Here is a 45,617-nt window from a genome sequence, read left to right as displayed (position 1 = left end):
TTGTTGCACCACCAAATTTTCTTGTTTTGTGGGGTATTACAGCAGTTTTCATGTATTTGAAGCACATATGTCGTAAGGGCACAGCATTGCTCATAGGTGTCAACTTCAGCCGAAAACTATATCAGACAGGCGTTTTGTAAATCCCTCATGCCCTCATCCCCTAACCCCTTCTCCCAAGGGAGAAGGGGAATTGAATGTCTAGCTCCCCTCTCTCTTGGGAGAGGGGCTGGGGGTGAGGGCAAAATGTTTTCACCAAGCGGGTTTAGCGTTAAGTTGACACCAATGAGCATTGCTGTGCCCCTACCGCGTGGTCTATTTACCTGAAAATAGCTGTAACACCCGGTTATTCAAACGCTCGCAGGCCGCTAACGCTACGCTATCCGCCAGTCGTATACAATTCATTCTGAATTCTGACTCCTGACTCCTGAATTCTGTTTCGATAAAAGTTTTAAGGGAGACCGTTCCCGTGAACCCAAAGACCGTTCCCGTGAACCCAAAGACCGTTTCTGTAAATCCGAAGACTGCTCCCGTGAACCCGAAGACGGCTCCCGTGAACCCGAAGACGGTTCCCGTGAACCCGAAGACCGCTCCCGTGAACCCGAAGACTGCTCCCGTGAACCCGAAGACTGCTCCCGTGAACCCGAAGACCGTTCCCGTGAACCCGAAGACCGTTCCCGTGAACCCAAAGACTGTTCCCGTTAACCCGAAGACCGCTTCAGTTTGTTGGGGAGTGCGTAGACGCAAAGCGGCATATTGATGGATATCGTTGCGTAGGCAAAGCTTTTGTAGGCGATCGCACTATTGGTACTTGTTACTACTTATTTCCACCATCGCACCACATCCTGAATAGCACGGGCAATTTCTGCATTTCCAAGTTACGCCATGATTCGGCATTATACGTACCTTATCAAAATCCTGACTTCAATAAACGCTCTCGCCGTAAATACGCTGACAAGCTAGATTATAGTAATATACTGGACAAATTATTTATCTAGCTTACCTCTCTAGACCGTATTCATCCCGTTTCTTGTGGCGTTGAACCCTCGTAAATTAGCAAAGGTGCTGTGAGTAATGCTGACACAAAATCAAACAGTTGCCAAACTTTGATCTGATATTTGTGTAGCCTCTCCTTATCTAGGAAACTAATCAAATGTTTTATCTTCATCAGCCTCTAGTTAGATAAAAAAAATACTTTTAAATAAGTATTTCGACTGGGTTTTATGATTTATAGTTCTGTCTAAGAATGGATTTCAGAAAGCTCCACTTTGTTTGGAGAAAGAATTCAAAAAAATTCAAAATCAAATCACCCGAACCTGATTGCAACTACTCCTAACGTTCGATTCCCTTAAACCGTTCTTGCGCCGCTTTAAATGCTTCTTGCATCACCAACTGAATTTTCTCTCGATCTGGTTTCTTACCTCCCATTAAATCACCAAAGTAAACACAGGCTGCTTCCCCTAGCGCCCAGGTATAGGCAGCTGCCCAAGAGGCTGCGATCGCACTCCCAATACCTGGTATAAATTTAATTAACTCCCGCGCAATTGCCTGTGCTAAAAAACCACCTGCGATCGCACTGACAACTCCTCCCGCCTGAGATGGCGTAACTGTTTGCCCATATAATTTACCCAACAGACCCACCATTGATACTTGCAAGGCAGTGAGTACGGGCATTGTGGTAAATGGCAGAGGTACAGCGGCGAGGGTGGCAGACATAATCGCAAATGGCAAAATGTAACGGCGGGCAGCATCTCGGTAAAGGTTGCCAAGTTGCTTCCCAGATTCTTCTCGATCTAATAGCTGATAAATCGCCTGGGCTTCTGCTTGTGGGAGTAGTTCTGCCAAGGAATCTCGCAGTGCTTCTAAGCCGTAAAATACCGGAGTGTAGCCATCTTCTTCTAAGGTAAAGTCAATTAGTACAGAGCGGTCAGTTATTTTTGCGAAAGCTTGTTGCATGGCGGCAAATGCACGATTGACTTCCTGATAATCTGGCGGATAAATGGGATGATCGACGGTATCGTTAGGATAAACCTCATGCAAGCAGGTAACTACCAGCAGACAGGGAATGTCTGGATACTTCTGGCGCAGCTGTTGAGCAATTTGTCGTAGCGTCTCAGTTGCAAAATCATTGATTTTGACAGTCAAAAGCAGGATTCTGGCGGAACGAGTTTCCTGTTGTAAATCGCCAACTAACTCCTGAATAATTGTTTGAGTATCTTGTTTGACATCACCCAGCCCCACTGTATCAGTAAAAATCAGTAACGGTAGGTCATTGGAAGGATAGGCATAGCGCTGGGTGTGTTGCGTGTGTGGGCGAAATCCTTGACCGACAATTTCCGCAGAAACTCCCGTCAATCCTCGGACAATTGAACTTTTTCCGGCTTGGGGTTTACCAATCACCAGGGCTTCTGTAGTTGGCAGTTCGGCTCGAATTTTGTCTAAAATCTCTGCAACTTGAGTTTCGCTCACACTAAACCATTCAACAACTGTCTGTGCCACTTGTTCTACGGGTAAGAGTTGCGTTAAGCGTGTTGTTGCGTTGTTCCAGACACCAGCAATCCGATTTGTCCAGGAATTATCGACCGACTTGGTAATCGTTTTGTCGGTCGGTTTGCTCAATTGCTGAGAATCAGTTGATGGTAAGTCAGCATCACGTTGCTCAGTCATTTTCATCCAAACATAGAAGACCCTTTTTGTGATCTTATAGCGATTCTCAAAGGGATAACTAGTACCTTTAGTAGTGTTCCTGAGCATGAGCGATCGCGTTTTTTGATTAACTTTAGCGTCTTGCTTGTCTAAAAGGTTGTTTGAAAAGTGTTTCGCTGTGACTATAGGCACTTTTAGATCCCCCCTAACCCCCCTTAAAAAGGGGGAAACACGAATCAAAGTCTCCCTTTTTAAGGGAGATTTAGAGGGATCTAAAACTTTTGATACCGACAAGAAGACTTTTCAAACATCCTCTAAGGAGACGCTGACTCCGAAGTATCTGTTATCACAGATCATCAACTATGAGTGAGATGTTATCCTAATGTTCGGCTTGCTTTTTCTAATTAACATAGCGAGAGAATTGCAGAGAATGTGACGATGTTGTTAGAACAAAGTTAATGCATCCATTTTTTAGTTGAGGTACAAGTTATGAAGATCACACTCAAGTCAGAAATAGAGCAATTTATTCAAGTGCAAATTGCAAGTGGTAAATTTGCTAGTGCAGAGGATGTGATAAATGAAGCTTTTAATTTGCTTCAAGAAAGAGAACGGCGAATTGAAGAATTACGTCAAAAAATTGCTGTGGGAACTGAACAAATTGCTAAAGGGCAAGTAACTGATGGTGAAGTTGTTTTCGCTAGATTTCAAGAAAAAATTCGGAAAATTGCTGAGGAGTCTGAAGAATGAGTAGTTATTCATTTTCAGATGAAGCAATTCAAGATTTAGATGAAATTTGTGAATATATTGCTCGCAGTAATCCAAAAGCAGCCAGTAAGCTTTTTGATGAGATTCGTAATAAACATTTTAAATCTTGCTGCTGATTTATTTTTAGAAATTTATTTATTTCAAGTTTATTTTATCCATCTGATGGTTTCTCTTTAACGCGCTCTTTCCAATATCCCGGTTCGCGGCTACAGTGCATCAGAGCCAAAATCAAAACGTAATCTTCCTCAATGGTGTATAAAATTCCATAGGGAAATTTGCGCGTTAGACATCGACGAATGTCTTCGTCAACAACAGCCCAGCGAGTTGGGGACTGAATGATTCGGAAAATAGCATCCATCCTCAACCGCATTAATAAATGCCTGCGCTAATTCAACCCGACGCTCTGCATAAAACTTGACCGCTTCGCCATATTCAGTTAATGCTGTTGGGTGAAAAACGTATTTCATTACTCCAAAAGTTGTCTCACCCTAGCTAACGCTTCCTCTCCAGTAATGGGTTGAACTGCGCCGCAGCGAACTTCATCTCTACGCTTTTTGGCTTCCTCTGTCCACAGAATTTGAAGTGTTTCGTCTACATCAAACTCAAGACTTTCAACCAGCTTTTCTGCCAACAATGCTCTCGCTGCACTGGGCAAAGCTAAGGCTTCTTTCATGATCTGCTCAACAGATGCCATAATTCCTGAAAGCATAGGACTATCCAGAGTCTAGCAGGAAAACAGTAGATGTGGCACAACACTAAAGTTATGGAAAACCTCTCAGACGCTTACCTATATCAGCTTGGCTCAATCAAATCAGCAATCGCTTGCACCAATGCATCTGGATCTACTGGTTTGGAGATATGCATTTGAAATCCTGCTGCTAGTGCTTGCTGTTGATTCATTTCCCCTGCATAGGCTGTCAGAGCGATCGCTGGTACGTTTCCTCCTTGTTGGGGCGATCGCGATCGCACTTCACGCATCAGCATATAACCGTCTGTTTTTGGCATTCCAATATCGCTAATTAAAACATTTGGTATCGACTCAGACAGTGCTTGTAGTGCTTCCTGTGCTGATGATACGGCGGTTACTTGCACGCCGTAGTCTTGCAAAATAAAGGTAATTAAGTCGCGGATATCTGGTTCATCATCCACTACCAAAACTTGAGTGTCCGCAAGCAGCGAGGATTCTGGCTGCGAATATGAAGACTGATTCTCTTCGCCCCGAACCTGTTCGCTTCTAACCAAAAGCGGTAACTCGACAGTGAAGCTTGCACCCAATCCTTCTCCAAGACTTTCGGCTTGAACATTTCCCCCATGCATTTCTACAACCCTACGCACGATCGCTAGTCCTAAACCTAGTCCACCAAATGTCCGGGTAGTTGTGCTATCAGCTTGGCGAAAGTAATCGAACACATAAGGCAAAAAGTCTAGGCTAATTCCCTTTCCTGTATCGCTGACCTGAATTTGAGCCTGATTACCAGCATCTATGAGTCGAATTTCTACTCGTCCTCCTGTTGGAGTAAATTTTACCGCATTTGAAAGCAAGTTCCACACAACTTGTTGCAGCCGATTTGGGTCGCCCATCACTTGTCCCAAATTGGCATCAAATACGGTTTGAATTTGAATTGACTTGGCTTGGGCTGCTAGTTTTACTGTTTCTAGTGCTGCTTCAACTACCATTACCAAGCTGACTGGACAGATATTCAAGTTTAATTTTCCTTGAAGGATGCGCGACACATCCAACAAATCTTCAATTAGTTGGGTTTGTAACTTAGCGTTGCGTTCAATGGTTTCTAAGGCGTGGTGAGTAGTTTTTTCATCAAACTTGCGAGTCCGCAACATTTTTGACCATCCGAGAATGGAGTTGAGTGGGGTTCGCAGTTCATGGGAGAGAACCGCCAGAAATTCATCTTTAATTTTGTTGGCGATTTCTGCTTGTTGGCGTGCTGTCTTTTCGCAGTCGAGTAGGCGATCGCATTCTTTCTCAGCCAATTTGCGATCGGTTATGTCCAGTACAAAAGCAACACCGTTGTCTTGGGAGTCATTTAGCAAAGCCATTCCCAAAACAATTGGTACTCGCTTACTGTTGCGGTGGATGTACTCTTTCTCGAAAATTCTGGAAACTCCAGTGGTTTGCACCTCCAAAAGGGCGCGATCGTCTAAATCTTTATACTCAACAGGAGTAAGTTCTCTCCAATTAATTCTACCTAAAGTAGCAAACTCTTCACGAGTGTAGCCAGCTAGTTGAAGAAAGGCATCATTGGCATCAATAATGAAACCATCCACAGTCCAAAAAGCGACCCCAATCAGGTTAGATTCAAACAAACGCCGAAATCGTGCTTCACTTTCACGTAATGATTTTTCTGCTCGTTTGTGTTCGGTAATATCGCGAGCAACAGTGATTACGCCTTCAATAGTTTGCTTAGAGTTTCGTAATGGTGTGAGGATGTATTCATAATAATGCAACCCATCAGCAGTAAAATATTTACACTCATCCTTAATCGGCTGCCCAGTTTTCATGACAGCTTCTCGTTGATTATCTACCTGCGTTATTAGGTCTGCGGGTAAATCCATTTCTGGCAAACTTTTACCGATAATATCTTCGGGATTTAAACCTAGTATAGTTGCTCCATCATGGCTGACATACTGATAACAACCTTGGCGATTAAAAATGTAAATATGATCGACTGAGGCGGTAAGGATGGCATTTAAAATATTTGCCTGTTCTTGGACTTGTGTTGTAAGTTCGCGAGTACTTTCTTTTGCCTGCTGACACACAGTAGTTTCCATACAAACGCCGATCATTCGCACAGCTTGCCCTTGAGCGTTATAGATAAATTTTCCCTTGGCAGAAATCCAATGCGTGCTTTGGTCTGAGCGAACTATGCGAAATTCATCATTGTAGTCAGTCTTTTGTGCCAAAGCGTGGGCGATCGCTTGCATTACCGATTGGCTATCTTCAGGATGAACGCACTTTTTAAACGTCTCATAAGGGCTGTCAAAACTACTTGGAAGTAGACCAAAAAGCAGTTCATAATTTTCTGACCAGATGACTTGATTGGTAACAATATTCCAATCCCACAAGCCCATTTGAGATACATCTAGAGCTAGTCTCAGCCGTTCTTCATTCTCTCTGAGAACTACTTCTATCTGCTGTCGCGCTGCGATTTCTTGTTGGAATTGCTGTAAAATTACTGTCATATCTGTTGGCAAATTGAGATTTACAGAAGTTTCCTTCTCAATCTGCCAATCAACAACTTGAAGATGAGGATTTTCTACTTCTACCGGCAGTTTTATTTTTAGTTCTGTTAATTGTTTCTCAAGCGCTGTTTGCTTTTGTTGATAAAATTTCTCTGATTGCTCTAACTCAGCTACACGCTTCCGCAAAACTGCTAATTCATCAGTGAGTTTAAAGTTAATTTTATCCACGTTTTGCATCTTCTGCACCAGTTATTTTTAACAATATCGACTTGAAGAGTAGGTATCCCTAGTTCGATCTATGATTTTTTCAGCTATCAAATGTAATCTATCAAAAGGTACATAAAATATTAAAAAGATATTACAGTAATCATTTTGCTTATTTTTTATAAACTTTGATTAAATCGAAACAGGTTATGAATTTCAGCCAAAAGGTATATATGAGTTTCAATGACTGTAGGGTAAAGACTGCTAAAAATATCCAAATCAAAATTTAGCTTTTTGACATTGGTTTCCACAATAGCTCAATAGCTAAATAAAATTTATCTCTTAAATCGGATGAAAGCTGCACCAATTAATAATCCCACAACCTGCCCTAAGAAGACAACACCCGATTGATTTACGCCGACAGGAGGAATATTTAAACTACCAATACCATAAAATAATTGTTGTACAAACCACCAAAATATATAGAAAAACGCTGGTAGTTGAATGGGAATATACAAGATTATTAGCGGCAAAACAGTGTCAATTTTAGCTTTAGGAAACTTCATAATGTATGCGCCTAAAATAGCTGCGATCGCACCATTTGCGCCAATCAATGGAACTGTCAAACTCGGTTCAGCCAGAATTTGTACTACCCCTGTCATCACGCCAGCAGCCAGATAAAATTCTAGATAGCGTCTGTGTCCCAGAAGATTTTCTACAGTTTTTCCAAAAACCCACAAAAATAGTAGATTTCCTAATATTTGACTAAAACTGCCGTGCAGAAATATTCCAAAAAATAGTGTAAATACCCGCCAAATGACAACTATCCAAGCAGCAGAGTTGAAAAACAGAGCATTGGTAACTGCTCCACTAATCTGCGCTGGAATCACACCCCAACTATTGACAAAATAGCCTAATTGACCGCTAAACTCTAGTTTAAGTTCCCATAAAAATACAGCCAGGTTAATGCCAATCAACCAGTAATTAATAATTGGCTTACTTCGATAACGAATATTATCACTAATAGGAATCATATATATTTGTCATTTGTCATTTGTCATTGGTCATTGGTCGTTAATTATTAGTTTTCTCCCCCTGCTTCATCTGCCTCCTCTGGTTCCTCTACTTTCTCACTTATCCTTAACTTGTGGCAGAATCGGAATCAGATTGCATTGCACTTACACTAGGCAAACTAGATGCTGGGAAACACACTTGTAGGAAGATACCAAATTATTAGTAACTTGGGAGGTGGGGGTTTTGGTGAAACTTTTGTGGCTTGTGATACCCAATTACCCGGTTCACCTCTATGTGTCGTTAAGAAACTCAAACCCCAGGCAAGCGATCCAGTAACTTTGGAAACAGCTAGGCGTTTATTTGATACAGAAGCGCAAGTTCTGTATAAATTAGGAACTCACGATCGCATTCCTCAACTTTTAGCTTACTTTGAGGAAAATGCCGAATTCTATCTTGTACAAGAATTGATCGAAGGTCACGATCTGAGTCAAGAATTAACATCAGGTAAAATCCTCAGTCAAGAAGAAGTTATTTCACTTTTACAAGAACTTTTGACAATCTTAGAATTCGTCCATCAACAGAATGTAATTCATCGTGATGTCAATCCCCACAATATCCTCAGACGCCAACCAGATGGCAAATTAATTTTAATTGATTTTGGTGCAGTGAAACAAATTGCCACTCAAGTTATTACTCCCCAAGGTCAAACTTTAGCAACAGTAGCTATTGGTACGCCTGGATATATTCCTGGCGAACAAGCTCATGGTACGCCAAAATTAAGCAGTGATATCTATGCTGCGGGAATAATTGCTATTCAAGCTTTGACTGGATTATCACCAGAGGAAATAGTAAAAGATGCTGATACTAATGAAATTATCTGGCATGATAAAGCTACCGTAACACCAGAATTTGCTCAATTCTTAGATAAAATGGTGTGCTACGACTTTCGGCAACGCTATGCTTCGGCAACTGTGGCATTACAAGCGCTGAAAGAGTTAAGACAACCACCTGTTCAGACAATAGCGTTAACTCCTCCTTCTCCACCAAAAAATATCAGCAAACCTCAACCAAAAAAAGGTATATTAGGTAAAATTTTACTAACAATATTTTTCTTGACTGTTGGCGGAGTAGCATCAATATTTATTTGGAGTTACATTAATTCAAATAATGCCATAGCATTATCTAAAGATGGAAATACGTTTTTTGATTTGCAACGTTATCAAGACGCGCTAGAAGTATATGAAAAAGCCGTTAATCTTAGACCCGATTATGCTCAAGCTTGGAATGGTCAAGGCAAAACGTTAAATAAATTAAGAAAATACAAAGAAGCATTAGTGGCGTATGACAAAGCAATTCAAATTCAGCCAGATTATTTAGATGCTTGGATTGGACGTGGTACTGTATTGGGAAATTTACAGCGATATCAAGAAGCGATCGCCTCTTTTGATAAAGCCTTAGAATTAAATAATGACAATTCAGAAGTCTGGAATGCTAAAGGTGAGGCTTTCAGTAATTTAAACCAATATGACCAAGCAATTAAGTCTTATGAAAAGGCAATTGAACTCAAACCAGATAATTATGAAGCTTGGTATAAAAAAGGATTAGCTTTGCAGAATTCTAAACGATACGAAGAAGCGATCGCAGCTTATCAAAAAGTCGTTGATTTAAAACCAGACTACGAGCAAGCCTGGTATAATATCGGGAATGCACTAGTTAATTTAAAACGCTATCAAGATGCATTTACAGCTTATGATAAATCGGTGCAATATCAGCCAGATTATTACCAAGCTTGGTTATCTAGAGGTAATATACTGCTGAATTTACAGCGTTATCCAGAAGCGATTGAATCTTTTAATCAAGTAATTAAATACAGTCCCAGAAACTATCAAGCCTGGTATAATTTGGGCTGGTCGCTGCATCAAAACCAACGCTATGAAGAAGCAATAAAAGCTTATAATAAAGCGGCAACGATTAAGCAAAATGATTATCAACTCTGGTATAATTTAGGGAATTCACAATACATATTGCAGAAATACGAAGATGCGATCGCCTCTTATAATAAAGCAGTTCGTTATAAACCAGACCATTCCGAAAGCTGGTTTAGCAGAGGAAATGCTCTATTAAATTTAAAACGATATCAGGATGCGATCGCTTCTTACGATCGAGCAATAAAATACAAGCCTAATTACCAACAAGCAATAGATGGTCGCAATCAAGCCCAAATTCAACTGCAAGGCGAAAAACCAAAGCCTGTAATTGTACCAACTCTTCCATTTCCTAATTCCACCAATCCACCGCAGACGACACCCTAAGCAACCTATCAAATTGACGGTTTAGGATTGATAAGCTGTTACGCATTTAAGTTGTATATTTACTCGTCAGCGTTGTCATTAGTCATTAGTCATTTGTCATTTGTCATTAGTTATTTGTATTTCAAAGGACAAATGACCAATGACAAAGGACAGTCTTAAAGGCTTAGGGAATGAAACAGCCCTGCCCCTCATTTAATAGGGATTTGAATCAATCCGTCCCCTTTTGACACTCCTGAGATAGTACCCAGAAGTTGGTCTGTTTCTCAAGTTGAAGGTGTCGCCACTGCGAACTTTCCAAATTTTGTAATTGGAAAAGGTCAAAGGCGTTCGGGGTTCGCATACTTCCGGTAGATGATTGCCAAGTACAAAGTATGCTGCACCCCTACCCATAACTTTCACCAAACCGTTTTTATCCACAAGAACCGATGTACTTTCACTAACCGCTATACCTAAAACACTGCTAGATACACCGTCCTTAATTTGACGGGCAATGAAAGTCATAATTCGACCCATTCTTTCTCGTCTATCGAAGTGCGTATCTACGATAGTTCCCTTCAAATTACTCCAATTGAAAAAGTTGTAAGTAAAAGTAATGTCTCGGTAGGGATCTTCGAGTGCGTCTCTAGTTTCAATGCCTTTTTCGGAAGAAGCGCAAGCATCATAGACACAATCACTTTGGATCATTGCACCCGCACTAGTGCCACCAACACCACCTCCCTTCAGGTAAACTGACTTAACAGCAGCCTCAAGCTTGGTATCTTTCCAGTTACGGATATATTGACATTGATCCCCGCCAGCAAAGAAAACTACATCAGCATTTCGGATTTTTTCATAAATCTCAGCTTTGTTTGCTTCTTGTCTATTCCTAACCAGAAGAGTTTCCACAAAATTTACGCCCTTCATAGCATAAATTAGCCGATTGTAATCGTGATTACCATTAGTGCGGAGAACTACAACATTAACTTTAGTGCTGGAGTTACTACCTCCCCTAACTTGGTTAATCATCCACTGGATAGCATCATCGACATCGGGGCCTCCCCCACCCAAACTCAGGACTGGGCCCGCTAAGGAGGGACGGACATCAAAGGAGCCAGAGGTGGAGGGGCGAACATCAACAGTGTCACCCAGGAAGAAGCGTTTCCAGCTTTCAATAAAACGGGTTATTAGGAAGGTTCCCATCTTCAACAACTTGATTCCTGTACTTTTCAAGCGCCTTGCTTTGCTTGGGAATGCCTTTGTCATACTAAACTTCTGGAGCAAACTGCAATTATTGCTAGGCTGTTACGCATTTTAATTGCTTATTTATTCGTGAAGTTTGTCCTTTGTCATTAGTCATTTATCAGTTGTTGTGAATAATCAATTGACTTAGGACAGTCTTGACGAAAAATGTGCAATTTAGACGCGCACTAGCTTAACTGTGGCACTAGATAGGGTAGAATTTCCAGCGTACAGGGCTTGTACTGTTTGTTAACGCAAAATAACGCAGAGTGATTATTAATTCTCTGCGCTACTGTACAAAAATCTCTACATTGCTTATAGCGTTTAATTCTGGCCAGATGAAATTTAAAATAGATTAGGTATTGGTTGTCACTGTCCAGATGCTTCCGTAGTTGCTGTGAATAGTTACCCAATATTCTGAATAACTGGGAACGCCGATTAAATTATTTTCACCATTGAGTTATTCTTGATAATTGCCTTGTTTCAATCCCCTAGTTTAAACTATGGAGTTATACTCAGCACTCAGCACTCAGTACTCATCGCCTTCAATAATAATTTAGGCTGGACTCATCCCTCTTCTAAGAAAGAAGGCAGGAGGCAGAAGGCAGAAGGGAAGAGGATTTGACTTGTTTTTTCCATCCATAACGGAAGCGAGCGCGTCCGTAAACAGCTTCTAAGAAACCTGATTATTTAGGCTTAAACTCTGTATACTTGCCTCCTAAGCCTTCCACGATCGTGCGTGTATTGGCAATCAACATTCCTTGGTAAGTCTCACCCTCTGTCCCCTTTTCTCCCAAACCATCAGCAAACAATTCCCGGTCTGAAACCTTAACTTTTGCTTCTTTTGCTACAGCCTGAATTAGTTTAGGGTTAATTGTTGTCTCTGCAAAAATTGTCGGTACACCCTCCTTTTTAATATCCTTTGATAATTCACCTACCCGCGCAGCTGTGGGCGCTTCTTCTGTGCTAATACCCCCTAGCGCCCCTTCAATGGGAATTCCATAAGCTTTGGAATAGTAACCGAAAGCATCATGGGTGGTAACTAATTTGCGTTGCTTGGGTGGAATTGTGGCTACTTCTGATTTAATCCAGATATCTATCTGACTGATTTCACTAGTTAGTTTTTGCGTGTTGCTAGTATAAGTTGCAGCATTATTCGGAGCTATTTTACCTAACTCTTGAGAAATCGTCTGTGCGATCGCTATGCCATTCTGAGCATTGTGCCATACATGGGGGTCGGTAACAGTTTTACCATCATCCTCAAACTGCTGAGGTTTGGGGACTGCAACTTCATCTACAGCCACCTTGGGAGCAGGATTTGAAGTAGCTTTAATTAATTTGATTAACCCTGGTTCAAAATTGTAGCCACCGTAAAGAATTAATTTAGCCTGCTCAATTGCTTTGCTATCCTCTGGTTTTGGTTGATATACATGGGGATCTGAGCCTGGATCAATTAAGCACTTGAGGTCAATGGTATCACCTGCAATTTCTTTAGTTAAGCCACAAGCAACGGTATTGGTGGCGACTACTAACGGGCCTTTCCCACTGGCTTCTGGCGCTGGTGAAGTCCCAGTTTGAAGAGCAGACGCATTATCAGGAGGCGTGGGAGTCGATTGACTGGTTTGGGATGTTGGACTACATCCAAATACCCCGCACGTTAAGGCAATAGCCGCTAGGGATTTCAATCGCAGTTTGTAAGATATCATAAATCTGATGACTTAAATTATATTGATTATCATTATCATACAAATGGTAGATTTATGTTAGAAGTTAAAAATTTAGCTGTAAATTATCGGGGAGTCACGGCGGTTGAGGATGTGAGTTTCCGTTCTTTACCAGGACAAATTGTGGGTGTGATTGGCCCCAATGGTGCTGGTAAAAGCACGATGGTGAAGGCGATTTTGGGCTTAGTACCAACCACGAGTGGAGTTGTCAAGTTTCGATCTCGCGCTTTGAAACAACAATTAAATTCTGTTGCCTACGTACCACAGCGATCGCAGATTGACTGGGATTATCCGATAACAGTCCAGAATGTAGTGATGATGGCGCGGACTGTGCATACAGGCTGGTTTCGCTCACCTTCACGCTCATCTCAAGAAATAGTTAAAGATGCTCTGGTGAGAGTGGGGATGCTAGAGTTGCGATCGCGTCAAATTGGAGAGTTATCAGGTGGACAACAGCAACGAGTATTTTTAGCAAGAGCTTTAGCACAACAAGCCGAATTATTATTCTTTGATGAACCCTTTGTTGGAGTTGATAAAAAAACAGAAGCCATCATGTTTGAGGTGTTTGAAGAACTAAAATCTCAAGGCAAAATTTTGCTGGTAGTCACTCATGATTTGGGAACAGCTTTGACAAAATGTGACCAGCTACTATTGTTGAATAAACAAATGATTGCTAATGGTTCTATGAAAGAAGTAATGACAGCAGATAATATTCAACGTGCTTATGGAGATAGTATATTTATATTTAATCGGGAAGTAGTTTAATGTTGAATTGGCTAATGGAACCCTTAAGTTTTGAGTTCATGCGGGGAGCTATTACCACAGCAATTCTGTTGGGTATTCTTTGCGCTGTTGTCGGTACTTATCTCATCGTTCAACGCATGGGATTACTAGGAGATGTGATTGCTCATGCAGTTTTACCAGGACTAGCGATCGCCTTTTTCTTAGGTATTGATATTTTCTTAGGTGCATTTATATCTGGAACTCTCAGCACTTTTGTCATTACTTGGATTCAATCTCAATCTCGCATCAAAGTTGATGCAGCAATGGCGTTAGTTTTTTCGGGATTTTTAGCATTGGGTATCATGTTGATTACCCTATTAAAAAGTAAATTAGACCTGCATCAGTTTTTATTTGGTGACATCTTAGGTGTAACTACAGATGATGTGAAGCGGACTGTAACGATCGCAGTTATTGTCTTGATTTTAGTTAAACTATTTTACAAAGAATTGCTATTTTATACTTTTGACCCACTCGGCGCTCAAGCCAGTGGTTTACCAATTAATTTAATTCACTTTGGTTTAACTGGTGCTATTACGCTAACGATTATTGCCAGTATGCAAACTGTGGGTGTAGTCTTAGTTGTTTCTCTGCTGATTGGTCCGGGAATTACAGCTTATTTATTAGTGAAAGAGTTACACCAAATGATGCAATTAGGTGCAGTTATTGGTGTGTTTAGCAGTGTAACTGGAATGTATATTAGCTACTATTTGAATGTGCCATCAGGTGCAGCTATAGTTTTAGTTGTTTCCGTACTATTTTTATTAGCGTTATTTTTTAGTCCTAGTCAGGGAATTTTGACCAGACCAGAAATAGCTCATCAAAGAGCTAGGCTTTTTAGCCAGTTCAAATCTCAAAATCCGAAATGATTTCAACTGGCTTATCCAATCTCAATTACTGTGGTGTAGGCAGTTGACCTTGTAGTAGCATCTGACTAGCAAGAGCTTGACAGCTAGGGCAATCGCAGCCAAACTTTTGGATGGCAAGCTGTTTTATTCTCTCTGTTTCTAGAGAGCGCATTGATGGAGATTGCGGATATTCTTGCGAAACGGGTACATTAACTGTCTGAGTATCAGCTGTTCTCAAAGTAGGATTGGCTAAATCTTGGGGAGAAAGCTTCTTTGCAAAAGCTGGGTTGACATTTAATACTGTCAAGGCGAAAAAGCTAGAGCAGCAAAGTAAAGTCAGTGCAATTTTATTCATAATTTACCTCATAATAGGCATTGGCACTATCTGAGTCTAAGCGAAAAGACTAAAAATTACCATTATAATATTTAACTTGCCAGCAGAAATGCGATCGCTATGCGGGTGCTGTTGCCCAACCATCTTAAAATTATTGATAATGATTTTTTTGGGACAATGCGGTAAAGCTGTACCGTCAGGTTTATTAGCTATACTTGTAACTCAAATCCAGGTAATATATCTTCTCCAGAAATAATCGCTGGCATTTGAATAACTTCTACAGCTTTCAAAAGTCGGTAAATTTCCACTTGCCGATCTTGAGGATTAATTAGCCAACCCAAACGCAAACCATTTTCTATATATTCCTTCATTTTCGCTTGGATAGGTGCAAGCCGGTCTGTCTCGGAACGCAGTTCAATTGCAAAATCGGGTACAAGTGGCGGAAATTTTTTTCGCTGTTCTAGTGTTAAAGCTTCCCACCGTTCCAACTTTACCCAAGCCGCATCAGGGGAACGTTTTGCACCATTTGGAAGTATAAAGATAGTTGAAGAACTAAAAACTTTCCCTAACTTAGCTTGACGATTCCAATTATTCAAATCTGTAATTAAATCTGCTTCTTGATTTCCGCTTTCTCCTCCTACTGGTGGCATAATAATTAATTCTCCGGCTGCATTCATTTCCAGGCTTAAATCGCTATTGGCAATACACAATTGATAAAATTGCTCATCGGTCAAATGAGCAATCGGTTCTAGATTAAGCACAACAGTATTCATTGAATCTTTCCTCATGCCTTTGTTGCTAAGATTCCGTTATACCAATTCTGTATGAAGATGCATATAACAAGACCCCTCTGTAGTTCCCCCGAAGTTCCCCCGGTGCCTTGATAAATGTAGTCGGGGGGGGTAAATATATACAGCTTCACAAAGAAATAGTATTACCTTTATTTAAAAGTTTAGCAGGAGTAAATTAACGTGAGTTCTCATTGCCAACATCAAAGTTATTTTCCTCTGATTTTTGCTGATAATACTGCGGCAGATAAGGATTTATGATGAACTACCGAACTCATATCTGGCATTTCCTGCCGACAATCGACACAAAATCAGTAAATTTTACCACGACGCGGTGCAACGGTAAAAGTTTGAGGAGATACTTGCTTATCAAGAGTGGTAAGTCCAGTAGTAATAGAACCAGTTTGTAGTTGATACTGAAAAGTTAAATCAGAACGACCGCAGAATAAGTTATTCGCTTGCATCCGCGACAGTCTATCAAGTATTTGGATTGGGGTAGTTTCTGGAGTCAGTTCGTCATCCACACTTACCGTTGAGCCGTGGATTAACAAACAATCTAATTCAAAAAAACCAAAGTCAAGGTTTCTCAACCATTGTACCGTCTGACGGGAAACACACTCCCATAACAACTTTACTGTCTCTCCTCCATATTTTGCAATCAATTCAGGAGCATCCCCAGTCGGCCCCAGACCATGCAGAATAAAACACTGTTCTTCCCACCATCCCTTACAAATCAGGGGTTCTAATTCTCCATGACGTGGGTTAAGCACTCGTTCTACCAACTTTTCTGCTTCTGGTTTCGGCCCTACCAAATCACCCAAAATATACAAAGCTTCTACCCTGTCACCTTGACACTTAACATCAGCCATTACAGCTTCATAAGCCGATACTATTTACTTGTATTAGCTATTTTGTCTTTCCAATCCCAGTTATTTGAAAAATTAACTCTGCCGTTTTACTCATTAGCAAAGTGTTAATCTCAAGTTGATAATTCTCCTGTTTTAAAACCTCCATCACAACTTTACTGAAATCTGCGTTACCTTTCCTCGCACCCAAACCATTAATTGCACATTCAATTTGCCTCACGCCACAACTTAAAGCAATGAGTGAATTATCTACCGCCATACCCAAATCATCATGACAGTGTACTGAAACGACAACTCGATCGATATTTGCTACTCGATTAAAAATCATTTGCAGAAGTCGCGAAAACTCTTCTGGCGATGCCAAGCCTAAGCTATCAGGAACACTAACAGTAGTAGCACCACTCTTGATTGCAGTTTCAATAGATTTACACAAAAAATCTGGCTCACTTCTGGGAGCATCAAAAGCGCTCCATTCTACATCATCACAGTAATTGCGTGCGAGAGAAACACTCTCTTTGATTGTTGCTAATACTTCTTCTTTGCTTAATTTAGACTTATTTTTCAGATTTACCGGAGTATAAGTGTGAATTCTACCTCTCATCGCTGGTTTAATTGCTTCAGCAAGAGTGATTATTTCATTTGAATTGGAACTAGCTAGCCCACAAACAATAGAATTTTTAATTATTTTAGAAATATTAAAGACTTCATCAAAATCTTTTTGAGAACTTCCTGGATAACCAACTTCAATAATATCTACTCCCATTTCTTCAAGCAATTGGGAGATAATGATTTTTTGTTGTAAATTTATCTTTACACCAGGCGTCAATTCTCCATCACGCATGGTGGTATCAAAAATAATTATTTTGTGATTATTTCCTAACATACTGGCTAGAGATAGCGATCGCTTACATCAAATACAATCTTAAAGAATATCTTTACTTAAAAAAACTGCCTCTAAATCTCGATAATGACTGACAATATGTACAACTTACTCTATATCCTAAGCAAAAGAGGCTGCTGATTTTTAACGTTATCTGCAAAAGCCCATAAAAAACCTAACCCCCTTGCCGACAAGGGAAGGGGGAAAATTCAAAGTCTCTCTCCTTTTAGGAGAGATTTGAGGTTTTCCAGATACTGTGAAAATTCAGAAAGTATCGTAATTGATATTACAAATTACGAATTAGTTAATTCGCCGCTGTTTGGGCTTCTTGATAAATTATTTCTTGAAACTGGATCGTATCTTTTTGCGGATCGGCGTGGCTAACTTTCACCACTATCTGTTCGCCCAAGTTCACAGAACGTTTGAAAGCCATTGGCAACTGCAAGCCCAAATCTTCTAACAAAATTAGGGCTAAATTACTGTCTTCTCGCAGCCACATCAACACTGTCACATCCCAAATTTCCTCTGGATGACGGCGTAAATACTCTAGTGCATAATATCTATTAGTTTGTCGTTCCACCATCGTCACCTCATGCGTGATGCTGCTGACAGTCATCATCACTTCTTTAAGTTGATCTGCGGAAAATGGCAGAACTTCACCCCGCAAATGGGCTTTAATTTGAAAGTGGGTAAGTAAGTCACTGTAGCGGCGGATGGGAGAGGTTGCTTGGGTGTAGGTATCTAAACCCAAACCAGCATGACGCAAAGGCGTAATGCTCATTTCACTCTTGGGCATACAGCGACGCATGGCGCAAGCGCGAACGAATCCGGCTGGAAGTAGAAGCAATTCCTCATCTGGAGGTAATTCTGGTTGCGGTTGACCGCGAAAGGGCAAAGGTATGTTATGAGTTTTACCATAACGAGCCGCAACTTCACCGGCAACAATCATCATTTCTGCTACCAGTTGCCGCGATGGGGAATCGTCCAAAATATCAATGTGGATCTCCTCACCTTTAACTTTGATCGTCGCTTCAGGCATGGTGATGCTAATTGCCCCTTGGGCGTAACGCCAAGCTTTGCGCCGCTGTGCCCAGGTTGCGATCGCAGCAATTTCCGGTTCTGCTTGTACCCGTAATTGCAGCATTTCATCTACATCTTCGTAGGTGAGGCGATAAGTCGGCTTAATGAAGCTGGTATGAATGCTGTAATCTTCTACTACCCCGGTTGTACCTAAAATAATCCCGAAACTGAGGGCGCAACAAACCTTTCCCTGGATCAGACTCATTGGCCCAGTTGCCAACACTTCTGGAAACATGGGAATCATTCCCGTCGGTAAATAGACTGTACTACCGCGCTTTCTGGCTTCCAAATCTAATTCATCTTCCGGTACTAACCATCTAGTGGGATCGGCGATATGCACCCACAAGCGTTCCCGTCCATCGGGCAGTACTTCCCAACTTAGACCATCGTCGATCTCTGTCGTAGTTTCATCATCAATGGTGTAAACCTTCAGGTGAGTCAGATCAAGGCGGTTTGTATCTGAGTCAATCGGCGGGAAATCCAAACGCTGTTGCGCCACTTCTAATACCTTATGAGGAAATTGAATTGGAATTGAAGAACGACGCAGGAACAAGTTTTCATAAGGACTCCAGCAACCCAAATCCACCAATAGTTGAAAGGCTCCTTGGGGTGTTGTGGGTCGTCCCAGCATGGTCATAGTTTCTAATACTGAAGCGCTGGGCGGATAAGCACGAGCCAAGGAGTCATAATTAACCCCCGTCCGCACGGTGTCAGCTATTAGCGCTGCATATTTTTCTAGTCCTTCTAAGCGCTGGCGATCGTGGCGCCCCCACTCTACTGCTTCACCTTTGAGTGCTTGCTCTATACGAGTTAAAAATTCCTGCTGTCCTTTAGCTTTTAGTGCCTCTACTTCCAGTTGGTGCTTGCGTTCTGCCACTTGAGCAGCAGTTCTCGGCTCGTAAGCGTCTCCTTTCTGCTTGAAATAAAGTTTGTCGTCTGATAATAAGCAATAGGCGGCGTAACAAGGAGGTGCGGCTGATTCTGAAAATAGCAGATTCGCCATTTGGTCTGGGGTAACTGTTTCCCCATCTTCAACCAGTAATTCCCAAGCCACTTCTAAACTAGATGGGTCTAAATAAGGCTCGATCTGCTCCAAAAAGCTGGCAATCTCAGAAGGCTTGTAAGTTTGTCCGGTAACTGTATAGGTTATTTGTCTAGGCGCGAGGCTGTGGGATTGACCACGTTCGTCTACCACAAACCAGCGGGTTTTACCGTCTGGACGTTCTACGATGCCCAGACGGCGATCGCCTTGAACCCTAAATTCAACTAGCGTCCCCTTCTCCACAACTCTCGCACTCTAATTTGGTAAACAGTTTAAATAGTTTTAAGTTAAAAGTCAGGAGTTAGGAGTTTTGATTCTTAACTCCTGTACAGACGCGATTAATCGCGTCTCTCCTCTTTTTAGCCTTCGGCATTGATAAATGGCAACAAAGCCACAATCCGCGAACGTTTAATTGCTAATGTCAACTCTCGCTGTTGCTGAGATGTCAGCCCAGTAATCCGACGTGGCAGTATCTTTCCCCGCTCGGTAACAAACTTACGCAATAAATCAACATCTTTATAATCGATTGGTTCTCCTGGCTTGATCGGAGAAAGGCGACGACGGAAATAACTCATCTTTTTTACTTAATTTCCTTGTGAACGGTATGTTTATTGCAGTGGGTGCAGAACTTTTTCAGTTCTAGCCTGTTAGTGGTGTTGCGGCGATTCTTGGTACTGGTATAACGTGAAACACCAGCAGAACGCTTATCTGAATTTGTCCGGCACTCAGTACACTCTAGTGTGATAATAATGCGGGCACCTTTACTCTTAGCCATAATCTTACAAACAGTGAAGCCTGAAGAGAATTAACACAAATGACTATCTTCTCACATTCCGCCGCATATTTTCAACTAATCTTTTAATTTTTATATCGAGCGAGTAGCCACGACGCGACGAAACGATGAAAGTTCCACAATAGCGATCGTGTAAAGCCTGCTGCATCTGGGTATCAGAGAAGGCAGTCCCGCAATCAATTGCTAGGGGAATTACTAGCAGTATAGCAGTGGGATTGGCTCTAATATTGCTCAGGGCAATTGACACTAATAAAGCACCCAAGCCGATAATCGCCTCTCGCTTCACTAGTGAGGGCAAATCGGGAATTCTGCCCACTACTTCTCCATCTTCAACTGACAACACTTTTAAATCGAATGCCCAACGCCCTAAACTTTGCCCTTGGTTGTTGTATACCACCAGCACCCGCAAAACCAGCCAAAGTATTACAAAAACTAAGATTTCAACAAATTGAATCCCGATATTGCTGCCTCCTAGTAAGGAACTGACTAACCAGACACCAAGGAAATCAAGTCCCAATGCCATACCTCGTCGCCCAATCTCAGCCTTGGGATAGTGTTTTTGGGGAACTCGTTCGATAGTCATACAAAATAGGTATTTTTATTTAGGGGTTGGGAAATAGCGATCGCTCCTGTTTTTAATATTAAGATGATGACTCGGCTAGTTGCTGCGCTATAAAGGAACAAAAACCAGTCAACAAAAATTTGTGCAACTAATAACTGCACAACTCAAAAATAGGATTAAGCTCCTATGGCAATTTTGATACTTTACTGATACTTAGTAAGCATCTCATAGAGTAACCGTTACACGTCATGGATGCAACACACAGTAGGGTTGTACATCTGTATTATATTGTTGTAGAAACTTAATTTTAATTAATTTCGGGGTTGCATTGATGACACATCTATTTACTAGAACAGCTATTAGTATGGTGACGACTACTGCTTTAGCGTTAGCGATCGCCATAACCACTAACAACCTAGCTCATGCTGCTGAGTTTAAATTTAACTGGAAAGGAGACACAGGTTATTCAGCTAAAGGTTCATTTAACTACGATACAACAACTGCGCCCAGCGTCATTTCTGAAGCAGATTCGGGAGCTACGAAAAACTTGCAGTCTCTCTCAATTTCCTTCTTTGATCCCTTGAGTAATCTTATAAATAGTTTCACTCCAGTGCTTAATAGTGTATCTAACTATAGGTATTTGAGATTCAACTTTGATAGCACTAAAGAGCAAATTTTTGGCCCCTTTGATGTTGGCAAGGATGATAAGCTTCCTGGTGACAAATGGCTTAATAATAATCTCGCACTTATAGATGAAGGTTTTAGCAATCAGGTTTTAGCTAAAGAATTTCATTTGAACAATAGATATGCAGCAGACACAGAGCAAATACTAGATTTAAGCAACAATTCGGTTCAGGTATCCAAAGTCCCCGAAGGAAGCATAATTATCGGTTTACTAGCAGTGTGTAGCTTGGGATTTACCGCTTATAGAAATCTAGACAAAGCTACTCAAGAATAAAAGGAAAGTTGGAGGCGATCGCTATGTTATCAGTCAGCGATGCAGAAGCAATTATTTTAAATTTGGTGCAGCCGTTGGATCGTCAACGGAATACAGAAGTTGTAGATTTATTCACAGCAGATAGTCGCATTTTGGCAGTGCCTGTCACCAGTCCGCTAGATTTTCCCCATTGGGATAATTCGGCAATGGATGGCTACGCAGTTCGCTACGAAGATGTACAGCACTCTAGCGCCGAACAACCAGCTATTTTAGAAATTGTTGAAGAGATTCCGGCTGGGTATCAGCCCAAGTCTACGATTCAACCAGGGCAAGCCGCACGAATTTTTACGGGTGCGGTAATTCCAGGCGGTGCGGATACTGTAGTTATGCAAGAGAAGACACGCCGCGAGGAAAACCGCGTATTTATCCTGGATGCGCCAAAACCGCAAGGATTTGTCAGACACAAAGCATCTTTTTATCAAGCTGGAACACAACTACTACCAGCAGGAATTAAGTTAAATGCCTCAGAAATTGGCGTATTGGCAGCAGCACAGTGTCCGCAATTAAATGTTTACCGCCGCCCACGTGTGGCAATTTTTTCCACTGGTGATGAGTTGGTGACAGTCGATCGACCGTTGCAACCAGGGCAAATTGTGGATTCTAATCAGTATGCGCTGGCAGCTTTGGTAAAGGAAAGTGGCGCAGAACCGTTAATTTTAGGAATTGTTAAGGACGATCCAGTTGCTCTGGAGAAAGTTATTGCCCATGCTGTTGCGATCGCTGATCTAGTTCTCTCTTCTGGTGGTGTCTCAGTGGGAGATTATGACTATATTGACAAAATTCTAGAGTCAATAAAAGCAAAAATCCACATTCGGGCTGTACAGATGAGTCCAGGAAAACCCCTCACCGTCGCCACTTTCCCTAGTACAGATGCGATTAATCGCGTCTCTCCACTCTATTTTGGTTTACCAGGAAACCCTGCTGCTGTGTTGGTGACATTTTGGCGGTTTGTGCTACCAGCAATTAAGAAACTTTCGGGAATTACTGAAGGTTGGGAACCAGTGTTTTTGAAAGTGCGATCGCATGATGAATTGCGATCGGACGGCAAGCGCGAAACTTACCTTTGGGGTAAATTGCAGTTAATTGATGGAGTTTATGAATTTCACAAAGCTGGAGGTAGTCACAGTTCTGGGAATTTAGTTAATTTAGCTCAAACCAATGCCTTAGCTGTTCTACCTGTGGGTAAAACATTAATTTCTCCACAAGAAGAGGTGCAAGTTTTGCAGCTTAGTAATAGATAATGGGGACAAGGGACAAGGAGAGCAGGGGAGAAGTTGCAGTAAGTTTTTCCCCTGCGCCCTTTTGCACCTCTGCCTCTTGTGCCCAATGCCCAATGCCCAGGGATTTCCAAGAAATAAATTATCCAAATAAACGAACCACAGAGTCGCAGAGAACACAGAGAGAAGAAATAGAGAGAATTTTTGTGTCAGTTTTGGGATATTTTTTTATTTGGAAGTCCCCCAATGCCCAGTCTTAAAATATCTGCTCAAAAGCCTCAATCAAGTTGTTAACTTCCTCAAGGGTGTTGTAATGCACCATACTCACCCGGACTATTCCACCTTGGGACGCTAACCCCAGATATTCAATGAGCCGTTTAGCATAAAAGTCCCCATAGCGAATCCCAATATGATGTTGGTCAATTTTTACCGGAATGGTTGAGCTATTTATTCCATCGACGATAAAAGATATAGTTGGTACACGGGTTTGGCGGTCAGCCTTTGATTGACCAATAACTCGCACATTAGGCTTACTGTTGAGGTAATTTAGCAGGCGATCGCTAATCTTTTCTTCATGTATGCTAATTAAATCAAATGCTTGTACCATTTGATTTCTCAAATCAGGTGCAGTTTCATCCCCGTAGTGCAATTGTGCTAATTCACTTAAATAATCACATAAACCTAACATTCCATAACTTAATTCAAAATTCACATTCCCTAACTGAAATTTATAAGGTATGTCTGTCTGGTCAATAAAATAATGGTTAAGACTAGGCAATCTTAATAAATGTTCTTTTTTACCATAAAGTAAGGCATGATGCGGCCCATAGACTTTATAAAAACTCAAAGTATAGAAATCAACATTTAAATCTTGGACATCAACTAATCTGTGAGGTGCATAAGCTACACCATCTACACAAATCATGGCGTTGCGATCGTGTACAAATGCAGCAATTTCTTTGATTGGGTTGATGGTTCCCAGAACATTAGAAGCATGAGTCAAGGCTACCAGTTTTGTGCGCTGACTCATCAATGGTTCTAAATCTGCTAAATGAAGTTCCAAAGTATCTGGGCGAACTTTCCATACTTTAACCTTCATTCCTTGTTTTTCAAGAGCTAACCAAGCACCAATATTAGCTTCATGGTCACAATTAGTAACAATAACCTCATCACCAGGTGTAAAGGTTTGACCCAGACACATTGAGAGAACTTTCAACATCATTGTAGTAGATGGGCCCATAACCACTTCTTTATCAGAATTGGCATTAATGAAAGTAGCCATTCCCCTAGTTGCTAGAGCCAATCGTTCTCCAGCAAGTTGAGAAATCGCATAAGAGGCTCCTAACTGGACATCAGAACTTAAAAGAAATTCGCTAATTCTATCTACTACTTTTTTCAAGGTTTGTGACCCACCAGCATTATCAAAAAAAGTCCATTCACCAGCTAGAGCAGGAAAATATTGACGAACTTTATCAAGATTCAAGATCATAGTATAAGTAAGTTTTCTAGAGAATGTTCTTTACCCTAGCCTACCTTCTGACAAGTCGCCCAGAGAACATCTACATTCTCTTTTGATGTTTGTAGCTTGTTGTGCCAGCCTTCTTGCTCTAGACATCTAGTGAAAAAGAATGTAGAAAGATGTAGTAGTGCTATGTCTCTACAAGGGTTTTAGATAATGCATATTATTTAATTTTTGGAGATGTCTTCTACAAGAACCTATCTAAAGAGGGTATACTTAAACCCATAAAGCATATTTTACTATTTTAGGACTTACGCACAGGTCACGGAAAACGAACCACAGAGGCCGCAGAGTTCACGGAGAAAGGAGAGTTTGAGAGGGTTTTTGCGTAAGTCCTATATTTGTAACTATACAAGTTACACCCCTTCCCAAACCTCACTCCACTTGCTTTCATAGCAAGAAGGCTAAGAGCGAACAAGTCAGTCGGGCTGACCAACGTAGTGACAACCCTTATAAAGGGGAAAGTGGTTGGGTATTTCTGTATCTCATGTTGGCGTAGCCTCTGTCTCCGACACGCTGTTCGCTTTAGTAGAGAAGTTGAAATCTCCTGTATTTAACTTCTAGCAACTATTAATGTCTTGATTCTTCACAATTCTCGCCAATTTTCTTTGATAAGTTTAAGGGAGAGTCAAAGCAACTACTGTTTTGAGTCTTAATTCCTTAATTGAAAATAAAGGAACGACTTATGAACACTACGGTTAAATATGACATCAACGTTATCAAGCAAGAAGCACTTCAACTTGTTAAAAAGAGACTTGTTAACCGCCAGCAGCCAATTTATACCCTCTGTAAATATATTCCTCATCGTGACTGGATTAATTTTGAACTTGAGTTAGAAAAAAATGAATTTCTATTCAGAGATAGAATTATCGATTTACTGAATCACGAATCTTGGGAAGATGATTGACGCTGCATAAAGCTAAACCACTATTAGCTTCATCCCAATAAAATCAAAATTACAAATTCATTTTTCAACCTTAAAAACTCTCGAATTAATCAGGGGCTATAAGCAAGAGATTATTAAAGTAAGCATTAAAAATTCAAAATTCAAAATTCAAAATTAAAGACAATTTCAGACGGGGATTTAAACCCCGACTGAAACTAGGGCTACCTGTAGAGGTAGGGGTCTTAAACCCTTTTATTTATGATAAATCTTGATGGATGGCTGGTGTTTGAAAAGATAAGAGAACCATCGCTAGCCTAACAAGAATTCTCTGTTAAGCAAGTTGGCACAATAAAAACAAGCTGTGTGAAGAAAAATAGGAATAGTATTTGATTTTTGAAAAAATCTAAGTATGTGTAGGGGAGCCAGCCGCGTGGGCGGGTTTCCCGACTTGAGCGGACTGGCGTTGTGTTATCGCGTAGCGTAACGCACCTAAAATTCGGAGTGGTGCGTTAGCCTTTGGCATAACGCACCCTACGTATATTTCAAAAATCAAATATGAGTCCTATATCAGATCATCACTGAACTACCCAAACCGACTTTGATACATTGCGATAATTCAATTCGTTCAGTTGCAATAGTATTTTTGTATATCGCTTTCAAACAGGGTGTAGGCTTTGAAAAAGCACTGCAAAAAGTTGTTAGTTTCGGCTTGATATCAGACTAGTATTTGAGTTTTGCAATTACTCGTAGAGATAGAGAATAGGGACTCTATGGATTTTTTCAGAAATCAAATGGTATTTTTATATAGTTATCAACTCATAATTTTAGATGATGATGATAAGGTAGTAAACAGCTTTTAATCTGCTTACATTTGATTAAATTTTGCTAAAAATTGCTGGAATTAATTTATTGTAAATTAATTTTGAATTTTGAATTTTTAATTGTTAATTCTGGTGTGATGTTCTACTAGCGATCGCTCCAATTTTGCTTTAGTACTTAATCTGGAATAGTGTTTTATACCTGATTGAGAAAGAAACTTGTTCAATAATTTTCCCTTGTTTGCTTTCCTCTACTTCTCATCCCATAGATTTGAAGTTCTCACAGTCTTTCATCCCAGAGCTAGACGCGAATATTTTTATAGTAATTTATCATTATTTGGGGAATATACCTCATCAAACCGAAAACTGGAAAGAAAAATGAGGTTATTACCTAGCTAAATTTCTGGAATTCGTCATCATGTATGAACTAATTCAAGCTCTCTCCAACGGTGATGAAAAAACTGCTCTACATCAGTTGATTTATGCGTTGAGTACTTCAGGTAAGCATTACTTCCTAAGAAATGAGATTTTGCTTTTCTTTGCCGACTACTGTCATCAATCCCAAAAGCCAGCCTATTTTTATCACTCTTCTTCTGTTGGCAAACTAATACAATACACCCACGAAATAATTCTCGAAGAGGAAAGTACGTGGTTTGTAATTCGACCGAGGATTGCGAATCAAGAAGTTTGGCAACTGACAGCCGATTTTGGCAGGTTCGAGCAGATGACGCCTCAAGCGTTGTTAGATGTAAGAGATCGTCTAGTCAATCGCTACCAACCCCATATCCTCGAAATCGACCTCCACCCCTTCTATGAGAGTTCTCCAAGAATTGACGACGCTAGAAATATTGGTCAAGGTTTAGCCTTTCTCAACCGTTACCTATGCAATCAATTATTGACTGACCCTCAATATTGGGTAGAAATGTTATTTCAAGCATTACATGGGCTGCAATACAATGGTATTCGCCTATTGTTAAGCGATCGCATTCCTTCCGGTATTCAGTTAGCCAAACAAATTAAACAAGCGCTGAAATTCCTGAATGAGCGATCGCCTGATGAACCTTATGAAAAATTTAGCTTTGACCTCCAAGAACTCGGCTTTGAGCCAGGTTGGGGTAACACTGCGGCGCGAGTCTCTGAAACTTTAGAACTTCTCGATCGACTTATTTACTCCCCAGAACCTGGCATCTTAGAAACATTTGTAGCCCGCGTCCCCGCCGTCTTTCGCGTCGTCCTGATCTCCATCCACGGCTGGGTTGGACAGGAGGATGTTTTGGGAAGAGATGAAACACTCGGTCAAGTTATCTACGTCCTCGAACAAGCTCGCAGCTTAGAAAACGAACTGCGCGAACAAATCAAACTCGCTGGACTCGACCAGCTAGGTATTAAACCCCATGTGATTATTCTGACTCGATTAATTCCTAACTGTGAAGGCACATTTTGTAACCTGCCCTTAGAAAAAGTCCAAGATACTGAAAATGCTTGGATATTGCGCGTTCCTTTTGGTGAATTCAATCCAGAAATTACGAATAATTGGATTTCTAAATTTGATATCTGGCCTTATTTAGAACAATTTGCGATCGATGCAGAAAGAGAATTACTAGCTCAATTCCAAGGCAAACCTAGTCTGATCGTTGGCAATTACAGCGATGGTAACTTAGTGGCCTTTCTGCTATCTCGCCGAATGAAAGTCACCCAATGTAACATTGCCCATTCTTTGGAAAAACCTAAATATCTATTTAGCAATTTATATTGGCAAGATTTAGAAGATAAATATCATTTCTCTGCACAATTCACCGCTGATTTGATTAGCATGAATGCAGCCGACTTTATCATCACATCGTCCTATCAAGAAATAGTCGGCACGCCTGATACCATAGGTCAATACGAGTCGTACAAGTGGTTTACGATGCCACATTTGTATCATGTAGTTGATGGAATTGATTTGTTTAGTCCTAAATTTAACTTAGTGCCACCGGGAGTCAATGAAAATATCTTCTTTCCCTACAGCCAACAAGAAAACCGAGATTCTCACCTTTGCACACAAGTCCACGACTTACTGTTTACCCGCGAAGATCCACAAATTCTTGGTCATTTAGAACGCCCCAATAAGCGACCAATATTTGCCCTTGATACCATCAATTCAATCAAAAATTTCACTGGGTTAGCTGAATGTTTTGGTAAAAGTCAAGCGTTGCAAGAGCGTTGTAACCTAATTCTCTTAACTACTAAACTGCATATACATGAAGCTACAAACCCAGAAGAAGCAGAAGAAATTCAAAAACTCTACGACATTATCGAGCAATATCATCTCGATGGTAAGATTCGCTGGGTGGGAATGCGTATCCCTAGCAGCGACATCGGCGAAGCCTACCGAGTAGTTGCCGATTATCAAGGAATTTATGTCCATTTTGCCCGTTTTGAATCCTTCGGTCGGAGTATTTTGGAAGCGATGATTTCTGGCTTGCCAACTTTTGCTACTCAATTTGGCGGTTCTTTAGAAATTATCGAGAACAAAGAAAACCAATTTAACGTTAATCCTACAGACTTAGAAGGAACAGCAACGAAAATTTTAGACTTCCTTGAACAATGCGATACTCATACGGAATACTGGCAAGAAGTTTCAGAATGGATGAGTCAGCGAATTCATCACAAATATAATTGGCATTTACATAGCAATCAATTACTACTGCTTGCTAAAATGTTTAGTTTTTGGAACTTTGTTGCTCCTGAAAATAACGAAGCTAGAGATCGCTACATGGAAACCTTATTTCATCTCATTTATAAACCCAGATCCGAAAAGATTTTGGAAAAGTATAAGGGAGGGTAAGGGATGAGGATATCTGACTTTTCCCGGTATCTGGAAAACCTCTCTCTAAATCTCTCTCCTAAAAGGAGAGAGACTTTGAATTTTCTCCCTTCCCGCGTCGGGAAGGGGGTTAGGGGGTTAGGTTTTTCGTGGATTCCAGATAATCTGAATTGTCAAGAGGGGACAAGGAGAATTAGAGACTCGTTCATCCACCTCGGAACTCCGTTCATCCACCTCGGAACTAGATTCATCTAGCTCAAAAACTCAAAATCACCAGTCCCCAATTTATGCAAACAAAAGGTCGTTCTCGCCATTTTATCTACACAGACTGGATATTAATCGAAACCCAGTTTGACCCTGAGCAATTGCACTCCAAAGAAACCGTTTTTACAATCGGCAATGGATACTTGGGAACAAGAGGCAGTTTTGAGGAAGGTTATCCTCATGCATTGCCAGCTACTTTTATCCACGGTGTCTACGATGATGTGCCTGTGGTGTACACTGAACTGGTAAATTGCCCTGACTGGCTACCCTTGATAGTGATTGTGAATGGCGATCGCTTCCGTCTCGATCAAGGTGAGATATTGAGCTACGATCGCCAGCTTGATTTACGCCAAGGACTACTGATTCGAGCCTTGCGTTGGCGCTCTCCCAGTGGGAATACCATAGACATCAGCTTTGAACGCTTTGCTAGTCTTGCAGATCCCCACGTGTTGGCGTTACGCTGCCATGTAACGCCAGTAGATTTTGAGGGGTTAATCGAAATTCAAGCTAGTATCAACGGCTATCCCGAAAATCAGGGTTTTAATCACTGGGAAGAATTAGACCAAGGCAAGATTAACCAAGGAATCTGGTTGCAACGCCGCACTCGCGCTTCCCGAATTGAACTCGGTATGGCAGCTAAAATGACAATATTAGGCACTGAAGCACCTTTACAAGTCAATACCGCACCTGGTTATCCTAGCTTGAGTACGACCTTTTTGGCTAAAACGCAGCAGACCGTTACGGTAGAAAAACTCGTGACAGTTTTTACTTCGCGGGACATTGAAACACCAGTTTCAGCAGCTCAAGAAAAACTCACACACTTGTCAGACTACGCAACATTACTAAAAGCTCAGAGACAGGCATGGGATGAGGTTTGGCAGCAAAGTGACATCCTGATTGAGGGGGATAGCACAGCTACTTTTGCTGTTCGCTACAATCTGTTTCAGCTGCTGATTGCTGCCCCACGCCATGATGATAAGGTGAGTATTCCTGCTAAAACCCTTTCGGGGTTTGGCTATCGCGGTCATATCTTTTGGGATACGGAAATTTTTATACAGCCCCTATTTCTGTTTACTCAACCAGCGATCGCCCGCAATTTACTCAGTTACCGTTGGCACACCTTACCAGGAGCTAGACGCAAGGCAGCCCATTACGGTTATAAAGGGGCAATGTTTGCTTGGGAAAGTGCTGATTCTGGAGATGAAGTGACACCACGTTGGGCTATCGGCAGTGATTTTTATGGTGAAGACGTGCGGATTTGGTGTCGCGATCGCGAAATTCATATCAATGCAGATATCCCCTACGCAATTTGGAACTACTGGCAAGCAACTGGTGATGATGAGTGGATGCAAAGCTACGGCGCAGAGGCGATCTTGGATGCCGCGATTTTTTGGGGTAGCCGGGTGGAATTCAATTCTGAGCAGGATCGGTATGAAATTCGGGGAGTAATCGGAGCCGATGAATACCATGAATTCGTCCACAACAACGCCTTTACAAACCGGATGGCGCAATGGCATTTAGAGAAAGCGATCGCAGTTTATGATTGGTTGGCTCACAAATTCCCCGAACGAGCCACCGAACTAGAACAGAAGCTAAAGCTGACCCCAGAGGAGCGATCGCACTGGCAAGATATCATCGCCAAAATATTGTTTTTCTACGATCCATTAACAGAACTAATCGAGCAGTGCGAGGGATTTTTCCAATTGGAAGATATCAACTTAGCAGATTATGAACCACGCGATCGCTCCATGCAACCGATCTTGGGTATTGAGAAAACCAACAAATGTCAAGTACTCAAGCAACCAGACGTATTAATGCTCTTATATTTAATGAGGGAATCAGCAGATTTTCCCTACAACGAAAAAGCATTGCAGACAAACTGGGACTACTACGCACCCCGCACTGATATTACTTATGGTTCGTCTCTTGGCCCAGCAGTTCAAGCGATTTTAGCTTCCGATTTGGGTAAATCAACCGCAGCTTACGAACAGTTTATGCAGGCGTTAATGGTGGATCTTGAAGATAACCGAGGTAACACCAACGATGGAATTCACGGCGCTAGTGCTGGTGGCATTTGGCAAGCTGTAATTTTTGGATTCGGCGGCATCCAATTAACTAAAAATGGCCCTGTAGCCAACCCCCACCTCCCCCCTGGCTGGACGCGCTTAAAGTTTAAACTGCACTGGCGCGGGAAATGGCACGACTTCGATCTACATCAGGGACAAGTCGCCCAAGACATAACTCGTCAACTAGAATTTCTCCAACTTTCCCTCTCCCCCGATCCCCCAAATTCCCACTCACAAGTTTCTGAACACCAGACTTCTCCCCCTGCTTCCCCTGCCTCCCCTGCCTCCCCTGCTCCCTCATCGTCCTCACTCCCTGCAACTCACAACCCCAACATCCAAGGATTCATCTTCGATTTAGATGGTGTGTTAACAGATACAGCAGAACTTCACTATCTAGCTTGGCAAAAGCTAGCAGATGAAGAGGGTATACCGTTTAATCGGGAAGCTAACGAAGCCTTGCGGGGTGTATCTCGTCGTGCTTCTCTGATGCTGATTCTGAGAGATAGACCGTATTCGGAAGCACAAATCGAGGAGATGATGGAGCGCAAGAATCGCTATTATGTCGAATTGCTCCAAAAGATGACACCAGAGGATTTGTTGCCAGGTGCGATCGCCCTTTTGGATGAACTGCGGCAAGCTGGTATTAAGATCGGTATTGGTTCAGGGAGTAAAAATGCCCGCCCAGTGCTAGAGCAATTGGGTATTATGGATAAAGTAGATGCGATCGCAGATGGTTACAGCGTACAAGAACCCAAGCCAGCACCCGACCTATTTCTGTACGCAGCCAAGCAGCTAGGAATCAAACCAGAGCAATCTGTGGTTGTAGAAGATGCCGCAGCAGGTGTTGAAGCCGCTTTAGCCGCTGGTATGTGGGCAGTAGGACTCGGCCCTGTTGAACGAGTTGGAGCCGCTCATATTGTTTTACCCAGCCTAGCAGGTATAAAATGGGCAGACCTACGAGAGCAATTGAGTAACATTTCCAGACAAAAACAGTGAACAAAATCACCCCAAAGAACTAAAATTACCTAAAACTACACTGAAATTACTGATAACTGCTAAACTCCAAAAGCTAAGATCGTCCAAGTAGGGAATCTAAAATAAAACCCAACTTCAAAATTTAGGAGCAAGAGCGTGAATTTGGACGATTTAGCTTTGCAGATAGAGAATATGCGTAAGCGCGTCGCCCTCTTGCAACGCCAGAGTGAACAGCAAAAAGCACAAGCAGATATTGAACTCGTCAACGCAGTATTCAAAGAAGTTTACCTAGCTTTGGAAGAACTCCAACTAGTAAATGAAGATTTAAAGCAGCAGAATGAAGAATTATCCAATACTCAACAGGACTTGGTAGCACAAGGTCAGCGCTACCAAGAACTATTTGAGGAAGTACCAGACGCTTATTTTGTGACTGATACAAAAGGGATAATTCAGGAAGCTAACTTAGCCGCCACCACTCTACTCAACATTTCTAAAAGTTTGTTGTTGGGCAAATCCATAGGGATTTTTGTACTTGAAAAAGAAATAATTGCTTTTCATTTAAAACTAAATCATCTGCGCGATCGCGCCCAATGCCCAGACTGGAAAATGCAAGAGTGGGAAGTAAACCTGCGACCGCATGACAAAACACCTATTATGGCTGCGGTTAAGGTGGTTGCTATCCGTAATCAATATAGTGAGTTAGTTGATCTGCGCTGGCTATTACGGGATATTAGCGAAAGTAAGCGAACCCAAGCCAAGCTGCAATGGGCAGAAGAGGCGATGCGACAAGCGCTTGCCAAAGAAAGGCAATTTAGCGAACTTAAATCCCGCTTGCTTACCATCACCTCCCATGAGTTTCGCACCCCTTTGGCTACCATCCACTCTTCTGCGGAACTACTAGAACATTATCGCCACCTCTGGAGCGAACAGCGACAACATACCCACCTGCGCCGCATTCAAAAATCAGTGATGCATATAACCCAGTTATTGAATGATGTATTGGTGGTGAGTCAGGATGAAACAGGCAAGTTAGAGTTTAATCCAACACCCATAAATTTAGTGGAATTTTGCCGCGATTTATTAGAAGAATTACAACAGAGCGATCGCTCACAACATGCGATCGCTTTTAGCAGTGAATGCCAATGTACAAAAGCTAACTTAGACGCGAAACTACTGCGCCAAATCTTGAGTAATTTATTGTCGAATTGTCTAAAATACTCTCCCATTGGTAGTACGGTTAAGTTTTCTGTCATCACTACCAACGAGCAAGCTATATTCCAGACTCAAGACTCTGGTATTGGCATTCCTGCTTCTGACATTGAACACATCTTTGAACCCTTCCATCGCGCTACTAATACAGTCAATATCCCAGGAATGGGATTGGGGATGTCCATCGTCAAGCAAGCTGTAGATTTACACGGCGGCGAGATTACTGTCGAAAGTGCGATCGGTGCGGGAACTACCTTTACAGTCATTCTGCCATTTTCAAGAAATTTGCATACATAGCGCCTAAATATACTAATCAATCATTTTTATTTATTGAATTTAAAAAAAAAAGTAATTGCTTTTATGCTAGAAGGTCTTTAAAGTAGAGTTAGCCGGTCAACAATAGGTTGATTGTAAAGTTTTTCTTCGCAGTAGCTTAGGGAAACGAACTCAAAAACTTTGTATCTTTAAATATGAGCTTAAAATATTGCGCCTGTGGTAATCTCTAACAAATCAGAATATGCACTTCTAGCCCTGTTAGAGTTGGCAACCTGCTACCCTAACGGTGAAGCCCTACAAATTCGAGAGATAGCGGCATTGCAAGACATCCCAAACCGCTATTTAGAACAACTCTTGGCAACATTAAGACGTGGAGGTTTAATTAAGAGTATACGCGGAGCCAAAGGTGGCTATGTTCTAGCACGAGAACCCGGAAAGATTACAGTGTTGGATGCTTTTAGCTGCATGGAAGGGACAGATATTGTTGTCTCTCCTTGTGAGCCGACTCCCAACACGGTAGAAGGTGAGCTAATTCAGGAAGTTTGGCAGGAAGCACGTCAGGCTGCTAACTCCGTTTTGGAAAAATATACACTCCAAGACCTTTGTGAACGAAGATCAATCCGAAAGCAGAAGGAGCTCATGTATTACATTTAGGTAAGGATGAAGTCAGAGAATTTTTATCCTCAGTATGAAAGTAATAACAAGATCGCCTGTGAGGCTGTTATATGCCTGAAGTCAATTCTCAGCAGTCCATAAATAATATCGCTACTCTTGTGGAGAGTTATACAGCAGGAAAACGGGACTTTAGTAAAGCAGAACTGAGTAATGCTGATTTGCAAGGCATTAACTTAAAAGGATCTGACCTCAGCTATGCTGACTTAAGTGAAGCTAACTTGAGTAGCGCTAATTTGAAGGGAACTGATCTGAGCTTTGCCGATCTCAGTCAAGCTAATCTCAAGGATGCCGATCTTAGGGGAGCATTATTGATCTCAGCAAATCTTTGCCAAGCTGACCTTAAAGGAGCGAACCTGAAAAAAGCAGACTACGATCGCACCACCCATTTTCCCCAAGATTTCGACCCAGTGAAAGCAGGTATGCAGATTAAATTTGTAAATTATTAATTTAAGTTGAACGATCGTACTTGCCTCAAGATAGAAGATTTTTTTCCCAAAAGATGTTGTATTTTGGTAAGAAAGCCTATCTATGAGGTTGACAATGGAGGCAAAAAGTGAAACCCCCAACCAACGCGCACCACTAATTACTGCTGGAATTTGTCTTGGTGTGGGTCTTGGAGGATTTCTTGATGGAATTTTACTGCATCAGCTCCTCCAGTGGCATCATATGCTCAGTAGCATTCGACCTCTGACAAACATGGCGAATATAGATTTGAACATGGTATGGGATGGGTTATTTCATGCCTTGGATTGGGTATTCACCGTGGTAGGACTTGTGTTGCTATGGCGTGCCGGAGGACGTGATGAAGTTCCTTGGTCATCACAGACCTTTATTGGGTCACTAATGATTGGGACTGGGTTGTTTGACTTCGTTGAAGGTTTAATTGACCACCAAATTCTCGGTATCCATCATGTGAAACCAGGCCCAAATCAGTTAGTTTGGGATTTAGGATTTCTTGCATTCGGTGCGCTACTTATTGTTATCGGTTCGATAGTGATAAAAAAAGAGTCAGTAGTTAATAGTTAATAACTATGGGGCATTGGGCATTGGGCACAAGAGACAGAGGAGCAAAGGGCACAGAGGCAGAGGGGAAAAACTTACTGCAACTTTTCCTCGTTCACTGAATGTAGCCGAAGTGCTGCTCCCCTTGCTCCCTGCTCCCTGCCCCCTGCCCCCTGCCCCCTGCCCCCTGCCCCCTGCCCCCTGCCCCCTGCCCCCTGCCCCCTGCCCCCTGCCCCCTGCCCCCTGCCCCCTGCTCCCTGCCCCCTGCCCCCTGCCCCCTGCCCCCTGCCCCCTGCCCCCTCCTATGACAGATACTTTTGAAAAAACTAGCTGGAGTTGGCAGCTTTCTCAATTCCAACAACAAGCAGGTGAATGGTGGGAATACCAGTTTTACCGCTTTGAACACGCAATGCCCGAATTGCCTACTGGATGGTCAATTAGCCCCTGGCTAGGTGAATTGTTGAAATTTCTGTTTTGGCTGGTACTGGGATTATTTATAGCGTGGGTGGGTTGGCGATTATGGCGAGAATTCAGCCCTTATGTTTATTCTTGGCTAAATAGAAGTGGCAATATCACTGATTTTCGCGTAAAAACTCGCTCCAATGATTCATCTATTGCTCTTTTGTTGGAGCGATCGCAAGAATTTTATCGTCAAGGTAATTACCGTGAGGCTTGCCGTTGTGTTTATTTAGCAATGTTGCAGCAGTTGGATAAAAATGCGCTCGCACCCCACAAACTCAGCCGTACTGATGGAGAATATCTGCAATTGCTGCGATCGTCTGTGACTCCCATACAGCCTTATGAAACTTTAATTACCACTCACGAGCAATTATGTTTTGGTAATGCCGAGATTTTGCCAGACAATTATGAGCAGTGTCGGCAAGCTTATCGAGAAATTTCCCCAGAATGAAAAAGAGACGTTGCAATGCAACGTCTCTACACAAAACAAACAATATTCTATTTGGTAATAATAGCGATCGCTCGATCCACAGCTTCCAAAGCAGTATTGACTTCCGCCTCTGTGACAATAAGTGGTGGCACAAATCGGACTACTTTTGGCCCGGCTGGTACTAGCAATACGCCCTCTTTGATGGCAGCATTGACGATATCTGCTGCGGTTATTTGAATATCGGCTCGCAATTCCAAACCGTTGATTAAACCCCAACCCCGAACTTCGCTAATGTGCTGAGGATATTTTGCTGCGATCGCTCTCAATCCAGATCGCAACTGTTCACCCCTGTCTTGCACATTCTGCAAAATATTTTCCTGTTCCAATGTCTGGCAAACACTGAGTGCTACACCACACACGAAAGCATTACCGCCAAAGGTACTGGCGTGTTCTCCTGGTTGAAAAACGTCGCAGAATTTCTTGCTGATCATTGCGCCGATGGGGATACCGCCACCTAAGCCTTTAGCACTGGTGAAAATATCTGGTTCAACGCCAAGATGTTCGTAAGCCCATAATTTGCCACTGCGCCCCATACCAACTTGCACTTCATCAAAAATCAACAAAATGCCAGTTTCATCGCAAATCTCCCGGAGCTTTTTGAAATAGGCAACATCTCCCGGACGTACACCACCTTCTCCCTGCAATGGCTCGATCAGAATCGCCGCTACCCGATAATCGCCTTCATCCAACTCGCTAATCGCCACTTCCACAGCGTTAATATCGTTGTAATTTACGTAGTGGAACCCAGGAACCAAAGGATCGAAGTACTTTTGATACTTCGGTTGTGCTGTAGCGGTAATCGTTGCCAAAGTCCTTCCGTGGAAACTGGCATTGGCAGTTAGAATAATCGGTTTTTCAATGTCTAATACTGTGTGGGCGTATTTCCGCGCCAGTTTAATTGCGGCTTCGTTAGCTTCAGCTCCAGAGTTGCAGAAAAATACGCGATCGGCACAGGAATGATCGACAAGCCATTTTGCCAATTCACCTTGCTCAGGAATGTAATACAAATTAGAGACGTGGTGCAGCTTTTGGATTTGGCGTGTTACCGCTTCTACCATCGCTGGGTGGGCATGTCCTAAAGTACAAGTAGCAATTCCCGCTACAAAGTCCAGATATTCCCGTCCCTGCGTATCCCAAACCCGGCATCCAGCACCCCGTTCTAGGGCTAAGGGAAACCGAGCGTAGGTAGACATGACAGCTTCATTAAAGCTATCTGTATCAAAGGGACTAGATGCTACAGACCCTGAATCTGGGGGGATGGTGGCTTGGTCAACGAGAGTTTGTAGGCTCACTACCGCTCCTCCTGAAAGTTTTTCATTATATAGTTATTTACTAGTTTCCTAGAAATCCCTAAAAAATACTTTTTATTTAGCACAACTCGTACTTCTTCTTAAACTAACGCTTATATGACCTCAAAGGCCTGGCGGTGGTGAAAAAAATTTGTACTCAACATTTGAGCAACAGGCAATTTCCATAGGCGCAGCCTGTCCAAGTCTTGGGTAGAGTCCAGGGGTTTTTTCACTGATGTCCAAGCCTGACTCGTCAAATACTAGCCTACGCTTTTGACGCTGCTAGGACATATAGCAAAGTGCTGTTAGCGTCAGCGGGGCGTTTAGCCCGTGCTGAGTAAAAACCCAGTTGCTTTTAAGCTTTGAGCAATCAACACTGTCCTAACCTATGTGGCTACGGCTATATAACGAAATTGCCTTGCTATGTCAGGAAAAATTACAAGAAAGCTAAGAGAGTTGGAAGTTATCAAGGGTAATATATACGAATTATGAATTAGTTATGATGTCTTAAATCTTTGGTTGGAATTATTTTTCTGTGATTTTCAGTTCATCAATATTCCAAAAAGTTGATCCCAAGGCAGAAAACTTGATGGGATTGACACGTTCACGTACCGCCTGAAACGAGATTGGATTCACAAGACAGAATATCGGCAACTGTTCAGCAACAATTTGCTGAAATCTGTCATAAATCGCCTTACGCTTGCTCTGGTCTAGTTCTTTGAATCCAGCGCGGAAAAGACTGTCAATTTCTCTCTCCCATTCAGAAACTACCCATCCTTGCAATGGGGGTTTTCCTGGTAGAGCACCTTGGTTAAACTGATGAAATGAGCCTTGACTAGTCCAAAACAAAGATAGAAGATTAGGTTCAACATCTGCACCGGGAACACCAAACGCACCGACATAACAATCCCAATCTCGACGAGAGAGTAGCTTTTGCAATACTATATTAAAACTGACTACCTGCATATTCGCTTTGATACCAATTTGATTGAGGTCTTGTTGGATTCGAACTGCGGCATCGATTCTTGATTGATCTTCTGCTTTGACTAAGAGATTGAATTGCACCCGATTTTCATCTTGGTCTAACAGTTCTTTTTGGGAGTTGTATTTAAAACCCGCCTCTAGCAACATCTTCCTAGCTGTCTGGGGATTATAATCATAAACTTTTAACCCCGCGGCTGGGGACAAGTAATAGGGACTTTGAACAGCAATTGGCGAATGTTGTATTTCAGCTAAACCGCGATAGATATTAGTTTTAATTCGGTTGCGGTCAATGGCATAAGCGACTGCTTGTCTAAAAGCTAAGTTATTAAACCACCGAGATTTGAGCGGATCTATAAAAGGCTTATCTTTAGAATTACGGCCTTGGTTGAGATTGAAACCCATAAAGCTAAAACCTGCAGTCGGGCCACCATTGTAAATAATGTATTTTCCTCGCTTTTCATTTTTCTTGAGTAACCCAAATACTGCTGGTGTTACATTCAAAGTATCCAGTTCACCTGAGCGAAATCTGAGTAACTGATTTTCTGTAGAAGCAATAATTTGCCAGACAATACGTTGAATATAAGGCTGAGGATTTTGTTGAGCATCTTTGCGCCAGTAATAGGGGTTGCGTCGTAAAATTACCCGTTCAGCAGGAGTATAGCTTTCTATTTCGTAAGGACCATTGCAGATAATTGTTTGTGGATCGGTATTGGTTCCCCACATTGAGAGAAACTTAGGATTACCATTGGCATCATTGGATAGTACAGAAGAACGCAAAGCATGATCTGGCAAAATCGCTAGCTTTTCGGCGTATCTCAAAAAAGGGGCGAAAGGTTCTGCAAAAGTAAATTCAACTCGCAGATCATCTAGTTTCTGCACTGACGGGAAAGTTTCTGTGTTGCCAATACGTAAAAAATCTCGATATAAAGTGGGAATTCTTTGGTTAAGATAAATGTCTCGATAGGTAAAGACTACATCATCTGCCGTGAGAGGTTCACCATCTGACCATTTCAAACCTGTTTTTAAGGTAAAAATAATTCGCTTTTGATCGGTAGATATTGACCAAGATTCTGCCAGTCCTGGCTCCAACTTGGTAGTTATAACATTCTCATCGATCAATCCCTTGTAAATTAAAGAAAAAACACTGTATGGAGAGTCATTAATGGCATAGTTAAAAGTGGTTGGGTCACTTAGTGAAACTAGAACTAATTGAGCTACCTGAGATGCTTTGCTTTTCATCTGTGTTGGGTGACAGCTTGTGAGCAAGAAACAACAAGATAGCAGCAAACCAACTACCAAATTTAGAGGTCGAACAACAGCAGGAATCATCTCTAGTTATTTACTTTGCAGCTACTATCTACACAGTACAGTATGGTGATTTATTAGTATTAGGACAATGACAGTAGATCGAAAAGTTTTGCGCTAGCGTACCCCTCCGGGGAAGCAAGCTACGCGAAGCGTCTCGTAGAGAAGCTCACCGTTGGCAGAGCCTCTCGTAGAGAAGGTATCGCCTACGGTGGCCGCTTCGGAGTAGTGATCTGTCATAACTACATAACTTGTAGTTTAAATGTACTAAAAAGCCCGAATGCGATAAAGTTAGTAGAAAACTAGAAAAAGTAGGCTAAAAGTACTATTGTTACTTCATTTTCAACACTTGAGCAAAAATATCAACGTATCCAAAAGGAGTTAATGGCTGGAGCGATCGCTCTTGGCGGTGTTTTCTTCATTGGCACTTTATGGTTTTGGTTAGTGGAGGGCTGGTCATGGGAAGATGCAGCTTACATGACAGTGATTACTTTAGCGACTGTGGGATATGGAGAGATCCACCCACTGGGTAGCCGAGGACGATTATTTACAATTGCCCTGATTTTGTTGGGTGTAGTCAATATCGGTTACATTGTCAACAGATTTACAGAAGCGATCATTCAAGGCTACTTTCAAGAAGGAATTCGGCTACAGCAACAGAGGCGGTTAATGGAATCTCTATCAGAACATTACATCATCTGCGGATTTAGTCGGACTGGTCGTCAAATTGCCAAGGAATTTCGGGCAGAAGGTGTACTTTTTGTGGTGATTGATTCGGAGATGGAATCTATACAAAGGGCTCAGATGGAAGGTTACACGGCATACCAAGGTGACGCTACCCTAGATGACACACTCCTGAAAGTTGGCGTTGAAAGGGCGACTTGTATTGTTGCAGCACTTCCTTCAGATGCAGAAAATTTATATATCGTCTTATCGGCAAAAACACTGAATACAGGAATTCGAGCGATCGCACGGGCAAGTACAGAAGAAGCTTTGCAGAAGTTACGACGTGGTGGTGCAGATGAAGTCATATCCCCCTATATTACTGGTGGTAAGCGAATGGCTGCAGCAGCTCTCAGACCCCAAGTATTGGATTTTGTAGACGGGATTTTGACAGGTGCAGACCGCCAGTTGTATATGGAAGAATTTTTACTCGAACCGTCTTTGTGTCCTTTTGTCGGTCAAACTTTACAAAAAGCGAGATTGCGATCGCAATCTGGGGCATTAGTTCTGGCTATTCGCCGCGTTGATGGGACTTTAATCGGTGGCCCCACTGGCGATACTGTGTTAATGCCGGGAGATCGGCTAATTGGTATGGGTACAGCAGAACAGTTGCGTAGCCTTAACCAAATTCTTGGCCCGATTGGTTCCAAGCAACTGCGGCGACCAAAAAATAACTGATTTTATTTTTTCTCATTACTTTTTTATACCAAATTTTTGTAGTGTAATTGCACAAATAGATAGTATAATATCATGCAATGAAACTTCCTTTAGCGATCGCCTCTGACAAAAGCCCCCACCAAAAGCTTAGACGTGCAGCGGCTTGTCGATAGACATCGCTAACAATTAGAGTTACTCCTACTCGCCCAAAAATCTATGCAAATCTTTCTTTCTGCCACCTGAAGTAGAAGCCCTAGTTCAACGTCAACTGACTAGCGGTAAGTATCAGAACGCGATCAAAGTTATTCTTACGGGTATAAAACTCCTAGAACAACAAGAAGACATTTATCAAGGACGACTGCAAGACCTTCAACAAGAAGCATGTGTTGGGTGGGAAGCCTCCGAGCGGGGCAAAGTCGTTGATGGCTCGACTGCAATGGCTCAAATTCGCGCCAATGTGCGATCGCGGTGTTATCCCTCTTCTGTCACTCTCCGGGAGAACGATCGCTATAAGCCTTATGAGGCAATCAATACAAGCTATACTATTAGAAAAAAATGGGTCTTGTATTTGTTATTAGAAAAGAATCGCGCGATGCCTGCGGCGGGCTACGCCTACGCCTGCTATACAAAAGCTCTAGAATGCAGAAATGGTGAATGTTTTCGGAAAGTGACAGAAGAGGGTTATAGCGGTCGCCAGGTAGGTTAGGACATAAACTGAACATAGAACCTAGACACCAAGAGAGTTTCAACCCTGTCCCTTGTCACCTATTCCCTGTCCCCTGCTATAAAACTAATTCTCCCCCTTAGTTAACAAGTCTTGTGGTAATGCCCAGATAACTCACTAAAGCAGAAATTGGTGGCTGGGTTTGATTGTAAATTTAGACGAAAGTCGATAGCGATCGCCTTTTCAAAAATTGTAAAATTTGCTAATGAAAAATGCCTGGAAGTAGAAATCAGGGCTTTACCCATCAATGAAGGAAGGGTGAGATGAGCGATCGCATTTTTGGGCGCAAGAAAGCAGGTACATCAACTTTTTCAAATCTGTCCCTTGTCTCACCAACAACTTCGACGCTGGCAAATCCAGTCCGAGGCTTTGGTTTACTAACAAATAATGCTTCTATCCAAAGATTAACTGAAGAATCAACCAACCAGCAAGAAGCGCAGTCTGCTGACAAGCAATCTTTGTTATCACAAGCCATTCAACAAAGGTCTTTTGGTCACGACATTAGCCGCATATCCTTGCGTTGTCCCCAGGCAAAACTAACGGTGGGAGAACCAGGGGACAAGTATGAGCAGGAAGCGGATCGGGTGGCAAATCAGGTAATGCGGATGGTTGTACCAGACAAACTTAACCCTCCTACCGTAGAGCCTTTACAAGACTCCTTACAGCGCAAATGTGCAACTTGTGAACAGGAAGAAGACAAAGTACAAGCCAAGCCATCCATACAAGCTGCTACTGATGGTGTTTTACAGGCTGGGGATAATATTGAGAGTCAGATCAATAGTAGTAAAGGTGGGGGAAGTCTGTTATCAGATGAAGTCCGAGACTTCATGCAACCCCGATTTAGTGCCGATTTTAGCTCCGTTCGGGTGCATACTGGCAGCGACGCTGTGCAGATGAATCGGGAGTTGGGTGCACAGGCATTTACTCATGGTAGCGATATTTACTTTGGATCGGGGAAGTTGCCAGGGAATCATGAGTTGATGGCGCATGAGTTAACCCATGTCGTGCAGCAAACAGGCAAAAGGGAACTTCAACGTCAAGAAAATAATGAAGGCACTATTCAAAAATTACCTTCCTGGGAAAAGCTTGTATCTGAAACTGCTTGTGCCCTGATGAGCGATGAAGAGATTTATAAATTGTTTAGCAATTTCTATTTTGCAAATCAACCGAACGCACGTCAGCACCTAATTCATTATGTCACGGGTGCTGGTAAGGACTACCCAGAAAATGTACAGGGTTTGTTTGGGGCTAACCCACGGATTAGATCGCACATTGCCCAACTCATTAACGCTCAGATTGCTAGTGGTAGCACTACCGAAGGCTCAATAATTGGCAAGGGTGCAGATGACGGTCAAGACGCACCTATTGCACAAGGTCACTATGACTCGGAAGATTGGCGTAACGCTAATGGCAACATAGATCAAGTTGACTGGCGGTTGATAGGGAAATATAACCCGGCTCGCTATAACAAGTTTCAAATTACGATTACAGATCCTTATACTTGGCATCCACTGGAAGCGCGTCCTACACAATGTTTGCATGAGGCTTTTGAACGGCTCAAAAATAAAAGTGCGGCTGACTACATAACTAAAGGCACGGCAGAAATCATGTTGCCTCCCGTCAGTCAATCACCTGATTTACCGCTAGAATCAGATTATTAGGTATAAAGTTTTGATTTTTTGACTCCTGACCGATCAATCCCTTGCCAAAGAAAGTATAGATAGTTAATTATGGCTGATTTTATGAACACGATCGCGAAAAAGCATCATAATTCGGATTCTGCATTCAAAGTGAGTCCCTTCCAGTGCGATCGCAATCTTTCGTAAATTGGGTAGAATCCAGGTGAAGCCTTCCTGCAGGGTAGTGCAATCCAACGTTTACAATTCGTTCAGATTTGTACTTTTTGAGTTTTGGGAGTGCGCTCGCGTTTTGGAGTTTATGAGTAGTGCGATCGTATGCTGCTGATTACAGCGATATTGTCTCCAGGTTACAGGAGAGCCGGGTGTTTAGGATCTGCGGATTGGGCAAATCCAGGACTGGCTATGGTACACAAGGTCAGAGCGCAAAAGGTGCCAACCATATAACGAGCATTTTTATAGCAGCTTGCTTTGGGAAAATAAAACATGAAGTTTTTCTTTTTGATGTATAGTTCACATAATTTATCGTCAGATGCTACCATAATTTAGCGATATTTAATTTTTATCACTACAAAATAAAACAATAATCCTTGCTAAACAAGACTTTCAGCCCAAAAAGATGATTTTAGCGATAATGTTAAAAAATAAAGCTCCAAACCCAGTTTATGTCACTTGTTTAGAAGTTGACTGAAATTTTTCTTTGACCAGAGTGATGAAAGAGCGTTAGATATCACATTGCACACTTCATTTTGTAGTATATAAAGTAATAATATGAAATCTGGGTAGATATCATTCATGACAGGTTAAAACAATATTAATTTTGTCAATTCGTAATTGTCCTTAATTATTAACTAATAATAATGTACTAAATTAACGGCAGTAGTGTCTTTTCCTGCCAAAAATGAATGATGCGTTTAAATATTATGCGTAGGCAAGCATTTACCGTAGGCATTGCTGACTTAAAAATTGTGTTTCCCGCCCCATTTTGGCGAATTTTTAAGCATTATTGCTTATTGACAAATAGTTAATAATTTTAACCTGTCACCGATGGGTAGAGATGAAGGTTAAGCCGAGATCAGTGCGATCGCTTGCCCATCTTTTGACTTGAGGTGCGTAGTTTACCGCCGTAGGCATCGCAGTTGAAAACAGAGAGCGGATCGTGTTGGGAGCGATGCCTGCCTGCGGCTGTTAAACTACGCACTATGGCTGTTGAATGCGATCGCCAGCCTTGTTTTCATTATTACTAACTGCTCACTCCTGACTGATTTTACACTTTCCCAAATCGCCGCTCCCGTTGCTGGTAGGCACACAAGGCGCGGTGAAACTCAGCCCGGTCAAAATCGGGCCAGAGAGTATCGGTGATGTAAATTTCCCCATAAGCCATTTGCCAGAGAAGGAAATTAGAAAGACGCATTTCTCCACTCGTGCGAATTAACAAATCTGGGTCAGTAATTCCTGCTGTGTACAAGTGGTTCTCAAACACCTGTTCATTAATTTCATCAGGTTGTAGCATACCTTGGTGGACAAGCTTGGCGATCGCCTGACAAGCTTGTAAAATTTCCTGCCGTCCGCCATAATTAGTTGC

At 42.0% G+C, this 45,617-nt stretch carries 39 protein-coding genes and 2 pseudogenes (1 of these 41 only partly in view); 19 read left to right on the top strand and 22 right to left on the bottom strand.

Annotated features, from left to right (window positions below; translation table 11 throughout):
* Positions 1–398: 398 nt before the first annotated feature.
* Together V7K41_RS00570 and V7K41_RS00565 are read right to left on the bottom strand one after the other, a co-directional pair.
* A complete protein-coding gene (locus V7K41_RS00570) occupies positions 399–686 on the bottom strand; it encodes a hypothetical protein (protein WP_334845225.1) in 288 nt (95 codons plus the stop codon).
* A 643-nt stretch (positions 687–1,329) separates the two neighbouring features.
* Positions 1,330–2,664 carry a GTPase family protein gene (locus V7K41_RS00565; RefSeq protein WP_334845228.1) on the bottom strand — a complete coding sequence of 445 codons (1,335 nt, stop codon included), beginning with the start codon at positions 2,662–2,664 and terminating at the stop codon, positions 1,330–1,332.
* A 468-nt stretch (positions 2,665–3,132) separates the two neighbouring features.
* Here V7K41_RS00565 and V7K41_RS00560 point away from each other — a divergent pair, with 468 nt between their 5' ends.
* Both V7K41_RS00560 and V7K41_RS00555 read left to right on the top strand, forming a co-directional pair.
* Entirely contained in the window at positions 3,133–3,390 is a 258-nt protein-coding gene (locus V7K41_RS00560) for a type II toxin-antitoxin system ParD family antitoxin (protein WP_334845224.1), read from the top strand.
* The gene (locus V7K41_RS00555; protein ID WP_334845223.1) at positions 3,387–3,524 is read left to right on the top strand and encodes a type II toxin-antitoxin system RelE/ParE family toxin; all 138 of its coding nucleotides are present in this window, start codon (positions 3,387–3,389) and stop codon (positions 3,522–3,524) included. Before V7K41_RS00560 ends, V7K41_RS00555 begins: the two co-directional genes overlap by 4 nt.
* Positions 3,525–3,559: 35 nt before the next feature.
* Here V7K41_RS00555 and V7K41_RS00550 read toward each other — a convergent pair whose 3' ends face one another.
* The 4 genes from V7K41_RS00550 to V7K41_RS00535 form a co-directional block, all read right to left on the bottom strand.
* Entirely contained in the window at positions 3,560–3,766 is a 207-nt protein-coding gene (locus tag V7K41_RS00550; protein WP_334845222.1) for a hypothetical protein, read from the bottom strand.
* 108 nt (positions 3,767–3,874) lie between these two features.
* Positions 3,875–4,102, bottom strand: a complete 228-nt coding sequence (locus V7K41_RS00545) for an addiction module protein (protein WP_334845227.1) — start codon at positions 4,100–4,102, stop codon at positions 3,875–3,877.
* A 98-nt stretch (positions 4,103–4,200) separates the two neighbouring features.
* Positions 4,201–6,843: a PAS domain-containing hybrid sensor histidine kinase/response regulator gene (locus V7K41_RS00540; RefSeq protein ID WP_334845221.1), complete on the bottom strand. Its 2,643-nt coding sequence runs from the start codon at positions 6,841–6,843 to the stop codon at positions 4,201–4,203.
* Between the two features lie 302 nt (positions 6,844–7,145).
* On the bottom strand, positions 7,146–7,844 hold the full coding sequence (locus tag V7K41_RS00535) for a rhomboid family intramembrane serine protease (protein ID WP_334845220.1): 699 nt from the start codon (positions 7,842–7,844) through the stop codon (positions 7,146–7,148).
* 162 nt (positions 7,845–8,006) lie between these two features.
* Between V7K41_RS00535 and V7K41_RS00530 the strand changes: the two genes are divergently transcribed.
* Positions 8,007–10,136, top strand: coding sequence for a tetratricopeptide repeat protein (locus V7K41_RS00530; RefSeq protein ID WP_334845219.1), 2,130 nt, complete (start codon positions 8,007–8,009; stop codon positions 10,134–10,136).
* Positions 10,137–10,328: 192 nt separating this feature from the next.
* Here the strand turns inward: V7K41_RS00530 and V7K41_RS00525 are convergent, their stop codons facing one another.
* Positions 10,329–11,378: a cyanophycinase gene (locus tag V7K41_RS00525; protein ID WP_334845218.1), complete on the bottom strand. Its 1,050-nt coding sequence runs from the start codon at positions 11,376–11,378 to the stop codon at positions 10,329–10,331.
* Between the two features lie 662 nt (positions 11,379–12,040).
* Complete coding sequence (locus tag V7K41_RS00520; protein ID WP_334845217.1) at positions 12,041–13,060, bottom strand: metal ABC transporter solute-binding protein, Zn/Mn family; 1,020 nt, start codon at positions 13,058–13,060, stop codon at positions 12,041–12,043.
* 54 nt (positions 13,061–13,114) lie between these two features.
* Between V7K41_RS00520 and V7K41_RS00515 the strand changes: the two genes are divergently transcribed.
* Both V7K41_RS00515 and V7K41_RS00510 read left to right on the top strand, forming a co-directional pair.
* Positions 13,115–13,843 carry a metal ABC transporter ATP-binding protein gene (locus V7K41_RS00515; RefSeq protein WP_334845216.1) on the top strand — a complete coding sequence of 243 codons (729 nt, stop codon included), beginning with the start codon at positions 13,115–13,117 and terminating at the stop codon, positions 13,841–13,843.
* Positions 13,843–14,727, top strand: coding sequence for a metal ABC transporter permease (locus tag V7K41_RS00510; protein ID WP_334845215.1), 885 nt, complete (start codon positions 13,843–13,845; stop codon positions 14,725–14,727). The genes V7K41_RS00515 and V7K41_RS00510 overlap by 1 nt, the downstream gene beginning before the upstream one ends.
* A 25-nt stretch (positions 14,728–14,752) precedes the next feature.
* Here the strand turns inward: V7K41_RS00510 and V7K41_RS00505 are convergent, their stop codons facing one another.
* From V7K41_RS00505 to V7K41_RS00465, 9 genes and pseudogenes are all read right to left on the bottom strand, one after another.
* A complete protein-coding gene (locus V7K41_RS00505) occupies positions 14,753–15,061 on the bottom strand; it encodes a hypothetical protein (RefSeq protein WP_334845214.1) in 309 nt (102 codons plus the stop codon).
* Positions 15,062–15,249: 188 nt separating this feature from the next.
* Positions 15,250–15,813, bottom strand: a complete 564-nt coding sequence (locus tag V7K41_RS00500) for a Uma2 family endonuclease (RefSeq protein WP_334845213.1) — start codon at positions 15,811–15,813, stop codon at positions 15,250–15,252.
* A 341-nt stretch (positions 15,814–16,154) separates the two neighbouring features.
* Positions 16,155–16,697: pseudogene (locus V7K41_RS00495) on the bottom strand (metallophosphatase); the annotation flags it as partial.
* Between the two features lie 37 nt (positions 16,698–16,734).
* Positions 16,735–17,577 (bottom strand): 2-isopropylmalate synthase, encoded by an 843-nt coding sequence (locus tag V7K41_RS00490; protein WP_334845212.1) that lies wholly within the window; start codon positions 17,575–17,577, stop codon positions 16,735–16,737.
* Positions 17,578–17,878: 301 nt separating this feature from the next.
* A complete protein-coding gene (locus V7K41_RS00485; protein WP_334845211.1) occupies positions 17,879–19,939 on the bottom strand; it encodes a ribonuclease catalytic domain-containing protein in 2,061 nt (686 codons plus the stop codon).
* A 116-nt stretch (positions 19,940–20,055) separates the two neighbouring features.
* A complete protein-coding gene (gene rpsR / locus V7K41_RS00480) occupies positions 20,056–20,271 on the bottom strand; it encodes a 30S ribosomal protein S18 (RefSeq protein ID WP_012411240.1) in 216 nt (71 codons plus the stop codon).
* Positions 20,272–20,276: 5 nt separating this feature from the next.
* Complete coding sequence (gene rpmG, locus V7K41_RS00475) at positions 20,277–20,471, bottom strand: 50S ribosomal protein L33 (protein ID WP_012411241.1); 195 nt, start codon at positions 20,469–20,471, stop codon at positions 20,277–20,279.
* A 43-nt stretch (positions 20,472–20,514) separates the two neighbouring features.
* Positions 20,515–21,072, bottom strand: coding sequence for an RDD family protein (locus V7K41_RS00470; protein WP_334845210.1), 558 nt, complete (start codon positions 21,070–21,072; stop codon positions 20,515–20,517).
* Positions 21,069–21,212, bottom strand: coding sequence for a hypothetical protein (locus V7K41_RS00465; RefSeq protein WP_334845209.1), 144 nt, complete (start codon positions 21,210–21,212; stop codon positions 21,069–21,071). The genes V7K41_RS00470 and V7K41_RS00465 overlap by 4 nt, the downstream gene beginning before the upstream one ends.
* A 170-nt stretch (positions 21,213–21,382) precedes the next feature.
* On the opposite strand from V7K41_RS00465, the gene V7K41_RS00460 reads away from it, so the two are divergent.
* Entirely contained in the window at positions 21,383–22,009 is a 627-nt protein-coding gene (locus tag V7K41_RS00460) for a hypothetical protein (protein ID WP_334845208.1), read from the top strand.
* Between the two features lie 23 nt (positions 22,010–22,032).
* Positions 22,033–23,289, top strand: a complete 1,257-nt coding sequence (locus V7K41_RS00455) for a molybdopterin molybdotransferase MoeA (RefSeq protein ID WP_334845207.1) — start codon at positions 22,033–22,035, stop codon at positions 23,287–23,289.
* Between the two features lie 232 nt (positions 23,290–23,521).
* Here the strand turns inward: V7K41_RS00455 and V7K41_RS00450 are convergent, their stop codons facing one another.
* Entirely contained in the window at positions 23,522–24,754 is a 1,233-nt protein-coding gene (locus V7K41_RS00450) for a cysteine desulfurase-like protein (RefSeq protein ID WP_334845206.1), read from the bottom strand.
* A gap of 715 nt (positions 24,755–25,469) precedes the next feature.
* Here V7K41_RS00450 and V7K41_RS00445 point away from each other — a divergent pair.
* The 8 genes from V7K41_RS00445 to V7K41_RS00410 all read left to right on the top strand — a co-directional run bounded on the left by V7K41_RS00445 (position 25,470) and on the right by V7K41_RS00410 (position 36,674).
* On the top strand, positions 25,470–25,691 hold the full coding sequence (locus tag V7K41_RS00445) for a DUF4327 family protein (RefSeq protein ID WP_334845205.1): 222 nt from the start codon (positions 25,470–25,472) through the stop codon (positions 25,689–25,691).
* 1,215 nt (positions 25,692–26,906) lie between these two features.
* A complete protein-coding gene (locus tag V7K41_RS00440; protein WP_334845204.1) occupies positions 26,907–29,318 on the top strand; it encodes a sucrose synthase in 2,412 nt (803 codons plus the stop codon).
* 266 nt (positions 29,319–29,584) lie between these two features.
* Positions 29,585–32,623 (top strand): beta-phosphoglucomutase, encoded by a 3,039-nt coding sequence (gene pgmB / locus V7K41_RS00435; protein WP_334845203.1) that lies wholly within the window; start codon positions 29,585–29,587, stop codon positions 32,621–32,623.
* A 135-nt stretch (positions 32,624–32,758) separates the two neighbouring features.
* Positions 32,759–34,108, top strand: a complete 1,350-nt coding sequence (locus tag V7K41_RS00430) for a PAS domain-containing sensor histidine kinase (protein WP_334845202.1) — start codon at positions 32,759–32,761, stop codon at positions 34,106–34,108.
* A gap of 195 nt (positions 34,109–34,303) precedes the next feature.
* The gene (locus V7K41_RS00425; protein ID WP_334845201.1) at positions 34,304–34,741 is read left to right on the top strand and encodes an RrF2 family transcriptional regulator; all 438 of its coding nucleotides are present in this window, start codon (positions 34,304–34,306) and stop codon (positions 34,739–34,741) included.
* Between the two features lie 71 nt (positions 34,742–34,812).
* Complete coding sequence (locus tag V7K41_RS00420) at positions 34,813–35,208, top strand: pentapeptide repeat-containing protein (RefSeq protein WP_334845200.1); 396 nt, start codon at positions 34,813–34,815, stop codon at positions 35,206–35,208.
* 94 nt (positions 35,209–35,302) lie between these two features.
* Positions 35,303–35,788 carry a DUF2243 domain-containing protein gene (locus V7K41_RS00415; RefSeq protein ID WP_334845199.1) on the top strand — a complete coding sequence of 162 codons (486 nt, stop codon included), beginning with the start codon at positions 35,303–35,305 and terminating at the stop codon, positions 35,786–35,788.
* Positions 35,789–36,068: 280 nt separating this feature from the next.
* Entirely contained in the window at positions 36,069–36,674 is a 606-nt protein-coding gene (locus tag V7K41_RS00410; protein ID WP_334845198.1) for a DUF4129 domain-containing protein, read from the top strand.
* A 47-nt stretch (positions 36,675–36,721) separates the two neighbouring features.
* Here the strand turns inward: V7K41_RS00410 and V7K41_RS00405 are convergent, their stop codons facing one another.
* Both V7K41_RS00405 and V7K41_RS00400 read right to left on the bottom strand, forming a co-directional pair.
* A complete protein-coding gene (locus tag V7K41_RS00405; RefSeq protein WP_334845197.1) occupies positions 36,722–38,005 on the bottom strand; it encodes an aspartate aminotransferase family protein in 1,284 nt (427 codons plus the stop codon).
* 522 nt (positions 38,006–38,527) lie between these two features.
* Positions 38,528–40,315: an ABC transporter substrate-binding protein gene (locus V7K41_RS00400; RefSeq protein WP_334845196.1), complete on the bottom strand. Its 1,788-nt coding sequence runs from the start codon at positions 40,313–40,315 to the stop codon at positions 38,528–38,530.
* A gap of 360 nt (positions 40,316–40,675) precedes the next feature.
* Between V7K41_RS00400 and V7K41_RS00395 the strand changes: the two genes are divergently transcribed.
* The 4 genes and pseudogenes from V7K41_RS00395 (at position 40,676) to V7K41_RS00380 (ending at position 44,056) form a co-directional block, all read left to right on the top strand.
* Positions 40,676–41,692: a potassium channel family protein gene (locus tag V7K41_RS00395; RefSeq protein WP_334845195.1), complete on the top strand. Its 1,017-nt coding sequence runs from the start codon at positions 40,676–40,678 to the stop codon at positions 41,690–41,692.
* Positions 41,693–41,903: 211 nt separating this feature from the next.
* Positions 41,904–42,011: pseudogene (locus V7K41_RS00390) on the top strand (ribbon-helix-helix domain-containing protein); the annotation flags it as partial.
* Between the two features lie 96 nt (positions 42,012–42,107).
* Positions 42,108–42,377, top strand: a complete 270-nt coding sequence (locus tag V7K41_RS00385) for a hypothetical protein (protein WP_334845194.1) — start codon at positions 42,108–42,110, stop codon at positions 42,375–42,377.
* A gap of 281 nt (positions 42,378–42,658) precedes the next feature.
* Entirely contained in the window at positions 42,659–44,056 is a 1,398-nt protein-coding gene (locus V7K41_RS00380; protein ID WP_334845193.1) for an eCIS core domain-containing protein, read from the top strand.
* A 1,051-nt stretch (positions 44,057–45,107) separates the two neighbouring features.
* Here V7K41_RS00380 and V7K41_RS00375 read toward each other — a convergent pair.
* Both V7K41_RS00375 and V7K41_RS00370 read right to left on the bottom strand, forming a co-directional pair.
* On the bottom strand, positions 45,108–45,233 hold the full coding sequence (locus V7K41_RS00375; RefSeq protein WP_334845192.1) for a hypothetical protein: 126 nt from the start codon (positions 45,231–45,233) through the stop codon (positions 45,108–45,110).
* Positions 45,234–45,299: 66 nt separating this feature from the next.
* Positions 45,300–45,617: the end of an isoprenyl transferase gene (locus V7K41_RS00370; RefSeq protein ID WP_334845191.1), read on the bottom strand. 432 nt of this gene lie beyond the right edge of the window; only the last 318 of its 750 coding nucleotides appear in the window; its start codon lies off the right edge, out of view — the gene reads right to left on this strand; its stop codon occupies positions 45,300–45,302.

It is taken from the genome of Nostoc sp., from assembly GCF_036917415.1.
Classification (GTDB): domain Bacteria; phylum Cyanobacteriota; class Cyanobacteriia; order Cyanobacteriales; family Nostocaceae; genus Nostoc.
The sequence above is the reverse complement of the archived record's forward strand: the minus strand, read 5'-3'. Positions and strand labels throughout refer to the sequence as shown.

What these genes read in the sequence shown, in the direction of transcription:
- V7K41_RS00455 (WP_334845207.1), top strand. Translation starts at nt 22,033, where the DNA reads ATGTTATCAGTCAGCGATGCAGAAGCAATTATTTTAAATTTGGTGCAG.
- V7K41_RS00395 (WP_334845195.1), top strand. Translation starts at nt 40,676, where the DNA reads ATGGCTGGAGCGATCGCTCTTGGCGGTGTTTTCTTCATTGGCACTTTA.
- V7K41_RS00540 (WP_334845221.1), bottom strand. Translation starts at nt 6,843, where the DNA reads ATGCAAAACGTGGATAAAATTAACTTTAAACTCACTGATGAATTAGCA.
- V7K41_RS00545 (WP_334845227.1), bottom strand. Translation starts at nt 4,102, where the DNA reads ATGGCATCTGTTGAGCAGATCATGAAAGAAGCCTTAGCTTTGCCCAGT.
- V7K41_RS00550 (WP_334845222.1), bottom strand. Translation starts at nt 3,766, where the DNA reads ATGGATGCTATTTTCCGAATCATTCAGTCCCCAACTCGCTGGGCTGTT.
- rpsR (WP_012411240.1), bottom strand. Translation starts at nt 20,271, where the DNA reads ATGAGTTATTTCCGTCGTCGCCTTTCTCCGATCAAGCCAGGAGAACCA.
- V7K41_RS00565 (WP_334845228.1), bottom strand. Translation starts at nt 2,664, where the DNA reads ATGACTGAGCAACGTGATGCTGACTTACCATCAACTGATTCTCAGCAA.
- V7K41_RS00410 (WP_334845198.1), top strand. Translation starts at nt 36,069, where the DNA reads ATGACAGATACTTTTGAAAAAACTAGCTGGAGTTGGCAGCTTTCTCAA.
- V7K41_RS00555 (WP_334845223.1), top strand. Translation starts at nt 3,387, where the DNA reads ATGAGTAGTTATTCATTTTCAGATGAAGCAATTCAAGATTTAGATGAA.
- rpmG (WP_012411241.1), bottom strand. Translation starts at nt 20,471, where the DNA reads ATGGCTAAGAGTAAAGGTGCCCGCATTATTATCACACTAGAGTGTACT.
- V7K41_RS00510 (WP_334845215.1), top strand. Translation starts at nt 13,843, where the DNA reads ATGTTGAATTGGCTAATGGAACCCTTAAGTTTTGAGTTCATGCGGGGA.
- V7K41_RS00460 (WP_334845208.1), top strand. Translation starts at nt 21,383, where the DNA reads ATGACACATCTATTTACTAGAACAGCTATTAGTATGGTGACGACTACT.
- V7K41_RS00515 (WP_334845216.1), top strand. Translation starts at nt 13,115, where the DNA reads ATGTTAGAAGTTAAAAATTTAGCTGTAAATTATCGGGGAGTCACGGCG.
- V7K41_RS00560 (WP_334845224.1), top strand. Translation starts at nt 3,133, where the DNA reads ATGAAGATCACACTCAAGTCAGAAATAGAGCAATTTATTCAAGTGCAA.
- V7K41_RS00440 (WP_334845204.1), top strand. Translation starts at nt 26,907, where the DNA reads ATGTATGAACTAATTCAAGCTCTCTCCAACGGTGATGAAAAAACTGCT.
- V7K41_RS00445 (WP_334845205.1), top strand. Translation starts at nt 25,470, where the DNA reads ATGAACACTACGGTTAAATATGACATCAACGTTATCAAGCAAGAAGCA.
- V7K41_RS00530 (WP_334845219.1), top strand. Translation starts at nt 8,007, where the DNA reads ATGCTGGGAAACACACTTGTAGGAAGATACCAAATTATTAGTAACTTG.
- V7K41_RS00520 (WP_334845217.1), bottom strand. Translation starts at nt 13,060, where the DNA reads ATGATATCTTACAAACTGCGATTGAAATCCCTAGCGGCTATTGCCTTA.
- V7K41_RS00380 (WP_334845193.1), top strand. Translation starts at nt 42,659, where the DNA reads ATGAGCGATCGCATTTTTGGGCGCAAGAAAGCAGGTACATCAACTTTT.
- pgmB (WP_334845203.1), top strand. Translation starts at nt 29,585, where the DNA reads ATGCAAACAAAAGGTCGTTCTCGCCATTTTATCTACACAGACTGGATA.
- V7K41_RS00415 (WP_334845199.1), top strand. Translation starts at nt 35,303, where the DNA reads ATGGAGGCAAAAAGTGAAACCCCCAACCAACGCGCACCACTAATTACT.
- V7K41_RS00500 (WP_334845213.1), bottom strand. Translation starts at nt 15,813, where the DNA reads ATGAATACTGTTGTGCTTAATCTAGAACCGATTGCTCATTTGACCGAT.
- V7K41_RS00400 (WP_334845196.1), bottom strand. Translation starts at nt 40,315, where the DNA reads ATGATTCCTGCTGTTGTTCGACCTCTAAATTTGGTAGTTGGTTTGCTG.
- V7K41_RS00450 (WP_334845206.1), bottom strand. Translation starts at nt 24,754, where the DNA reads ATGATCTTGAATCTTGATAAAGTTCGTCAATATTTTCCTGCTCTAGCT.
- V7K41_RS00420 (WP_334845200.1), top strand. Translation starts at nt 34,813, where the DNA reads ATGCCTGAAGTCAATTCTCAGCAGTCCATAAATAATATCGCTACTCTT.
- V7K41_RS00525 (WP_334845218.1), bottom strand. Translation starts at nt 11,378, where the DNA reads ATGACAAAGGCATTCCCAAGCAAAGCAAGGCGCTTGAAAAGTACAGGA.
- V7K41_RS00490 (WP_334845212.1), bottom strand. Translation starts at nt 17,577, where the DNA reads ATGTTAGGAAATAATCACAAAATAATTATTTTTGATACCACCATGCGT.
- V7K41_RS00470 (WP_334845210.1), bottom strand. Translation starts at nt 21,072, where the DNA reads ATGACTATCGAACGAGTTCCCCAAAAACACTATCCCAAGGCTGAGATT.
- V7K41_RS00505 (WP_334845214.1), bottom strand. Translation starts at nt 15,061, where the DNA reads ATGAATAAAATTGCACTGACTTTACTTTGCTGCTCTAGCTTTTTCGCC.
- V7K41_RS00385 (WP_334845194.1), top strand. Translation starts at nt 42,108, where the DNA reads ATGGCTCAAATTCGCGCCAATGTGCGATCGCGGTGTTATCCCTCTTCT.
- V7K41_RS00535 (WP_334845220.1), bottom strand. Translation starts at nt 7,844, where the DNA reads ATGATTCCTATTAGTGATAATATTCGTTATCGAAGTAAGCCAATTATT.